The organism is Streptomyces guryensis (assembly GCF_021261325.1).
Taxonomy (GTDB): domain Bacteria; phylum Actinomycetota; class Actinomycetes; order Streptomycetales; family Streptomycetaceae; genus Streptomyces; species Streptomyces guryensis.
In genome coordinates this window covers 111,899-168,367 of record NZ_JAJSBI010000017.1, presented here as the reverse complement: position 1 = coordinate 168,367, position 56,469 = coordinate 111,899, and the positions used below count along the sequence as shown (strand labels likewise).

The window sequence follows — 56,469 nt, the reverse complement described above, 5'->3', positions numbered from 1 at the left end:
GTGATCCCCTTGGCATCGAGCGGCCCCTGCTCCGGCGACCAGTCGCTGTCGGCGATCAGGACCTCGCGTGAGGTGCCCGGGAGGGTGGTGGTGAGCAGTCGTGCCTCCCAGAACTCGCAGGCGCCTTTGAGGAGAGGGTAGATCTTCTCCAGATGGGACCGCGAACGTGTGAACTCGTAGTGGTCCCAGAGTGTGTTGCACAGCCAGGCGTTGCCCGCGGGGTGCCACCACCAGCCGCCTCCACCGTAGGGGTTCGTGGAGATGGCGACCGTCCAGCCGGCATTCCTGCCACTGGAGTTGCGGTAGCGGTTGCGCGAGTCGTTGAACAGGCGGCGGGTCAGGTCGGTCCACGACGGGAGCTGGGCGACGCAGTAGTCGGTGAACGCGTCGAAGCAGGCGGAAAGCCCGGCCCGGTCGGCCATCCAGTAGTTCATCTGGATGTTGATGTCGGTGTGGTAGTCGCCCATCCAGGCCGGGTCGTTGCCGTCGAGCCACAGCCCCTGGAGGCCCATCGGCAGGCTGCCGCGCGACCCGGAGATCATCAGGTAACGGCCGAACTGCACGTACGCGGCTTCGAGTTCGGGGTCGGGGTCGCCGCTCCCGGTCCGGGCCTTGATCCGCTCCCAGGTGTCCAGGGAGCGCTGCTCGGCGGAGGACGTGCCGAGCGAGAGGTCGAACGTCTCGAACAGCGCGCGATGGTCGGCGACATGCGTGCCGCAGCAGGGTGTCGGCCGAGTGGGCGGCCGCGTTGCGGACCTTGGTGCGCGCCAGCCGCTCGGGGTCGAGGGAGGGGTCGCGATAGCCCTTGGCCGCGTCCGGCGCGTAGTTGGTGCCGCCGCTCACCATCACGGTGAGGTCCTTGCAGCCGGCGAAGGCGATCTGCGAGCCGCTGACCGTGACGCGGCCACCGCCGCCGTGGGCGGTGACGGCGGCTCCGTACTTCAGCCCGTTGGGGAACGCGGCACCGAAGGCCACCGAGGCGCCCTCGCCGTGCGTGCCCTCCAGCGTGACGGTCCCGGTGTAGCGGCCGCCTCCGCTCTGGGTGAAGTGGAGGACGATCACGTCGTCGGGGCGGCTGGCGAAGATCCGCCGCTCGTAGGTCACGCGTGAGCGGACGTACGACGTGGTCACCACGCCTGTGGCGAGATCGAGGGTGCGGCGGTAGCCGGAGACGGCGCCGAGATCGTGGTCGGGGATGTCGACCGCGAGCCGCCCGAGCAGCGTGAAGGAGCCGAAGTCATCACGTCCGTAGGGGAATTGGCCGTCCGCGTCCAGTTCGTCGTTGAGACATCCGGTCCACAGGGTGGCGTCGGTGAGAAGGAGGAGTTCACGGCCGGGGTCGTTGCCCACGAGGGCGCCGAGGCGGCCGTTGCCGACGGGGAGCCCCTGTTCGATCATGGAGTTGCCGTCGGCCGGGGCCTGCCACCACAGCGTGTCGGATGAACCGCCGTCGTACGAGGCCGGGTCGACGGGTCTTTGCGGCGCCGCCGAGGCGGTGAAGGCAGGGAGGGCGGCCAGGGCCGCTCCCGTGGTCGCGGCGAGGGCGATGAGATTGCGTCTGTGCAGCAGGTGGGACGGGTCGGTGGTCATGGCGGCTCCTGGTGGGTCGTTCAGGACGACTTCGGTACGTCGATCCGGTCGATGTCCGGCGCGTAGCTGTTGCCGCTGTCGAAGGTGATCGTGTTGGAGCCCGACTTGAGGGTCAACGGCACGCTGACCGTTTCGGCCGTTCCCCAGTCGCCGGTGGACGGGAACCTGTGACTGGTGGCGCCGCCCCCGTCGGCGGAGATGGCGACCGAACGGGCGTCGCCGCTGACGTAGGCGATCTTCACCTGGTAGGTGCCGGCCTTGTCGACGACGACGTCCTGGAAGCTGAGTTTTCCGCCGAGGTAGAGGTTGCCGACCTTGTGGCCGCCCGAGCAGGCGGAGCAGTCGGCGACGGAGGCGTTTCCGGCAAGGGTGTTCGACGGCGACTCGGCCTCGTAGCCGGTGGTGGTGAGCGGGCTGCCGTGCGGGGTGACGGTGAACAGTCGGGAGCCGTGGGCGGGCAGCGCCTGGGCGACCTTGTCCATGTAGGTGCCGAGGTTCTCGTGGTTCCACAGGTCGCGCACGGCGGCCTTGCCGGTGAAGCCGAGCAAGGCCCAGGAGGCGGAGACGGTGGCGGGGCTGTCGGCGAGGTTGAACAGGGCGACGGTGTAGGTGCCGTCGGGGTTCTTCGCAGCCCATACCTGCTGCGGGTCGGAGGGGGTGATCGGGCGCGCGGGCGGGGTGTCGCCCTGGTTGAGCGCGATGACCTCCTTGTTGGTCAGCAGGGAGACGCCGTATGAGTCGAGGCGGGTGAGGTCGTCGCCGGTGAAGAGGGGCGACTTGGCGATGGCCCACAGGGTGGCGTAGCTCTGCCGCTCGGCCTTGGTCAGGCCGTCCATGGCGCCGTTGCCGACATCGAGGGAGTCGAGGTCGTTCCAGCCGCCGGGGCCGGCGTGGCGGGTCCAGCCGGGGGCGTCGTCCCAGCGGTCGTCGACGGAGTTCTCCCAGCTGACGAGGGTGTTGCAGTAGCACTCGACGTCGGTGTCGATGCGCCAGCCCTGGGAGTACTTCTGCCAGTCGGCGGCGTGTCCGATGTCGAGCGACCAGGAGAGTTCCAGGTGGACGGGACGCCCGGTGGCGGCGATCGCCTGGTGCCAGGCGGCGACATCGGCAACGTTGTCGTATTGGTCACCGCTCTTTCCGGAGCCGGGTCCGACGCCGTCGAGCTTGAGGAAGTCGTAGCCCCAGCCCGCGATCAACCGGGCCTGGGAGTCTATGTACTTCTGGGTGCAGGGGCGGGAGAAGTCGAGTTTGTAGGAGCTGTCCCAGCCGTTGGTGGTGCGAAGGTCGCCGTAGACGATGTCGGCCGTGGTGCAGCCGCCGGCGTTCCAGATCGGCGTCTTCCCCTCGCCGTAGGCCTCCTTCTCCAGCCCTGCGGGGAGGTAGATGCCGGCCTTGAGGCCCTTGGCGTGGATGCGGTCGGCCACGGCCTTCATACCGCTGGGGAAGCGCTTCGGGTCGGCCTGCTGTCGGCCGTACCGGTCGTACTCGGGCTTCCAGGTGTTGTCGCGCCACCAGCCGGCGTCGATGTTGACGTAGTCGTAGCCGTACTTCTTCAGCTTGGCGGCCAGGGCGTCGGTCTGCTTGTCGACGTTGGCCTCGGTGAGATAGCTGTAGTCGCCGTCCGGGTTGAGGCCGGGGTACTTGGACGACTGCATGCTCCAACTCGACCAGCCCATATAGGGCTTGGCCGCGGCGACAGACGCGTCGGCGGTGTCCGCGTGGGCCGCGGGCTCGAGGGTGACGGCACCTGCGGCGAGGGCCAGGACCATCACGGTTCTCAGGGTGCGTGCGGGCATGACGGCGTACGAGGGTGACCGCATGGGTCGTACCTCCAGGGGGTGTCGGTTCAGCGGCTCAGGTGCGGGTGATCCGAGGAGATGAAGGACTGGATGGCGGTGGCGGCTGCCCCGCGGGCCCACTCCTCGAAGGGCAGCGGGCGGGTCTGTACGTCGCACCGGGCGGCGGAGCCGAAGGCGGCCGCGGTGAAGGCGTCGCGGATCTGTTCGGCGAACAGGTCGTAGGCGGCTAGCCCCTCGCCGGAGATGATCACGCGTTCGGGGCCGAGGAGGTTGGCGACGGTGGCGATGCCCCGGCCGATGGCCTCGCCCGCCCTGGCGTACACCTCCCGTACTCCGGCGACGCCCTGGTGCGCGAGCCGTACGGCCTCGGTGGCGTCGGCGACCGGGATGCCCGTGGCCTCGCGGATCCGGCTGACGATCGCCGCCTCCCCGGCGATCGCCTCCACGCAGCCGCGGTTGCCGCAGTGGCAGGGCGGGCCGGCCGGGTCGACGGTGACATGGCCGATCTCGCCGGCCACGCCGTGCGCTCCGGCGACGACCCGGCCGTTCACCACGAGCCCGCAGCCGATGCCGGCGCCGACGGTCACCACGGCGAAGTCGGAGAGGCCCGCGCCGGCGCCGAACCACTGCTCGGCGACGGTCAGCGCGCGGACGTCGTTCTCGACGGTGACGGGCAACCCCGTGGTCGTGGCGGCGAGTTCGGCGAGCGGAACGTCCCGCCAGTCGAGGAAGGGCGAGTAGCGGACGGCCCCTTCGGCGCGGTCGACCTCGCCGGAGACGGCGACGCCGAGGCCAAGGACCGGGGCGCCGAAGTCCTCGGCCTCGACGAGCAGTTCGTGCGCCAGTTCCGCCGTGGAGGCCAGCACGGCCCTGGTCGCCCTGTCCGTCAGCGGGACACGCCGGGCGAGGCGGATACGGCAGCACAGGTCGGTCAGCACACCGATGAGTTCCCCGCCGGTCACCTTGACACCGATGAACAGAGCGCGTCCGCCGTCCACACGCACCAGGCTCGCGGGGCGCCCCAGGGCCGGGCGGGCCCCCTCGTCGGCGGCCTCCACCAGGTATCCGTCCGCCAGCAGCGGACGGACGGCCTTGGTGACGGCGGCCGCGGACAGCCCGGCCCGCCGGGCCGCCTCCAGGCGGGTCAGGGGGCCGTGGGACAGGACGGTGGTGAAAATCTGCGAGGCGGCCGGCGTGTGGGCCGGGAACGTCTCGGTGCGGGAGGTCGAGCGCATGGCCGGGAACCTATGGCTCTTATTTTCCGCTGTCAATGAAAGAAACAGGAATCGTCTGAAGGTTGACTGTGAGGTTCCGGTGACCTTCAAATGACCGGCGTGGATCCACTGTTGGCAGCTCATCCGGCGATGTCGGTGCCGGGTCGGTGCCGGAGGGAGGTCGAGCGGAGTGGACCTGATCCGGGCGCCCCACCTGACAGGGGCGCCCGGACCGGTGTCATCGCTCCGCGGTCAGCGGTGCGCGGCCGGAGTGTTGGCCGGGGTGACGTTGACGGCGGCCCAGGCCTGGTCCACCGTCTTGTACTCCGTGCTGTTCGCCCCGTAGAGGTCCTTGGCCGCCTTCAGCGTCGCGTCGCGCGCGTCGTGGAAGTCGGTCGTGGAGACCATGTAGCGGGTCAGGGCCCGGTAGAAGATGGCCGTGGCCTTGGCCCGGCCGATGCCCTTGACCGTCGAGCCGTCATAGGTCGGCGAGTCGTACTTCACGCCGCCGATCGTCTTCTGGCCGCTGCCCTCGGCGAGCAGGTAGTACGCGTGCGAGGAGACGCCGGAGCCGGCGTGCACCTCGGCGTCGTACGCCTCGGGCGACCAGTAGTCGATGGTGCCCTCGAGCCGGTCCAGGGACGGGTGGTCCAGGCGGCGCAGGAACTTCTGGGCCAGGCCCATCTTCTCGCCGATGAGGTAGTCCGGCTTGTCCGACGCGTTGTTCGCGAAGAACTCGACGTTGGAGCCGAAGACGTCGGCGAGTGACTCGTTCAGCGCGCCCGGCTCGCCGTACTGGTTGCCCTCCGCGTCGACGCGGGTGGGCTCCAGCTTGGCGGTGGCGTCCACGACGCCGTGGGTCAGCTCGTGGCCGGAGACGTCCAGGGCGACCAGCGGCTTCTTGAACGTGTCGCCGTCACCGTCACCGTAGAGCATGCAGTCACAGGTCGAGTCCCAGAACGCGTTGGCCACCTTGTTGCCGAAGTGGACCATGGCGCGGGCGCCCTTGCCGTTGTTCTCGATGCCCTTGCGGCCGAAGGTCTTCTTGTAGAAGTCCAGGGTCTCGGTGACGCCGTACTGGGCGTCGGCGGCGGCGGTGTTGCGGCTGGTGACCTTGCCGTTGCCGAAGACGTCGTTGGTGGTGGTGATCTTCTTGCCGCGCGCGAAGTTCTCCAGCTCCTGGCCCTTGGCGTCCCGGGTCTCGGTGCCCCAGCGGGTCGGGTCCTTGAGGAGGTAGGTGGTGCGGGCCGTGCGGGTGGTGGTCAGCGGGACCGTGCCGACGAAGAGGGACTTGCCGGTGCCGTGGGCCGTCGACGGATAGCGGGTGGCACCGGCCGCGGACGAGGCCGACGCGGCCGCGAGTCCGGCCGTCTGCGCACCGGCGCCCGTGGCGGGGTCGAGCTTCTCGCCGCGCTCGCGCAGGGTGTCGAGCAGCGCGGGCGAGAGGAACTCGTCGCTGTCGGGCGTGTTGCTGCGCACCTTGCCGGTGACGGCGTCGATGACGACCGTCCGGGAGCCGCCGCCCTCGGTGGTGCCGCTGTCGCTGACCGGCACCTGGTAGGCGAGGGCCGAGGCGCCGTCACGGGCGTCCACGACGAGTTCGGCGGTACCGGCGTCGCCCTTGGCGGCCGAGGCCGCCTTCTGCTGGGCCTCGGCGGCCGACACCTTGGCGGAGGTGGCGGCGGGCTTGACCGTGTGTCCGGCGGCCCGTGTGACACCCGCGTAGGTCAGCTGCCTGGTCAGGTGGACGACGAGGTCGCCGCCGAGCACCTGCATGCCCTGATGCGCCCGGGTGAACCGGACGTGCCGGGCACCCTCCGGGTCGATCATGACGTCCTCGGCCTGCAGTTCGTCACCCTGGGAGACGCCGGTCGCGGAGGAGTGGGCGAAGGCGGCGGCGCGGGCGGCGGACACCACGGACGCGGCCGAGGTGCCGGCGGTGGCAGCGGTGTGACCCGTCCCCGTGGTGGTGCCGAAGGCGGTGCCGGCCAGGCCCGTGGCGGCCGTCGTCACAGCGACGGCGACCGCCACGCTGCGTATGTGCGGTCTACGCACTGATGAGGGTTCCTTCCTTGCAAGGCGGCCGGGATCACCAACCGCCTTGACGCATGGCTTCGTTGAGCGCCATGGGGGCTGGTCGGGCCCCGGTAAGAAACCCTTTCGGACGAGTCATGTCCATGTAAAGACTAAAATATCGCTTTCCGTGCGATATATGGCAATACTTTGCAAATCCACATCGCTCAGTGATCAGTGGGTGACCAACTGTGCGTCGACTGTGGAGATGTGACGACACGGAAGAAAGTTGCCTCACGTGAATGTGACCCATCTCGCATCCAAGGGCACGGTCCTGGGAACGGTCGTGCTCTCCCTGCTCGCGGTCCCCTCGCACGCCACTCCCGCCGTGCCGCTGCCGAAGCCCGACCTGACCACCCTTCAGGGCCGCCTCGTCACGGCGCTGAAACAGGGCGCACCCGGCGCGATCGCCCGGATCGACGACCGCGGCACCGTCGAAAGGGCCGCCATGGGCGTGGCCGACCACAAGAGCAGACGGTCGATCAGCAACGCCGACCGGTTCCGTATCGGCAGCGTCACCAAGACCTTCACGACCGTGGTGCTGCTGCAACTGGCGGACGAGGGCACGCTGAGGCTCGACGCCCCGGTCGACCGGTATCTGCCGGGACTGCTGCCGGACCGCACGATCACGGTGCGCGAGATTCTGGGCCAGCGGAGCGGCCTGTACGACTACACGAACACCATGTTCGCGAAGACGGTCCCCGGCTTCCAGGAGGTCCGCAACAAGGTCTTCACCTACCGCGAGCTCGTGAAGCGCTCGCTGTGGCACCCCCGCACCAGCGCGCCGGGCGCCGCGTACTCGTACTCCAACACCAACTTCATCGTCGCCGGCATGCTCATCGAGAAGCTGACCGGCCACTCCGTACGGACGGAGTACGAGAACCGCATCTTCAAGCCGCTGAAACTGCGCGACACCTTCTACGTCCACCCCGGCGCCCGGATCCCCGGCCGCCACGCCAGCGGCTATCTCACGCCGGACGAGAAGGGCGCGCCCCTGGTCGACGCCACCGAGCAGACGATGTCGTGGGCCCAGAGCGCGGGCGCGGTCATCTCCACCACACGGGATCTGAACACCTTCCTCTCCGCCCTGCTCGGCGGCCGGCTGACGTCGCCCGCGCAGCTGCGGCAGATGGAGCGCATGGTGCCGGCCGGCACCAACCAGGCGTACGGGCTGGGGCTGCGGCGCCGCGACCTGTCCTGCGGGATCTCGGTGTACGGGCACACGGGCTCCGTCCAGGGCTACTACACGTACGCGTTCGCCACGAAGGACGGCCGGCGCAGCTTCACGGCCGTGGCCACCACGTCCAACAACGTCTCCGTGCTCAACACGATGGTGGGCACGCTGGAGTCCGCCTTCTGCGGGAAGCAGTCGAAGGCACTGCGCGCCGCACCGCCCGTCGAGCGCTACGAGGACATCGCTCCCGGGATCGCCCGGGACTGAGCCGGCGGGAACCCGGCCGCTCCGGTGGACGTTCTCCGGTGGAGTCTTCGAGGCGTGAGCGACGACACCAGGGCGGCGGGGATGAGCGAGTTGGTGCCCGGGGGCAACATGCCCCTGCCGGACGGCGCCGTGACCGTCCGGGTGCCCGGCCCCTTCGATGTGTCCGCGCTGATCACGGACGACGGGGGCAGGGTCCGCGGCGACGGCGACTTCGTGTTCTACAACCAGGCATCCGCCCCGGGCGCCCGACTCGACGGCGGCACTCTCACCGTCGACCCGCCGAGGCTGCGCCCGGGAGCCACCAGGGTCACGGTGGTCGTCAGCCCGGCCGAGCCCGGCACTCCCCTGGGCCGCCTGCCCGCACCCACGCTCCATGTCTCGGCTCCGGGCGGCCGCCCCCTCGCCCGCTTCGCCCCGCCACGCCCGGGGCAGGAGACCGTCCTGCTGCTCGCGGAGATCTACCGGCGGGGCGGCGGCTGGAAGCTGCGGGCGCTGGGGCAGGGCTACGCCGACGGGCTCGCCGGGCTTGCGCGGGACTTCGGCGTGGACGTCCTCGACGACGGGGCCGGGGCGGCGACGGCACACCGGCACCGGCCCAGGTCTGCGACGCGACAGGCACCCGGGAGCCGGGCCACGGCCCCGACACCGGCGTCGCCGCCGACCTCGCCATCCCGAGCCGTTGCCCCGCCGTCACCGCGCACCGGAACCCTGCCGACGTTCTCGTCACCGGCGGCCCCCCGCTCCCACTCCCCCGCCCCGGGCGCGCCCGCCGCCCCGAACTCCACCGATCCGGACGGCTGCCTCGGTCTGGTCAACTCCGCCCGTGCCGCGTCCGGTTCCCCGCCTGTCGCCTTCGACGCCCGCCTGGCATCGGCGGCCCGCGCCCACGCCGGCGCCATGGCCAGGGCAGGCCGCCTCGGTGTGGAGAGCCAGGACGGCGTCTCCGTCCACCAGCGCGTCACGGCCGCCGGATACACGTATCTCACCATCGGCGAGCACCTGGTCTCCGGTCCGCGCACGCCCGCCGAGTTCGTCCAGTACTGCCTGAGCGAGGAGCAGCCCGGCCGCACCCTGTGCGACCCGGACTTCGTGCATGCCGGCCTGGCGTACGTCGGCGACGGCCGGTCGGGGGACGTGTACTGGGCCGCGCTCTGGGCCAGGCCGCTCACTGCGGGCGGCCTGGCGAGCACGGCGGCGCAGGTCGTCGACCTCACCAACCGGGAGCGCGCACGGGCCGGTCTGCCGCCCCTGGCCACCGACCCCCTCCTCACCACCGCGGCACAGGCGCACAGCGTGGACATGGTGGCCCGCGCCTTCTACTCGCACACGTCACCGGAAGGAAGCCGCCCCTGGGACCGGGCCGCCGCCGCGGGTGCGCGACAGCGCTCGATCGGCGAGAACATAGCCTGTGGCCAGCGCTCCCCCGCCGAGGTCGTGGACGGCTGGATGAACAGTCCCGGCCATCGCGCCAACATCCTCAAGCCCGACTTCACGCACATCGGGATCGGTTTCGCGGGCGGCGGCCCTGCAGGCATGTACTGGACCCAGCTGTTCGGCGCCTGACCACCGGGAACCGAACCTCCCCGCGATCTTGGCGGAACGGAATCTTCCGGGACAGGATGCCCGCATGAAGGGTTCCCTTTTCTCCAGCGAGCACATGGTCCAGCCGGCCGCCGCGCCCGGCATGACGATCGAGAACGCCAAGTGCGTCAAATACGCGGTCAACGGCGAGATGCTCGCCCGCCAGGGTGCGATGGTCGCCTACCGCGGCAACCTCCAGTTCGAGCGCAAGGGCCAGGGCGTGGGCGGCATGCTCAAGCGCGCGGTCACCGGGGAGGGGCTGCCGCTGATGGCGGTGCGCGGGCAGGGCGAGGCCTGGTTCGCGCACGAGGCGCAGAACTGTTTCATCGTCGAGGTCGACCCCGGCGACGAGTTCACCGTCAACGGCCGCAACGTCCTGTGTTTCGACGCCTCGTTGTCGTACCGGATCTCGACGGTGAAGGGCGCGGGCATCGCCGGCGGCGGCCTGTTCAACAGTGTCTTCACGGGGCAGGGCAGGCTGGGTCTGGTGTGCGAGGGCAATCCGCTGGTCATCCCGGTCTCGGCGCAGTTCCCGGTGTACGTGGACACGGATGCGGTGGTCGGCTGGACGGCCGGTCTGCAGACCTCGCTGCACCGTTCGCAGTCCATCGGATCGATGCTGCGCGGCGGCAGCGGGGAGGCCGTGCAGCTGATGCTGCAGGGCGACGGGTACGTGGTCGTTCGGCCGAGCGAGGCGACGCCGCAGAAGGCCCAGCAGCACTGAGCCGCATGGAGTTGTCCGCGCCCCACGGAGTGATCCGCGCCCCAGGAGCAACCTCTCCGACGCCGACGACGTCTTGATCTCCAGCAGGTGATGCCCTGGCCCTCTGGGCCGGGGCCCATTTTTCGACGCTCTATACACACCATGTATACATAGAACGTATAGACGGGGTGTATACACACAACCGAAAGGGATCCATGTACGGAAAGGCTTTCGCCCCGGAATACCAGGGCGCCCTGACCACCCTCTCCGTGAATTCCTCACTGCCGGACGTACTGGCCGTCGGCACAAGGGAGTTGAGAGCGGCCGAGCGGGCCGGGCAGCACGGGGAAGTGGCACGGTCCGGGCTCGCGGTGGCCGAGGCACACCGCCGGCTGGGGCAGGTCGCGGACGCCGACCGGGCGTGGAAGGCGAGCTACCGCGCGGCCCGCGCGGCCGGGGACACAGCCGCGATGGCGTGGGCGCTGTGGAGCGGCGGGACCCTGGCCCGGCAGCGCGGCGCCTTCCCACTGGCCCGGCGGCTGCTCGGGCTCGCGGCCGAACTCGGCGAACTGGGCAAAGACGTCGTCGTACGCGGCTACTCGCTGGCGGGACTCGCCGAGACCGGCCGCATCCAGGGCGACTACGAGGCCGTCCGCAGGTTGCACGAGCAGCTGCTGGCGGAGGCCCGGCGGCGCGGCGAGGCGCGGCACACGGTGTGGGCGCTGGAGGGCATCGCGCAGATCCACCGCAACACGGGTGAGTACGACACCGCGTACGACTTGTTCGAGGAGGCGGCCGGGATAGCCGCGCGCGCCGACGACCGGCGCGGGCACGCCTGGGCGCTGCGCGGGCTCGCCGACATCGTGTCCGTGCGGGACGGGGACGTCGAGCGGGCGCTGGGGCTGCTGTCCGAGGCGGAGGCGACGTGCCGGGCGATGAAGCTGTCCAGCGCGCTGGCCTACAACCACAAGATGCGCGGCAACGTCCTGTACCGGGCGGGGCGTTGCGCCGAGGCGCGTGACCTGTACGAGCAGGCGCGCACGGAGTTCCGCGCGATGAGCGAGCCACGCGGGGAGGCACTGGCGCGACTGGGGCTGGCCAAGTCCCTGGCCCGGCTGGGCCGCGACCGCGCCGAGACGGCGACCGAACTCGCCGATCTGGCATGTGAGCTGGAGCGTATCGGGCTGCGGCACGCTCGGGAGATGGTGGCGCGTGCGCAGGAGGAGTTCGGCGTCGAGGCGGAGGCCGTACGGTGACGGCGCTCCCCGAGGCCCTGCGGGCACCGGCCGAGGCTCACCAAGTCCTGGACCGCTGCCGCGAGCTGGTGCGGCCCGCGCTGGTGGAGGCCGTAGGGCGGATGCATCCCTGGGTGGGTGAGATGGCCGCCTACTCCTTCGGCTGGTGCGAGGTGGGCGGCGCGCCGGCCGTCGGGTCCGGCGGGAAGGGCGTGCGCCAGGCGCTGGCCGTGCTCGGCGCCGAGGCGGCGGGCGCGGACGGACGAGCCGGGGTCCCGGCGGCCGTCGCGGTGGAGTTGGTGCACACCTTCTCCCTCCTGCACGACGACATCATGGACGGCGACGCGGCGCGGCGGAGCCGCCCCACCGTCTGGAAGGCGTACGGCACCGGGCCCGCCGTCCTCGCGGGTGACGCGCTGTTCGCGCTGGCCGTCGAGGTTCTCGCCGCGGCACCGGGCGGGCCGCAGGGTGTGCGGCTGCTGTCGGTGGCGCTGGGCGACCTGGTGCGCGGGCAGGCGGACGACCTGCTGTTCGCCACGCGCCCCTGGACGGGACCCGGGCGGGTGCGTCCGGAGGAGTACCGGGCGATGGCCGAGCACAAGACGGGCGCCCTGCTCGGGGGCGCCGCCGCGCTCGGCGCCCTGCTCGGCGGCGCTGCTCCTTCGGTGGTCGACGCCCTCGACCGTGCGGGACGGCACCTCGGGATCGCCTTCCAGGTCGTCGACGACGTCCTGGGCCTGTGGGGCGACCCCACGGTCACCGGGAAGCCCGTCCACGGCGATCTGCGCGAACGGAAGAAGACGTTCCCGGTCCTGGCCGCACTCGACTCCGGCGCCCCCGCATCCCGCCGGCTCGCCGCCCTTCTGGATGCCGGCGGGGAGGTCGGGGATGCGGCGGCACTGATCGAGGCGCTGGGCGGCCGGACGGAGGCGCTGGCCGAGGCACGGGCTCACCTCGCCGCGGTGGAGTCGGCTCTCGCCGACGTGCCCCTGGAGGCACGGCCCGTGGACGAGCTGCGGTCGCTTCTGGAGTATCTGGTACGGCGGGATCTCTGAGAGAGGACGGCGAGGGCAACGGGCGCCGCCGCTCCTCCCCCAACGCGAAACCCCGAACCGTTTGACCAAACACCGTCTCCCGCGTCAGGGTGCGAAGCGGTGCGGGCCCTCCCCTCCCCGTGCCGGAAAGGGTGACTGTCTTGATCGGGATCTCCGAGGTCGAAGCCGCGGCCGAGCGTATCGCCGGGCAGGTGCTGCGTACGCCGACGCTGCCGAGCCCGGGCCTGGCCGCGCTGCTCGGTGCCCCGGTCACCGTCAAGCTGGAGCTGCTGCAGCGCACCGGTTCGTTCAAGGTGCGCGGGGCGACGGCGAAGTTGCTCTCGCTGAGCGCCCGTGAGCGGGCCGCGGGAGTCGTGGCGGTCAGCGGCGGCAACCACGGCATCGCCCTGGCGGTCATGGCCGCCGCCCTCGATGTGAAGGCCACGGTGGTCATGCCGCGCTCGGCCCCCGCCCGTTCGATCGGGATCGCGGAGGCCGCGGGAGCGTCGGTGCGGCTGGCCGACGACATGGCCGAGGCGTTCGCACTGATGAAGCCGCTGCAGGAGGAGGGGCTGACGCTGGTCCATCCCTTCGACGACCCGGTGGTCGTCGCCGGACAGGGCACCGTCGGGCTGGAGTTCGCAGACGACGCGGGGGACGTCACCGACGTGCTCGTCAGCATCGGGGGCGGTGGACTGATCTCCGGTGTCGCGGCGGCGCTGCGGGACCGGCGGCCGGACGTGCGGATCTGGGGTGTGGAGACGGAGGGTGCGCAGGCCATGTCGGAGGCGCTGGCGGCGGGCGGCCCGGTGCCGGTCGCCCTGTCGTCCGTCGTGAGCACGCTCAGCGCACCGTCCGTTTCGCAACTGACCTATGACCATGTGTCCGCGCTGGTCCACGAGGTGCTCGTGGTGCCGGACCGGGAGGCGGTGCGGGGCACGCTCGACCTCGCCGACCATGCCAAGGTGTGGGCCGAACCCGCGGCCGGCTGTCTGCTGCCCGCGGCCCGGCAGGTCCTGGAGCGGGCCGGTGAGGGCGCACGTCTCGGGCTGGTCGTGTGCGGGGGCAACGCGACGCCCGGCGACGTCATGGCGTGGGCGGAACGCTTCGGACTGCGCTGAGTCTCCGGACCCGCGGGCGCCGATGATTTGCGGATCCTTTGAACACACACCGTCGCGCTCCTCGTACCTCTGTGAAAGGTGAGAGCCAGGGGTTCGACGAGGGATGACCATGGTCAAGGCGCATGTCTTCACGCACGAGTTGGTCGCCGGAAGGTACCGGCTCGTCGATGTCGTCCACCAGGAGACCAACCGCATCTGCTGGTACGGCAAGGACGTCAACGTCGGGCGGGCCTACCTCCTCACCCAGATCGCGCTCCCGGACGACCCGGACGGCGAGGCCGCGCCCCGGGCGACGGCCCGCATCATCCGCATGTCCGAGACCATGGGGCTGATGTGTCCCGGCGCGGTCGCGACGGTCGTCGACGCCGTGGAGCAGGACGGCGTCCTGTGGATCGTGACCGAATGGATCGACGGGACACCCCTGGGCGAACTCGTCGCCCAGCAGGGCACGTTCAACTACGTGCGGGCGGCCCGTATCGGGCTGGAGCTGCTCGACGTGCTGGAGGCGGCGCACGGCGAGGGCATCACCCACGGCGAACTCAGCCCGGGCCAGGTGTATGTGCGGGACCGGGGTGGGATCGTGGTCACCGGCTTCGGTCTGGCCGGCGCGACCCTGGCACCGAGGCTCTCCGCGCCCTCGTACGCCTCCCCTGAGCAGGCCCGCGACGAGCGCATCGGGCCCGCGGCCGACCTGTGGGCGCTGGGTGCGATCCTCTACACGATGGTCGAGGGACGCCCGCCGTTCCGGGACCGGGACCGGCCCGAGGCCACCTTGAAGGGCGTGGACCGGCTGCCGCTGCGCACGCCGGTGCACGCCGGGCCCCTCACCGGCACGGTGCAGGGTCTGCTCCGCAAGAACTCCAGGGAGCGGCTGACCCGCGCGGTGGTCCGCGAGGCACTCACCCGCGTCCTGTCCGAGGACCCCGAGACGCTCGCGGACACCGTGGCGCGGCCCCGGCTGCGCGGTGTCTACACCGCCGCCTGCCATGCCGCCCCCGGGTGGAGCAGACGCACCATGGCCATCGGGACCGCGCTGGCCGTCGTCACCGTGACGGCCGCCGTGCTGGCCGCCACCGATCAACTGCCGGGCACCGGCACCTCCGCGACCGACACCGCGCCCCAGCCGTCGGTGTCCGCCACGGCGTCCGCGACGCCGCCGGACAGCCGCACGGACGGCCAGAACCCCAGCCCGTCCGCGTCGTCCCCCACGCCCACGCGGTCGCCGACGACGTCAGCGCCGTCGCCCTCGGCCTCCCCTTCGGCCGGCGCACTGCCGCAGGGCTTCAGCCGCTACACAGCGCCCGAGGGCTTCTCCGTCGCCCTCCCCAAGGGCTGGAAACGGGTGGCCACCTCCCGCGTCGGCGGCCTTTCGACCCGCGTGACCTTCGGCGCGGACGGCGACCCGCGCACCCTCGCGGTCACCTACAGCACCGTGGTGGGCCCCGACCCCGTGGCCGTCTGGCGCGACGACGTCCAACCCCAACTGGAGAAGGACGACGGCTTCCGGCGGATCGGCGAGATCAAGGCGACGACGTACCAGGGGTACAAGGCGGCCGACATGGAGTGGCTCTCCGAGGCCGACGGCACGCGGGTGCGCACCTTCGGGCGCGGCTTCCTGCTCGGCGGCGGACGCGGCTTCTCGCTGCGGTGGACGACTCCGGCCGCCGACTGGGACGACTCCGCGAACCGGCAGGCACTGGACACCTTCCTGCGGACCTTCCGGGTGACGTCAGGCTGAGGCCCGGGGCGCGCGCATCGCGCGCAGCGGGGGGCTGTGCAGCGGGGTGGTGTGCCACCGCGCCGTGAAGGTGCGGTCCGGCAGCGAGCACGTCACGGTCAGCCGGTGCGGTGTCTCCAGGAACAGGACGTCCACGGCCAGGGTGCCCGCGTCGGTCCATCCGCCGCTCACCGCGGTGGGCAGCGGCCCGTCGGTGACGGTCCAGCCGCCCTCCCCGACCCGGAGGTCGAGTTCGTGCCCGTCCTCGGTGAGCCGCAGCGCCCAGCCGTCCGCGCCCACCGTCACCCGGATCCCGGTCAGCTTCGGCCGGTCCGGGCAGACGCCGTCGTACGGCGTGAACTCGGCGCCCGACCAGCTCTGCGCCCGCTCCGGCGGTGCGGGCTTCCCCGCGGCCGGGGGCAGCGCGAGCCGCGTCAGCCGGTCCCGCAGGGCGGTGTCCTCGCGCTCCCGGCCCGGCAGCGGTTCGGGGCCGAGGGCCGGCAGAAGGTGCCGCCAGGCCAGATCGAGCACCCGCTGCATCTGCTGGGTCGCCGCGGTCATGGCGATCACCGCGTCGTGCTCGGGCAGCACCAGGCAGAACTGCCCGTACGCGCCGTCGCCGCGGTAGCCGTGCCGGGAGGTCCAGAACTGGTAGCCGTAGCCCTGCTGCCAGTCCGACTGCGCCCCCGCGGCCGTACCGTCCCCGGTGCCGATGTGCGGGCGCGTGGCCTCGGCGACCCAGCCCTCGGGCAGCAGGCGCCGGCCCTCCCACACCCCGTCCTGCAGATACAGCTGGCCGAGCCGGGCGACTGCGTCCGTGGCGGCGTGCAGCCCGCTGAAGCCGAGTTCGCGGCCGGCCCGGTCGCGCAGCCAGGCCGCCTCGCCCATCCCGAGCGGGTCCAGCAGGCGCGGGCGCAGGTACTCGGTCAGCGGAAGGCCCGTCACACGCTGCACGATCGCGGCAAGGGTGTAGGTCGTGGGCTGGTTGTAGGCGAAGACGGTCCCCGGCTCGCGCTCGGGCGGGAGCAGCAGGAAGCCCCGCACCAGGTCCGCGCGGTCGGTGGCGAGCGCCCGGTCGAGGGTCTCCGCCTCGTGCCCGCTGGCCATGGAGGCCACGTGCCGCACCCGCATCGCGCGACTGCGCGGATCGGTGATGTCGGCCTCGAACTCGGGGAAGTACGAGATCACCGGGTCGTCGAAGCGGAGCAGGCCCTCCCCGGCGGCGATCCCCGCGGCCGTCGCCGTGAAGCTCTTGCTGAGGGAGTACAGCAGGTACGGCCGTTCCGAGGTGTACGGCGCCCACCAGCCGGAGGCCACCAGGTGGCCGTGGCGCATGAGCATCAGGCTGTGCGGCTCGATGTCCGGCGCGGATTCGAGGGCGTCGAGGAAGGCGTGGACGCCGTTGGCGTCGACACCTTGGGCGGCGGGGGTGCTGGAGGGCAGGGGGCGAGCGCTCATGACGGCATCCTTCCCCATGGTCCGCATGGATCGAGGGGCTGTTTTCCGCCGCCGGTACAGGGGACTCGCGGTTCATGGTGCAAATCGGATACACGATGATGACCGAGCAGGCCGGCCCCCGTGACCTCGTCGACCATCTGGTGCGGGCCGAGGGCGCCGGCTACGACTTCTCGGTGACCTCGGACCACTACTTCCCGTGGCTGCGTTCGCAGGGTCACTCGCCGTATGCGTGGAGCGTGCTGGGCGCGGCGGCCCAGGCGACCTCGCGCCTTCCGTTGATGACCTACGTGACCTGTCCGACCGTCCGCTACCACCCGGCGGTGGTGGCACAGAAGGCGGCGACGATGCAGCTGCTGTCCGAGGGCCGCTTCCGGCTGGGGCTGGGCTCCGGCGAGAACCTCAACGAGCATGTCGTCGGCGGGGGTTGGCCGTCTGCCGACGTGCGGCACGAGATGCTGGAGGAGGCGGTGGAGATCATCCGGGAGCTGTTCAAGGGCGGCCATGTGAACCATCGCGGCCCGCACTTCGACGTGGAGTCGGCCCGGTTGTGGGACCTGCCGGACGAGCCGCCGGCCATCGGCATCGCCGTCTCCGGCGAGCAGTCCTGCGCCCTCGCGGGCCGGCTCGCCGACCTGGTCATCGCCACGGAGCCCGAGGCGGGGCTGCTGACGGCGTTCGACCGGCACGGCGGGGAGGGCAAGCCGCGGGTGGGCCAGCTGCCCGTGTGCTACGACCCCGACCGGGACGCGGCGGTCAAGCGCGCGCACGCCCAGTTCCGCTGGTTCGGCGGCGGCTGGAAGGTCAACTCCGAGCTGCCCCACCCCGACTCCTTCGATTCGGCGACCCAGTACGTCACCCCCGACGACGTCGCCGCCTCGATCCCCTGCGGAGACAACCCCGACGACTTCGTGGAGGCCGTACGCCCGTACGCCGAGGCCGGATTCGGGGAGGTCGCCCTCGTGCAGATCGGTGGCGAGTCGCAGCCGGCGTATCTGGACTGGGCGGAGAAGACGCTGCTGCCGGCCCTGCACGACAGCTTCGGCTGACCGGGAGGCCGCCCGCGCGGCGCCCTGTTCAAAGCATCGCCGATGGGTCCATATAGGCTGCCGCTCTGCACTTCTGCAGCCCCACGATCTTTGCACAGGAGAGTCGTCCGTGACCCTAGCGACCGTCCCGTCCGAGTCGTCCCCCGCTCCGCTGTCCGACCTCGTCGCGCGGGACGCGCGTGAGTTCGGGGTCTATGCGCGGACCGGAGGGTGGGCCTTCGCCCTGATGGTGGCACGCAGCGTACGGCCCGGCGGTCAGGGGGCGGAGGAGACGCCGAAGGTGTCCGCGAAGGAGTTCGCGGAGCTGGCCGGGTGCTCCCCCGAGCGTGTCATGCGCTACTACAAGGCCTGGGACCGGGCCGCCGACGACGGCATGGTCCCGCACTTCGAGGCGCTGGCGCCGGGCCAGGAGGCGGAGCTGCCGGACGCCGATGTGTGGCTGAGCTACTACGTGTCCCGCAACAGCGCGACCTCCGAGCGCGGCACCGCCATCGCGGAGGCCGCCGAGGCCGAGGGCATCCGCCCGACGAAGGCACTGGAGGTCGCCGAGAACCCCACCGCCCTGCGCGCCGCGATCCTCGCCGATCCCTCCACGGCCCGGGCGGCCCGCCAGGCGCTCCTCGACCGCGTCCGTGAAGACCCTGGGCTGCAGGCCGAGTTGGCGCGCGACGTCGTCCGCACCGACGACCTGAAGAAGGCCGTCGCCACCGAGAGCCGGGCCGCCGACCGGATCGGCTATGTGCGCCAGATCGCCGAGTCGGGGCAGGTCAAGACCCCGGCGGGGCAGACCATCGACGCGCCCGTCGACCTGCGCCAGGAGGCCGAGCGGCACCTGTCGCTCATCGACGAGCTGGAGGACGACGAGGACACCGGCGAGTGGGCCAGCGAGGCCTACGACACCCTCAAGTCCCTCGTCGCCGAGACCGTGGAGGCCGATCCCGAACTGCGCGTCCAGGAGCGGCGGACGAAGTTCTACAACAGTCTGCAGAAGGCTACGAAGGCGTTCGAGGAGCTGACCTTCGACGATGTGCAGGACTTCGTCGAGGACGACATGGTCCAGCGCCTGGAGGAGCTCCAGCAGGCCATCGTCATGTGTCTGACCGCGCTGCGCGGCGGCAGGGGCTGAGGCATGGGGGGGGCTCCCACCAGGAGGAGCCCCCTGGCTGCTGTCCTGCAGGCCGGACGGCGTCACTCCGTGTGGCGGCGCCGCGTCCACAGGGGCACCGCGTACCAGCACAGCGCGTACCACACGACGACTGCCATGACGAGCCAGGTCACGGCGCCGTTGTGGGTGGCGACCCGGAGGATCAGCAGCAGCGAGCAGGTCATGGTGGCGAGCAGGAGCGCCAGGCCGACGAAGGTCATCCGGGAGGCCCATTCCACGGCCTGCGGCTTGACCCGCTGCCCGGAGACCACGCGGTGCAGGGAGACGGGCCCGATCAGCGCTCCGGTCGCGGCGGCACCCAGCACCACGGTCACGATGTAGATGATCTTGTCGGTGTGTTCCAGCGAGTCGTACTTCTGCTGGAACACCACGGTGAGCAGGAAGCCGAACAGGATCTGCACCCCCGTCTGGGCGACCCTGACCTCCTGGATCAGCTCACCCCACTTCCGGTCGGCCCGTTCCTCCTCGGTCTCGTGCCGCCCCCACTCGTTCAGGTCTGCTCCGCTGTTTGTGGCCGGCAAGGTTCCTCCCGGCTCGATCGCCCCGGATGTCTTCCCTGACCCGTGTTCCCTCTTCGCGGAGGATTGACCGGGCCGCGCGCAATCGACCGCTGTTTGGGCGACCATCGGGCGGTTACACGGAGGCCATGGCGTACGACGACCACCCGAGGAGTCCGACGACCATGTCCGGAACCGAGCTCACGGTCACCGTCAGCGGCGGCACCGCCGCGGACGCACGCGCGGTCGTGCGGGTCCTGGAGCCCGCATTCGGAATGCCGGAGGAGGAACTTCCGGCCGACGACGAGGTCACCGTCCACACGGCCAGGTTCGCACACGATCCGGCGGGCCCGCCCTCCGAGGCCGTTCCCGCCGGTCATCTGTCCGGCGCGGTGACGCTGACCGTGCAGGGTTCGCCGGTGGCGGTGGCTCAGGCGCGCGAGACGCTCACCCACGCCTTCACCGCCCAGGACCAGGGCTCGGTCTCCGGTGACCAGGAGCAGGAGTGGCAGCTGCTCCTGGAGCCGTGAGCCGGTTGCCGCGGTCTACCAGCGGGCTTCCACCTGGTCCTTGATCCGGCGGTCGTAGAGGTCGCGGATCGCGGTGAGTGTCTCGTCCGTGAGCTGCGGGAGCTTGGCGGCGGCCGCGTTGGCGCGGGCCTGCTCGGGCGAGCGGGCGCCGGGGATCACGGTGGTCACGCCGGGCTGCTGCACGATCCAGCGCAGCGCGAGCTGCGCCGGGGTGCAGCCGGCGGGGGCGAGAGCGGCGAAGTCGGCGGCGGCCTCGACGCCCGTCGTGTAGTCGACGCCGGAGAAGGTCTCGCCCACGTCGAAGGACTCGCCGTGCCGGTTGTAGGTGCGGTGGTCGTTCTCGGGGAAGACGGTGTCCTTGGTGTACTTGCCCGACAGCAGGCCGGAGGCGAGCGGGACGCGGGCGATGATGCCGACGCCGGCCTCCTGTGCGGCCGGGAGGACCTCGCGCAGTGGCTTCATACGGAAGGCGTTGAGGATGATCTGCACGCTCGCCACGTTCGGCCGGGCGATCGCGGTCAGCGCCTCGGCGCAGGTCTCCACGCTGACGCCGTACGCCGCGACGCGCTCCTCCTCGACCAGGGTGTCCAGGGCGTCGAACACCTCGTTCGTGGAGTACACGGGCGTCGGCGGGCAGTGCAGTTGTACGAGGTCGATGCGGTCGACGCCGAGGTTGCGCCGCGAACGGTCGTTCCAGGCACGGAAGTTGTCGAGGACGTAGTTCTCGGGGATCTGCTCGACGCGGCGGCCCATCTTCGTGGCGACCATCACATGCAGGTCCGGCCTGCCGCTCAGGAACGCGGCGATGGTCTGCTCGCTGCGCCCGTCGCCGTACACGTCGGCGGTGTCGAAGAAGGTCACCCCCGACTCTGCCGCCGCCTCCAGCACCGCCAGGGCGTCCTTGTCGTCGACGTCTCCCCAGTCGGCGCCCAGCTGCCACGTGCCGAGACCGACGACGGATGCGTGCTGACCCGACCTACCGAATGTGCGCTCGTCCATGGCGTCAGTCTGTCATCAGTCACGCCTGTGCACGGAACCGACCGCTCCGGAGCGCCGTCTGTGAATCATTCACTCACATGAGTGACGCACTTGGACAGGAATCCCGTATGTGTCAACGGCACCCCTAGCGTGAACCCGTGACTGATTGTTCAGCGAACAACTTCCCGTCCGGGCCGTCGGAGAACACGTCGTTGAGCCGCCGCGGCTTCCTGGTGGGCGCTGCCGCGCTGGCCGCCGTGCCCGTTCTGATCGCGGCCGATCCGGCGGTCGCGGCGCAGGAGCTGCCGGACTTCCCGCCGGATGTCTCCCTGTACCGCTCGGCGTACCGCAACTGGGTCGGCGAGATCACCGCGGACGGGCTGTGGGCCTGCGCTCCGGCCGCCGCGGATCAGGTGGTCGAGGTCGTCAACTGGGCCTGGCGGCACGGCTGGAGGGTACGGGCCCGGGGGGCCGCGCACGGCTGGTCGCCGCTGACGATCACCGAGGGCACCGCCTCGGACACCCCCGTCCTGCTCGTGGACACCGCTCCTCATCTCACCGGCCTGTCCCTGGACTCTGCGAGGGCGGTGCGGGCCGGCACCGGCGTCACGATGGAGGCCCTGCTCTCCTACCTGGAGGGACACGGGCTGGGAGTCACCGCCGCGCCCGCTCCCGGTGACCTCACCCTGGGTGGCGCGCTGGCCATCGACGCGCACGGCACCGCCGTACCCGCGCGGGGCGAGCAGCGGCTGCCCGGGCACACGTACGGCTCGCTCAGCAATCTGGTGCTGTCGCTGACGGCGGTCGCGTGGGACGAGAACTCGGGCGCGTACGTACTGCGCACGTTCGACCGCGACGAGGCGGACTGTGCCGCTCTGCTCACCCACCTGGGCCGTGCGCTGGTGACCGAGGTCGTGCTGCGGGTGGGCGCGAACGTCGATCTGCGGTGTGTGAGCCGTACGGACATCCCGGCCGCCGAGCTCTTTGCGGCACCCGGCTCCGACGGGCGCACCCTCGCGAGCCACCTCGACGCGTCGGGCCGCGTGGAGGCGATCTGGTTCGCCTTCACCGAGTTGCCGTGGCTCAAGGTGTGGAGCGTGACGCCGACGCGGCCGCTCACCTCGCGGCATGTGACATCGCCGTACAACTACCCGTTCTCCGACAACGTGCCGACCGTGGTGGCGGACCTCGTCGGGCGGATGACCTCGGACGCGGCCTGGTACCTGGCTCCGGTTCTGGGCAACGCCCAGTACGACGTGGCGGCGCTCGGGCTGGTGGCGACGCTGTCCGCCGACATCTGGGGGCCGTCGAAGAACACCCTGCTCTATATCAGGCCGACGACGCTGCGGGTGGCCGCCAACGGCTACGCCGTGCTCACCACGCGGGCCCAAGTGCAGCGCGTGGTCGCCGAGTTCACGTCCTTCTACCGTGAGCGGCTCGCCGCGTACGCCGCGCTGGGTCGCTACCCCGTGAACGGCTCGGTGGAGATCCGGGTGACCGGCCTCGACGACCCGGCCGATGCCGAACTGGACGGTGCCCGTGCCCCGTTGCTGTCGGCGCTGCGGCAGAGCGACACGCATCCGGCGTGGGACACGGCGGTGTGGCTGGATGTTCTGACGCTGCCGGGCACGCCGTACGCGGAGGCCTTCCTGCGCGAGCTGGAGCAGTTCCTGCTGCGCACGTTCGACGGGGAGCACGCGCTCACCCGGGTCGAGTGGTCCAAGGGCTGGGCCTACACCGATGAGGCCGCCTGGAGCGACGAGGAGGTGCTGGGCACGGCGGTGCCCGCGTCGCTGGGCGAGGCGGAGTGGGGGCAGGCGGCCGGAATCCTGGACCGGCTCGACCCCCACCGTGTCCTGGGGAACGGATTCCTGGACCGGTTGCTGCGGTGAGCGGTTGCGGTTGCCGCACATCGCTCGCACCGGCGGCTGATCATGACCTCCGGGCCCGCGTGCCGGCACGAATCCGGCAGGCCGCACCCGCTACGGCCGCTGGATTCCTCCGCCCGGCGTGAGGTGCGCCTGCACCGCCGGCGCGCAGCGGTCCACGATCTCCTCCAGCGCGGCGCCCCGCACATGGACGCCGCGCGCGATGCCGTACATCACCCCGAGGCCCAGCAGGTTCGCGACGGCCAGCTCGGCACGCAGGCCTGCTTCGGGGCCGGTGAGGCGTTCGGTGAGGCGCTCGGTGACCTGGGTGCGGAAGTTGGCGCGCAGGATGTCGCCCTGGGCGCCGTGCAGGGGCGCGAACACGATCCGCAGGAGCGGGTCGGCGCCCTGCTGCGACTGGCTGACCAGCACATGCCGGACCATGTGCCGGCCCAGCTCGTCCAGCGGCGCGCCGAGCAGGGCGTCGGCGTCGGTCTCGAAGGACATGACACGGGCGAACAGGGTGTCCTTGTTGCCGAAGTACTTCAGGATCAGCGGCGCGCTGACACCGGCTCGTTCGGCGACCGCCTTGAGCGTGATGTCGGCGTGGGCGTGCCGGGCCAGCAGGTGGCGGGCCGCCTTGAGGATGGCCGCCCTGGTCGCCTCGGCGTCCCGGCGGGCGGGCGCGGACGTGGTGGGGGGAGTGCTCACAGCACTCATGCTCCCTCCAGCGCCTCGCCGCGCGGATCCCGGGTCCGCCCGCGGGTCCGGGGGGTCCCGCCCGTCGCGGGGTCGCCGGGGATGGTCAGGGCCGCGGCACTGGCCGTCAGGGCGACCGCGCCGGCGATGCCGAAGGCGAGCAGATAGCCGTGCAGCGTGGGCACGGGGGCTGAGCCGACCAGGCTCGTGTGATGGACCAGGACGGCGGCCACGGCCGCACTGGAGACGGCCTGGCCGATCGTGCGCATCAGGACGTTGACGCCGTTGGCGGAGGCGGTCTGCTCGGCGGGGACGGCGCGCAGGATCAGGGTGGGCAGGGCCGAGTACGCCAGGGTGGTGCCGGTGGACACCACCGTCGCCCCCAGGATGATCATCCAGAGGTCGCGGCTGTCGGCGATGCGCACCGCGTAGCCGCATGCGATGACCGCGGCCCCGAGAGCGAGGGTGACGCGGGGACCGCGGGCCGCGGAGATCCGGGCCGAGACGGGTGAGAACAGCAGCATGGTGATGCCGCCGGGCAGCAGGCACAGGCCGGTCTGCACGATCGACAGCCCGAGACCGTAGCCGGTGGCCTTCGGCGCCTGCACCAGCTGGGCGGTCACCAGGGAGTTGGCGTAGAAGGCGAACCCGGTGAGCAGTGCCGCCACGTGGGACAGGCCCACCCGCGGCCTGGAGACCAGCCGCAGGTCGACCAGCGGGTGCTCGGTGCGCAGCTGCTGCCACCACCACAGGGCCAGCACGACGACGGCACCGAGGAAAAGGCCGACGACGGGCGCGCTGCCCCATCCCCATTGCCCGCCCTGCGAGACGCCCAGCAGGAGGCAGACCAGTCCGGCCGCCAGACCCAGTGTGCCCGGCACGTCGAAGCGGCCGGGCTGCCGCACGGGCGACTCCTTGACCGCCCACCACACGGCCGTGACACCGAGCGCGCCGAGGGCACTGGTCAGCCAGAACATGGTGTGCCAGTCGGCGTACTGCACGACCAGCGCGGCCAGCGGCAGGCCCAGGGCGGCGCCGATGCCGACGGTGGAGCTCATCAGGGCCACCGCGGAGCCCCGGCGCTCCGGCGGCAGCTCGTCTCTCAGGATGCTGATCGACAACGGGACCACGGAGGCGGCGGCGCCCTGCAGGGCGCGGGCCGCGATGAGGACGACGATGTCGGAAGACAGGGCGCACATCACCGAGCCGACGGTCATCAGGACGAGGGCCGACGTCAGCACCCTGCGCTTGCCGTACATGTCGCCGGCCCGGCCGAGCACGGGGGTGAGCACGGCGCCGGACAGCAGGGTCGCCGTGACCATCCAGGAGACCGTGCCCGCGGAGGCGCCGGTCAGCCGCGGCAGGTCGGGCAGGAGCGGTACGACGACGGTCTGCATGACGGCCATGAGGATGCCGCCGAACGCCAGCACCGGAATCGTGAGCCGGTCACGCAGGGCTCCCGTTCCCGGGGTGCGGGGTATCGGGCCTGGCTGGTCCATCGGCACTCCAGCGACGGTGCGGCGAAAACTTGGGTGAATGGCAATTCACCTTAGCCGGTGAATTGCCATTCACCCAAATGGGCCGTTCCGCAGTGGCGCCGGGCGCCCTTGGTGCGGTCGCGCGGGTCGAGCCACCGGATCACGCCAGTTTCCCGAGGTGAGGCAGGCCACTGGCGGCGCTCTCGCCCGCCAGGGATCACCCGGAACGGAGGGGCGGCGAGAAGGAATTCCCCGTTCCGGGCCTCGCGGGACCCCCCGAACAGCAAGATCACCTTCGTTCACCCTTGTACAACATGTCGGTAATTGTCCTGATCGCAGCCAACCGCCCTCGACGGATTTCTCCCGCTCTCGACCGGACCGATAGGCATTCCGGGTCGTCGACCGAACGAACCCTGGAGATCCCGTATGCCGACCCTCACCCGACGCCGCGCGCTCACCGCGGCTGCCGCCCTCACCGCGGCCGCCGCCGCTCACACGGGCACCGCCGCCGCGGCACCCGCCGGCCACCGGCACCACGGCTCCCCCGAGCCCTTCGACGAGGTCTACAAGGGCCGCCGCATACAGGGCCGGCCGGCATCCGGTGGCGGTCACCACCACGGCACCGGTTACGCCGTGCTCGTCGACGGGGTCGAGCTGCACGTCATGCAGAACGCAGACGGCAGCTGGATCAGCATCGTCAGCCACTACGCCCCGGTGCCCACGCCGCACGCGGCCGCGCGTGCCGCGGTGGAGGAGCTGCAGGGCGCCGCGCTCCTCCCCTTCCCCGCCAACTGACCGTTTCCGCAAGCACCTTGGGAGCACCCGCACCATGACCGTCCGCAAGAACCAGGCGACCCTGACCGCCGACGAGAAGCGGCGCTTCGTCGCCGCCGTCGTCGAACTCAAGCGCAACGGCCGCTACGACGCCTTCGTCACCACCCACAACGCCTTCATCCTCGGCGACACCGACAACGGCGAACGCACGGGCCACCGTTCGCCGTCGTTCCTGCCCTGGCACCGCAGATACCTGCTGGACTTCGAGAGCGCGCTGCAGTCGGTGGACGCGTCGGTCGCGCTGCCCTACTGGGACTGGAGCACCGACCGCTCGGCGCGTTCCTCGCTGTGGGCACCGGACTTCCTCGGCGGCACCGGGCGCAGCCGGGACGGCCAGGTGATGGACGGCCCGTTCGCCGCGTCCTCCGGCAACTGGCCGATCAACGTACGGGTCGACGGGCGTACGTTCCTGCGTCGCCAACTTGGCGCGAACGTAAGGGAGTTGCCTACGCCTGCCGAGGTCGAGTCGGTGCTGTCCACAGTGATATATGACATGCCACCGTGGAACAGCGCCTCGGACGGCTTCCGCAACCACCTGGAGGGCTGGCGCGGCGTGAACCTGCACAACCGCGTCCATGTGTGGGTAGGCGGACAGATGGCCACCGGGGTCTCCCCCAACGACCCGGTGTTCTGGCTCCATCACGCCTACATCGACAAGCTCTGGGCCCAGTGGCAGCGGCGTCACCCCGGATCCGGCTATCTGCCGACCGCCGGAACGCCGGACGTGGTCGACCTCGACGAGACGATGAAGCCGTGGAACGACGTGCGGCCCGCCGATCTGCTGGACCACACCGCCCACTACACCTTCGACACCGACTGAGCATTTCGACACCGCTTGACGGCCGGGACACGGTGGTTTGCTCCGCAGGTCAGGGGTACCCGCGCCGGACGCAACCGATGTGAGAGCGAAGGAGGGGTTCACCCGTGTCGCAGGTCGAGGAATCCATCGAGGTCGGCGTCCCGGTGCACACCGCCTACAACCAGTGGACTCAGTTCGAGACGTTCCCCGAGTTCATGAACGGCGTCGACCGCATCGAACAGCGCACCGACACGCTCACGCACTGGGTGACCAGCGTCAACGGCGTGCACCGGGAGTTCGACGCGGAGATCACCGAGCAGATCCCGGACGAGCGGGTCGCCTGGACGACCGTCGCGGGGCAGGCCCGGCAGGCCGGGGCGGTGACCTTCCACCGCCTGGACGACAACCACACCAAGGTCATGCTGCAGATGGACTTCCATCCCGACAGCGTCACCGAGCAGGTCGGCGACAAGCTCGGCTTCGTGAAGCGGCAGACCAAGGGCGACCTGGAGCGCTTCAAGAAGTTCATCGAACGGCGCGGCCAGGAGACCGGGGAGTGGCGCGGCGTGGTCACCTGAGCCGCGCTCGGACCTGAACTGCTCGTGTGCCGTACGGCGGTGGCCCTAACCGGCCTCCGCCGTACGGCATTCCGGGTGCCCCCAGCCCTGCCCGTTCTTGGCGATGGGCTCGCCGGCCCCGTAGGAACGGCCACACAGGCAGCGGCCCGGGAACTTCGCCTTGATGGTGCGCGACGACGAGCCCGCGCGCTGCCCCGCCGCCGCGGGCTTGCGGCGCGGAGCGCCCGACTTCGGGGTGTCCGGGGACGGCGGTGGCTCCGCGGATCCGAGCGCGCTGCTCGCCGGTTCCTGGACCTTGGCCGCCTGGCTGGCCGCGCGGTCGGCGAAGTCGTTGAGCGGGTCCCCGTCGACCTGGTGGGCGGGCACGTAGCGGAACTCGACGGAGCGGCCGTCGAGCAGTTCGTCGATGCGTACGACCAGTTCCTGGTTGGCGACCGGCTTGCCGGCGGAGGTCTTCCAGCCGTTGCGCTTCCAGCCGGGCAGCCAGGTGGTGACGGCCTTCATGGCGTACTGGGAGTCCATGCGGACCTCGAGCGGGACGCCCGGGTCGGTCGCCGCCAGCAGGCGTTCCAGGGCGGTGAGTTCGGCGACGTTGTTGGTCGCCGTGCCGAGCGGTCCCGCCTCCCAGCGGGCCGGGGTGGCGGAGTCGTCGGAGACCACCCATGCCCAGCCCGCCGGTCCCGGATTTCCCTTCGAAGCCCCGTCGCACGCGGCCACCACACGTTCACGCATGGCCTCGATCATGCCACGGGCGGACCTGGACATCGACCATCGTCCGGGAGGCGCACTCGTACCTCCTAGACGTCCTTCGTCTTCGGCAGCTCACCCTCGGTCGTCGTGATGTCGATCACCGAGAAGTTCGCGCCCTGCGGGTCGCTGATCGCCGCGAACCGGCCGTAGGGACTGGACATCGGCCCGAAGCGCAGGACACCGCCGAGCTTGGTGGCCTTGGCGACCGCGTCGTCGCAGTCGGGGACGACGAAGTAGAGATTGACGTAGGACGGCACCTCGGGCGGGAACTCGTCACCCATCTTCATCCGGCCGAGGACCGTGCTGTCGCCGAGGTTGAACATGCGGAAGTCGACATTGTCGTCGACGATCTGCTGCGCGGTGTACGCGAAGACGGCGCTGAAGAACGCGTCGGCCTTCTCGGGTTCACGGGTGAAGACCTCGGCCCAGCCGTAGGCACCCGGTACGGCGGTCGCCTCGAAGCCCTCATGGGTGCCGCCCTGCCACACGCCGAAGACGGCGCCGCTGGGCTCGCGGGCGATGCACATGGTGCCGAACTCGCCGACCTGCATGGGCTCCATCAGCACCTCGCCGCCGTGCTCCCTGACCTTGGCGGCGGTGGCTGCGGCGTCGGGTGAGGCGAAGTAGAGGCACCACTGCGACTGGGCCTCCTGGCCCGGCATCGGCGGTACGACGGCGGCGACCGCCTTGCCGTCCGCGTAGGCCTGGGTGTAGTTCCCGTACTCCGACGAGGCCTCGCCGAAGGTCCAGCCGAGGACGTCACCGTAGAAGCTCTTCGCGCCCTCGACGTCACCGAACATCGCGTCGGCCCAACAGGGGGTTCCCTCAGGTTGTACGGCCATGGCTGCGGCCCTCTCCCGAATCGGCGGATGGTCCGTTTCCTCACGCTAGTCATCCGCCGGACGAAGCGCGCGCCGAACGCTTTGGTCCGTTTCAGACTGGACGGAGGGGGCCTCGGCACACTTTCGACACTGCGGACGGGGTGCGGAATGGCGGACGGGACGATGCGTGCATGGTCGGTGGTCAGGCCCGGACCGGTCGAGGAGGGGGGCCTGCGACTGGTCGAGAAACCGGTACCGGTGCCGGGCGACGACGAGCTCCTCGTGCAGGTGCGCGCGTGCGGGGTGTGCCGCACCGACCTGCATGTCACCGAGGGGGATCTGCCGCCGCACCGGGCCGGGGTGACGCCCGGGCACGAGGTCGTGGGCGTGGTGGCCGGGTCCGGGACGGAGGCCGCGGCCGCCGGTTTCGCCACCGGTGACCGGGTGGGGGTGGCGTGGCTGCGGCGCACGGACGGCACCTGCGCGTACTGCTCGCGCGGGGCGGAGAACCTGTGCCCGTCCTCGCGGTACACCGGCTGGGACGCGGACGGGGGTTACGCCGAGTACACGACCGTGCCTGCCGCGTTCGCCTACCACCTGCCGGAGGCCGTCGACGACGTGGCTCTCGCGCCGTTGCTGTGCGCCGGGATCATCGGCTACCGCGCGCTGCGGCGTGCGGCGCTGCCGCCGGGCGGACGGCTCGCCCTGTACGGGTTCGGGGGCAGCGCCCACCTGTGTGCGCAGGTGGCGCTGGCCGAGGGCGCCACCGTGCACGTCCTGACGCGCGGGGCGGCGGCGCGGCGACTCGCGCTCGGTCTGGGCGCCGTCTCCGCGCAGGACCCGTACGCCGTGCCTCCCGAGCCCCTGGACAGCGCGATCCTGTTCGCACCGGTCGGCGACCTGGTCCCGGTCGCACTCCGGGCGCTCGACCGCGGCGGCACCCTCTCGATTGCCGGCATCCACCTCAGCGACATACCGCCCCTGCGCTACGAGAGCGACCTGTTCTACGAGAAACAGATCCGCAGCGTCACCTCCAACACCCGTGAGGACGGCCGCGAGTTCCTGGCTCTCGCGGCCCGGCACGGCGTCCACGCCACCACCCACACCTACCCCCTGACACGGGCGGACGAGGCGCTGCAGGACCTCGGGGCCGGGCGCTTCGACGGGGCGGCTGTGCTGGTGAACGACCTGTAGGGCGGGTGCGGCGGCGGGGGCGCGCGGGGTCGGACGACCGGCGTGGGGGTGCGGAGGCGTCGGCGCACTGCCTCGTTCGCGAGGTTTGCGTTACCAGGCGGTGAAACCGCCCCCTTCGCGCCGTACCGGGGCATCCGCGGGGCTGTTTGCCTTGTACAGCGACGCCCGGCTGCCGTCCACCGCGGCGTCGCCTTCATCTCCGACCACTCCGCCCACTTCTGTACATCGCCGTGTACGTCCCCAGGGAGGGAATGTGTCCGCCCCCGAAAGCGCCTCCGGACCCGCCACCGACGAACCCGCCACCCGACCCGACGGCGAGGGGCAGCTGACCAGTCTCAGCACCCAGGCGGCGCGCCAGCTCGCCACGACGACCAAGTCCGAACCGCAGATGCAGGCCATCAGCTCGCGCTGGCTGCTGCGGGCCCTGCCGTGGGTGGACGTCAAGGGCGGCACCTACCGGGTCAACCGGCGCCTGCAGCTGCGGATCGGGCGCGGGCGGGTGCAGTTCGAGCAGAACGGCGCCGACGACATCAAGGTCATCCCCGAGACGCTCACCGAGCTGCCGGTGCTGCGGGGCTACTCCGACACCGACGTCCTGAAGGAGGTCGCCACCCGCTTCCGGGTCCGGGATGTGCGGGCGGGACAGGTGCTGTTCGAGGCCGGCCAACGCGTCACGGAGGCCTATCTCGTCGTGCACGGCAAGTTCACCCGCTACACCGCGGGCAAGTACGGCGAGGAGGAGATCACCGGGGTCGTCACCGACGGCGACCAGATGGGCGACGAGGCCATCGGGCAGTCCAACCCGCTGTGGCTGAGCTCGGTGCGGGCGGAGACGGCCGGCGTACTGCTGGTGCTGCCCTGGGACGTCGTCACGGAGATCACCGACCGGGTGCCGTCCCTCGCCGCCCATCTGGAGGCGTTCGCGGCGCGGCAGAAACTGCCCATGAACCGCAAGGGCGAGGCCGACGTCCCCGTGCAGGCCGGCCATGTCGGTGAGCCGACGCTGAACGGCGGCTTCGTGAACTACGACCTCGCCCCGCGCGAGTACGAGCTCTCGCTCACCCAGACCGTGCTACGGGTCCACACCAGGGTCGCCGACCTCTACAACAACCCGATGAACCAGACCGAGCAGCAGCTGCGCCTGACGGTCGAGGAGATCCGCGAGCGCCAGGAATGGGAGCTGGTCAACAACCGGGAGTTCGGACTGCTGCACAACGTGGACTACGGTCAGCGCGTCAGCACCTTCGCCGGGCCCCCGACCCCGGACGATATGGACGAACTGCTGTCCATGCGCCGCAAGACGAAGGTGTTCCTCGCCCATCCGAAGGCGATCGCGGCCTTCTTCCGGCAGTGCAACCGGCGCGGCCTGGTGCCGGGTACGGCGAGTGTCGAGGGGCACGAGATTCCCGCCTGGCGCGGGGTCCCGATCTTCCCCTGCAACAAGATCCCGATCAGCCGCGACCACACCAGCAGCATCATCGCGCTGCGCACCGGCGAGTCGGACCAGGGAGTGATCGGGCTCCACCAGACCGGCATCCCCGACGAGTTCCAGCCGGGCCTGAACGTGCGGTTCATGGGCATCGACACGGCCGCGATCATCCGCTACCTGGTGACCGCCTACTACTCGATGGCCATCCTGGTGCCGGACGCGGCCGGGATCCTGGAGAACGTCCAGATCGGCCGGACGGCCGACTGAGGGTGGAGTACGCAATGAGCACGCCCGCTTCCTCGTCCTCGCTGCCGGGGCCGCCCAATCTGGCCCGCACCGTGCGCACCCGGCGCGCCGGGGCGATCCCGGGGCTCAAATACCGGCAGGCCGCCCCAGCCGATCCGGCGAAGGTCGACGAGGTCGACCGCAGGCTGGAGGCCTGGGCCCACGGCCTCGACCTGTTCCCGAAGGCGTGGTCCGGGGACTTCTCGGGCTTCCAGTTCGGCCGGGCCGTGGTGCTCCAGCATCCGGCGGCGGCCGACCTGGAACGCCTCACCGCCGCCGGCAAGTTCCTGCTCGCGGAGAACCTCGTCGACAGCTGCTACTGCGAGGAGGACGAGGGCAGGGGCGGGGCCCGCCGCGGCCTCGGCGGCCGGCTGATCCTGGCCCAGTCGGCGCTCGACCCCTTCCACGGCACACCCGCGCTGCAGGAGCAGTGGGCGCACGGGGTGCAGGCGGACGGTCCGCTGCGCTCGTACCACTGGGCGATGAACGACTTCGCCGCCGTCGCCACCCCCAGCCAGAGCGACCGGTTCGTGCACGACATGGCACGGCTGCACCTCGGTTATCTCGCCGAGGCCGCGTGGGCGGAGATCCGGTACGTGCCGCAGGTATGGGAGTACCTGGTGATGCGGCAGTTCAACAACTTCCGCCCCTGTCTGTCGATCGTCGACGCCGTGGACGGCTACGAGCTGCCGGAGGCGGTCTACGCCCGCCCGGAGATCCAGCGCATCACCGCACTCGCCTGCAACGCCACCACCATCGTCAACGACCTCTACTCCTTCACCAAGGAGCTGGCGAGCGACCCCACCCACCTCAACCTGCCGCAGGTCGTCGCCGCGAACGAGCGGTGCGGGCTGAAGGCGGCCTATCTGAAGGCCGTCGAGATCCACAACCAGGTCATGACCGCGTTCGAGGACGAGTCCGCCGTCCTGTCCGCAACCTCGCCCCTCGTGGAGCGCTACGCGCGGGGCCTGTCCGACTGGGTGGCCGGCAACCACGAGTGGCACGCCACCAACACCCACCGCTACCACCTGCCCAACTACTGGTAACGCCCGCTGTGCTGACGCTCCGTCAGACGCATCACGAGGAGTCCTAGTTGACCATCGCCCCCCACGCCGACACCAAGGCGGCACCGGTGCCGACCCAGTCCACGTACCAGAACCGCGTCGCGGACTACTGGAACGCCGAGGAGAACCCGGTCAACCTCGAACTGGGCAAGATCGACGACCTCTATCACCACCACTACGGCGTCGGCGACGTCGACTGGAGCGTGCTCGACGAGCCTGACCGCGAGCTGCGGCGGGGACGGATCACCAACGAACTGCACCGCCTGGAACACGCCCAGGCGGAGCTCCTCGCCGGTCACCTCGGCCCGCTCTCCCCCGCCGACCGCGTCTTCGACGCCGGCTGCGGGCGCGGCGGCGGCAGTGTCGTGGCGCATCTGCGGTACGGCTGCCACGCGGACGGCGTGACGATCTCCGCCAAGCAGGCCGCGTTCGCGGGCGAGCAGGCCCGCAAGCGGGACATCGACAGCCACGTGCGCTACCACCACCGCAACATGCTCGACACCGGCTTCGCGACCGGCGCGTACGCGGCGTCGTGGAACAACGAGTCGACCATGTACGTCGAGCTGGAGCTGCTGTTCGCCGAGCACTCGCGGCTGCTGCGCCGCGGTGGGCGCTATGTGGTGGTCACCGGCTGCTACAACGACACCTACGGGCAGGCGTCCCGCGAGGTGTCCCAGATCAACGCCCACTACATCTGCGACATCCATCCGCGCTCGGAGTACTTCCGGGCGATGGCCCGCCACCGTCTCGTCCCCGTCCATGTCCAGGACCTCACGGCCGACGCCATCCCCTACTGGGAGCTGCGCAGGCAGGCCGACCACCTGGTCACGGGCATCGAGGACACGTTCCTGACCGCCTACAAGAACGGCAGCTTCCAGTATCTGCTGATCGTCGCCGACCGGGTGTGATCCCCGCTCTCGCGCCGTAGGCACTCCCGCGCGCCGGGGCGCGCGTGCCGGCACGGGCCTGTGCGATGAATGCGGCATCCCCGCATCGCACGAGCCCGTGCCGGAACCCCGAAGGCGGTGTCGATCTCGCCGTGCTCGATCTGGGGCTGCCGGACGGCAGCGGACTGGAGCTGCTGCGGGCGCTGCGGTCCACGAGCCGGCTGCCGGTCATCGTCGTGACGGGGCGTGGCGCGGAGGCCGACCGGGTGGCGGGCCCGGAGATCGGCGCGGACGACTACCTGGTCAAACCGTTCTCGAAGCGAGAGCTGGTGGCCCGCATCCACGCCGTACTGCACCGCTCGCAGCCGCCCGAGGTGCCGAGCGTGCTCCAGGCCGGCGCGCTGCGCATCTGCTCGGCCTCCCCCCAGGCGTCCCTCGACGGGGTCCTGCTGATGCTGCGCCCCAAGGAGTACGCAGTGCTGGAGATGCCGGCCGCCGCACCGGGCCGGGTGTTCTCCGCGGAACGGCTGCCGGAGCGGATCTGGGGCACGTCCTGGCAGCAGGCCGCGACCGTGGCGGAGCACGTGTACCGGCTGCGTGGCAAGCTCGCCGGCCGACCCGCACCGGCCCCGCGGATCACCACCGTCCGGGGCTACGGCTACCGCCTGACCCGTGAGTCACCGCTTCGGCCGCGGAGTCCTGGGTCTGCCCGACATCGACGGCTATGCGGTCGCACGTGCCCTACGGGCGCGGCCGGACGGCGGCAAGCTGTCCGGGTTCAGCCAGGGCACCGACCGTGCCCTGTCCCTGGCCGCCGGGTTCGACGGCCACCTCGCCGAACCGCTGCCGCTGACCGGCCTGTTGGACCTTCTCGGGCGACTGGAGCGGCCGGAGGGCGTCTGAACTCACTCCGGTGTCTTCCGCCTTCGGCCCGCCTGTGCTTGCCTGGGAGCCGTTTTCGGTTGCCGGGGCTGGAGTCGCCGTATGCGGAAGCCGTGGATCGTGGGGATGCTGCTGACCGGAGTACTGGTGCTGGGCGCGTGCGGCGACCCGTCGTCCGGCCCGGAGAAGGCCCCGCCCTCCCCCGCCGTGCCGGGAGCCTCCGCCTCGACGACCCATCAGCAGGCCCCGGCCTCCCCGGGCGCCCCCGCCGTGGCACCCCGCGTGCTGTACCTCGGGGACTCGCTCGCGATGGAGGCCCAGAACGTGCTCGGGCAGGAGCTGCGCCGGGACCTGAGGGCGAAGTACACGAGCGCCCCGTACTCGGGCACCACCTTGTGCGACTACCTGGAGGGCACCGGGGCGAAGTCCCTGGTGCCGGACGGGGACAAGGCGGCCGCGCTGGTCCGTGCGCAGCATCCGGACTATGTGGTCATGCAGTTCTGGGGCAACGCGTGGGGCTACACGTGGTGCATGGACGGGATCACCTACAACGCCTCGCCGCGGCAGTACTTCACCCGCTACGAGGCCGACCTGCGCCGGCTCACCGAACAGATCGCGGCGGCGGGCGGCAGCAGGCGTCCGCGCATCGTGTGGGTGCTGCAGGGGCCGGACCCGATCACGCCCGACCGGGTCCGGCGCGTGAACCGGATGTACGAGCGGCAGGCCGCTGCCTCGGGCGACCTCGTCGCCGACGCCGGCGCGACGGTGAGCCCCGCGGGGGCCCGCTACACCTGGTCCCAGTACCTGCCCTGCACCGCCTACGAGCACGAACACGGCGACTACTGCACCCAGCCGGGCCGCGACCGCACCGCCCTCCACCTCGACAAGGACTACCTGCACTTCTGCCTGGCGCCGACGACGTCCACGCCGAAGCCGTGCCCGGTGCGCTCCCCCGGCATCCTGCGGATCACCCGCGAGATCACGCGGGTGATCGGGGAACGCGTTCGCACGCGGTGATCCGGTTGAGGTGACAGCGAGCACGGTGGGGTCCGAGCCCACCATGCAACTCATGTCCCATTAAGTGCTGTTGACATCACACAGCAGCCGCTTAGCGTGTTCACCGCACAGCATGTCGCACAACATTCGGTATTTCGAACCGCAATGGGGCGGGGGAGGGACACCGCCGCCCCGACGCCTCGACATGCAAAGGACAACGGTGATGACCCCACCCCTCGGCAGACGCCAGTTCCTCGCGGCCACCGGCACCGCCTCGGCGGCCCTCGCCCTCGTCGGCACCGGGACCGCACACGCCGGCACCGCAGCCGCCCGGGCCGCTGCCACCGTCGTGCGGCCCTTCCCGCTCACCGCGGTGACCCTGCTGGACAGTCCGTTCCGGGACAACCAGCGCCGCAACTCGGCCTATCTGCGCTTCGTCGACCTCGACCGGCTGCTGCACACCTTCCGTACCAACGTCGGCCTGTCCAGCGGCGCCCAGCCCTGCGGCGGCTGGGAGGGGCCGAGCGTGGAGCTGCGCGGCCACTCCACCGGACATCTGCTCTCCGGGCTCGCCCTCGCCTACGCGGGCACCGGTGAGACGGCCCTGCGCGACAAGGGCCGCACGCTCGTCGCGGAGCTCGCCAAGTGCCAGGCCGCCTCGCCCGCCGCCGGGTTCGGCGAGGGGTATCTGTCCGCCTTCCCGGAGAGCTTCTTCGACCGGCTGGAGGCCGGGACCGGCGTATGGGCGCCGTACTACACGATCCACAAGATCATGGCCGGGCTGGTCGAGCAGTACCGGCTGGCCGGGAACCACCAGGCACTCGACGTGGTGCTCCAGCAGGCGCGGTGGGTCGACGCGCGCACCGCGAAGCTGTCGTACGAGCAGATGCAGCAGGTGCTGGAGACCGAGTTCGGCGGAATGAACGACGTGCTCGCCGATCTGCACGCCCTCACCGGGGACAGCAGATGGCTCGACGTCGCCGAGCGCTTCACCCATGCCCGGGTCTTCGACCCGCTGGCGCGGAACGAGGACCGGCTCGCCGGTCTGCACGCCAACACGCAGATCCCGAAGATGGTCGGCGCGCTGCGGCTGTGGGAGGAGGGCCGGCCCGACCGCTACCGCACCATCGCCGCGAACTTCTGGCAGATCGTCACCGACCACCACTCCTACGTCATCGGCGGCAACAGCAACGGCGAGGCCTTCCACGAACCGGACGTCGTCGCCGGGCAGTTGTCCGACAGCACCTGCGAGAACTGCAACAGCTACAACATGCTGAAGCTGACCCGGCTGCTGCACTTCCACGCACCGGACCGCACCGACCTGCTCGACCACTACGAACGCACCCTGTTCAACCAGATGCTGGGCGAGCAGGACCCGGACTCCGCGCACGGCTTCAACATCTACTACACCGGCCTCGCCCCGGGCTCGTTCAAGCGCCAGCCGTCCTTCATGGGCACCGACCCGAACGCCTACTCCAGCGACTACGACAACTTCTCCTGCGACCACGGCACGGGCATGGAGACGCACGCCAAGTTCGCCGACACGATCTACACGCACGACGACCGGGGTCTGCTGGTCAACCTGTTCATCCCGTCGCAGGTCGTCTGGCGCGAGCAGGGCATCACCTGGCGGCAGACCACCGGCTTCCCGGACGGCTCCGCCACCACTCTGACCGTGACCGCCGGGCAGGCCACACACCGGTTGCAGATCCGCATCCCGTCCTGGGCCTCCGGCGCCCGCGCCACCCTCAACGGCCGTGCGCTGCCCGACCGCCCGAAGCCCGGCACCTGGCTCACCCTGGAGCGCGCCTGGCGCACCGGCGACAAGGTCGAGGTGTCCCTGCCGATGCGTACGACCGTCGAGGCGACCCCCGATGATCCCGATGTGCAGGCGGTGCTGCACGGCCCGGTGGTCCTGGCGGGAGCGTACGGCGACCGGGCGAACGCCTCGCTGCCCCGCCTGGACGTCGGCTCCGTGCAGCAGGCGTCCTCGAACCCGCTGCGCTTCACCGCCCGCGCCGACGGCGAGGCGGTGACCCTGCTGCCGATCGCCCGCGTGCACCACCAGCACTACTCGGTGTACTGGCTCACCGGCGAACCCCCGCCCCCTCCCCCGGCGTTCGCCGCCTGGCACCGCTTCGACGAGACCTCCGGCACCACCGCGGCCGACGCGACCGGCAACGGCAAGGTGGCCCAACTGGCGGGCGGGGCCTCATGGCTGGCATCCGGGCGGATCGGCGGTGCCGTGTCCCTGGACGGTACGGACGGCCATGTCGCCCTCGCCGACGACCTGTTGGCGGGCGCCTCCGCGTACTCCCTGGCCACCTGGGTGCGGCTGGACGGGACACCGGGCGCCTGGAGCAGGATCTTCGACATCGGCACCGGCGTGACCGCCAACCTGTTCCTCACCCCGCTCAGCGGCGACGGCACCCTGCGGTATGCCATCACCGCCGGCGGGGCGGGCGGGGAGCAGCGCATCGACGCCTACCCGCTGCCCGCCGGCCGGTGGGTGCACGTGGCGGTGACGTATGGCGCGGGGACGGCCGTCCTGTACGTCGACGGCGCGGTGGCGGGCCGGAACACGGGTGTCACCGTGGAGCCGCGCCAGTTCGGCAACCACGTCCGCGCCGGGTACGTCGGCAGGTCGCAGTACGCCGACCCGTACCTGAAGGGCGCGGTCGACGACTTCCGGGTGTACGGCAGGACGCTGAGCGCCGCCGAGGTGGCGGCGCTGGCGCAGGCCTCCGTCGGGTAGCGGACGAGGGGCTGGGGCCGGTCCGCCCTCTTCCCCGTGGAGGGCGGACCGGCCGTCACACCAGAACGACCGTCACTCGCCCGCGTAGGCCTTCTCCAGGGCGGCGATGTCGAACTTGCTCATCGCCATGAACGCCTTGGTCGTGCGGGCCGCCTTCTCCTGGTCCGCGTCGCTGATCATGTCGATGAGCCGATCGGGCACCACCTGCCAGGACAGGCCGTACCTGTCCTTGAGCCAGCCGCAGGGGCCGGGCTCGCCGCCGCCCTCGGTCAGCCTGGTCCAGTAGTAGTCGATCTCCTCCTGGTCCTTGCAGAAGATCTGGAAGGAGACCGACTCGTTGAACGTGAACTGCGGGCCGCCGTTCAGCGCGACGAACTTCTGGCCGTTGGCCGTGAACTCCACCGCCAGGACCGAGCCGGCGGGGCCCGCGCCTCCCTCGACATTGCGGCCGACCCGGCCGACGCTGGAGTTCTTGAAGATCGACACGTAGTAGTGCGCGGCCTCCTCCGCCTGGCCGTCGAACCAGAGACACGTGGTGAATCCGTCGGTGGTCATGGGTACCTCCCAGGGCTGGAACGCGGTCACCTGTGTCGACCGATCCTCGCCCCGGAACTCATCGGTCGGGCGGCCGGTTAATCCAGATGGCCGCTACACCGTTCGGAACTAGCATCGCGGTCATGACGACTCCGTCCGCCGACAGCGGCCTACGTCCCTTCCGCATCGACATCCCGCAGCGCGACCTCGACGACCTCCACGACCGTCTCGACCGCACCCGGTGGCCCGACGAGTTGCCCGGGGTGGGCTGGGCGTACGGCGTGCCCTCGGACTACCTGCGCGAGCTGGTCGGGTACTGGCGGCACGACTACGACTGGCGGGCGGCCGAGGCTCGGCTGAACGAGTGGCCGCAGTTCACGACCGAGATCGACGGAGCGCAGGTGCACTTCGCGCACATCCGCTCCCCCGAGCCCGACGCCACTGCGCTGATCGTCACGCACGGCTGGCCGGGGTCGATCGTCGAGTTCCTGGACGTCGTGGGTCCGCTGACGGACCCGGCCGCGCACGGCGGCGACCGAGCCGACGCCTTCCACGTGGTGCTACCGAGCATTCCGGGCTTCGGGTTCTCCGGACCCACCCGGGAGACCGGCTGGGAGGCGCGTCGGATCGCCGACGCGTGGGTGGAGCTCATGTCGCGCCTGGGCTACGAACGGTTCGGCGTCCAGGGCGGTGACTGGGGCGCGGCCGTCTCCCGCGAACTGGGCCGCGTCCACCCCGGCCGGGCCATCGGCATCCACCTCAACCTGCTGCCCGGCGCGCAGGCGGCCACCGAGCCGACTGCGGAGGAACTGGAGGCGCTGAGCCCCGAGGAGCGGGAGCGGACGCTCACCTCGTGGCGCCGGTGGGCCGAGTGGTTCCGCGACGGGACGGGCTACTTCCATGTGCAGTCCACCCGGCCGCAGACCCTGTCGTACGCGCTGACGGACTCGCCGGTCGGCCAACTCGCCTGGATCGTGGAGAAGTTCCGGGAGTGGACGGAATCCGAGGAGCTGCCCGAGGAGGCCGTCGACCGGGACCTGATGCTCACGAACGTGATGCTGTACTGGCTGACGGGCACGGCGGGTTCGTCCGCCCGGGTCTACTACGAGCGCGCCCACGCCGGGGGCGAGCGGATCGCCGCCCCGCACGAGCCCTCCACCGCGCCCACCGCGGTGGCGGTCTTCCCCGGCGATCCGCAGATCCCCCTGCGCCACAAGGCGGAGCGTACGGAGAACATCGTGCGCTGGACGGAACTCGACCGGGGCGGGCACTTCGCCGCGATGGAGGAGCCTGACCTGCTGGTCAAGGACGTGCGGGCGTTCTTCCGGCAGCTGCGCGAGAGGGGCTGAGCGCGGGCTCTGCCCGTGGCGAATCTGCCACGGGCAGAGAAACCGCATGCGGGGCCCGGGCGGAGCCAAGAGTGGAGTCGACGGCATCACCACTCGACAGGAGAGACCATGACTCCCCTCACCACGCTCGCACCCCGCGCCGAGGAGGGCGACACCCCGCCCAGCCGGCTCGACGACCATCTCGCGGCCCAACTGCTGGGCCAGCGCATCGTGTTCCTCGGCACCCAGGTCGACGAGGTCTCCGCGAACCGGGTCTGCGCGCAACTGCTCCTGCTGTCCGCGGAGGACCCGCGCACCGACATCAGCCTGTACATCAACAGTCCGGGCGGCTCCGTGCACGCGGGCCTCGCGATCTACGACACGATGCGGCTGATCCCGAACGACGTCTCGACGCTCGCCATGGGCTTCGCGGCGAGCATGGGACAGTTCCTGCTCTGCGGCGGCACACCCGGCAAGCGGTACGCCCTGCCGAACGCGCGGATCATGATGCACCAGGGGTCGGCGGGCATCGGCGGCACCACCGCCGACATCGAGATCCAGGCGGAGAACCTGGAGCACACCAAGCAGACCATGGAACGTCTCATCGCAGAGAACACCGGCCAGACCCCCGAGACGATCGCCCGGGACGGCGACCGGGACCGCTGGTTCACGGCCGAGGAGGCCAGGGAGTACGGCATGGTGGACCGCGTCCTGGAGTCCCTCGCGGACGTCCGCCCGGCCGCCTCGAAGCGACGGATGGGGCTGTGACATGGGGAACTACACGATTCCGTACGTCGTCGAGCGGACCGCGCACGGCGAGCGGTCCTCCGACGTGTTCAGCCGGCTGCTCTCGGAGCGGATCATCTTCCTCGGCACGGAGATCGACGACGGCGTCGCCAACGTCGTCATCGCGCAACTCCTCCATCTGGAGTCGTCGGCGCCGGAGAGCGAGATCGCGGTCTACATCAATTCGCCCGGCGGCTCGTTCACCTCGCTGATGGCGATCTACGACACGATGACCTTCGTGCAGGCGCCGATCTCGACGGTCTGCGTCGGCCAGGCGGCCTCCACGGCGGCCGTCCTGCTGGCCGCCGGGGACCCGGGGCGGCGGATCGTGCTGGAGCACGCGCGGGTGCTGCTCGGTCAGCCCGCCGCCGGGGGCAGCCGGGGCATGATCTCCGACCTCGCGCTCCAGGCCAAGGAGATGGTGCGGATCCGCTCCCAGGTCGAGGAGGTGCTGGCCCGGCACACCGGGCACGACATCGCGACGCTGCGCGCGGACATGGACCGCGACAAGGTGTTCACCGCCGAGGAGGCGGTGGCGTACGGGCTGGCCGACGAGGTCCTGAGCCGGCGCCCCGCCCTGGTCTGAGGCGCCGGCCCGCAAGCCGTCCGTCAGGCGGCCAGGCAGAGTCCGTCGTACGGCGAAGTGGACGTCCGGCGGCTCCTGGCGGGCTGTCGGCTGCCGGTCCGGGTGAGCTCTCCGTGAGCCCGCGACAGCAGGTCGCCGAGGCCGAGTCCCAGGGCGTGGGCGGCGGCCGCGAGGACTTCGGAGGAGGCCTCCTTGCGGCCGCGCTCCACCTCGGAGAGATACGGCATGGAGATCCGGGCCGTGTCGGCCACGTCCTTGAGGGTGCGCTCCTGGGCGAGGCGCTCGCGCCGCAGGACGTCACCGACGAGGTCACGCCACAGGGGTTCTCTGGAGGGCGGAGGCGAGGCGGCGGGCCGCTCGCCCCCCGGGCGGCGCAGCGGAATGACATCGGCTTCGTTCGGCGCTTGGCTGCTCACCGCTTCAGACTAGATTCCCTCACCTCGATGGGAAGACACCGGCGTTCCGCCCTGGGTGGAATCACCGAGGGCCAGTCCCGTCCAAGCCGCGGGCATGTCCCGGCGCGGAGTGGGTACCCGCAACCAGAAGAGCACGACGCAGACAGCAGACAGACGTCGAACCGTGACTTCGTGGGAGAGGGAAAATGGACACCGCCGTGGAACGGTCGGAGGCTGAGGTCGTCGAGAGGACCGCCGGGACCAGCACGGGTGATGGACCACTGCCGGGGATCGCGGAGCCGCGCAGCGTGGCTCCGCGAGACGCACGGGAGCTTTCCCGTCAGTTTTTCCAGCGCCTCTCGGAGCTCGAGGAGGGCACGCGCGAATTCCAGTACGCGCGCAACACACTGATCGAGATGAACATCTCGCTGGTCCGGTTCGCGGCCGGGCGCTTCCGCGGTCGTGGCGACGACATGGAGGACATCGTCCAGACCGGAATGATCGGCCTGATCAAGGCGATCGACCGGTTCGAACTGTCCCGTGAGGTCGAGTTCACCTCCTTCGCCCTGCCCTACATCGTCGGCGAGATCAAGCGTTTCTTCCGTGACACCACCTGGGCGGTACATGTGCCGCGCCGACTGCAGGAGCTGCGGGTGGAGCTGGCCAAGGCACGCGAGGAGCTCGCCAGCCGGCTGGACCGGGAGCCGACGGTTCCCGAGCTCGCCACCCTGATGAACATCCCCGAGAACGAGGTGATCGAGGCGCAGATAGCGTCCAACGGCTACAACTCCTCGTCGCTGGACGCCGCGCTCACCGGCGAGGGGCCGGAGGGCGGCGAGGCGGTGCTCGCCGACTTCATCGGGGTGGAGGAGGACGGGCTGCGGCTCGTCGAGGACTTCCAGTCGCTGGCCCCGCTGATGGCGGAACTCGGTGAGCGCGACCGGCAGATCATCCACATGCGGTTCGTGGAGGAGGCCACCCAGGCCGAGATCGGCGAACGGCTCGGCTGCTCGCAGATGCATGTGTCCCGCCTGATCAAGCGGATCATCGCGCGGCTGCGCGAGGGAATGCTGGGCGAACTCGGCTGCGCGTGAGGAGCAGCCGGTCGCATCCGTGACCGCCGCGGTCGCCTGCAACAGGCGACCGCGGCGGTCACGCGCTGGTCAGGCCCACCACGGCGGACACCCGCTTGCCGACCGGCACCCGCTCCACGGTGACCCGCGTCGCCAGGACGTGGACGATCTCCAGGCCGTGCCGGCCGACGCGCTCGGGGTCCCGTGGGAAGCGGCGCGGCAGGGCCGCGCTGCTGTCGTAGACGCACACCGTCACCGAGGCGTCCGTACCCTCCAGCTCAAGGATGTAGGGCCCGTTGCTGTGCCGGTCCGCGTTGGTGACCAGTTCGCTCACGACCAGCAGCACCTCTTCCTGGGCGCGCTCGTCGATCCTGGCGCACCACTCGGTGCGGAGCCGGCCCACGAAGTGCGCGGCGAAGGACCGTGCCTCGGCGATGCATCCCGGTTCGCCGGTGTAGTGCGCCGCCCGCCGTAGCGGTTCCACGGGCACGTCGAAACCAGTCGGTATCACTGCCCCGCCCACGTGCTCGATCATGCATTTCTCTCTCGGAAGCCGGCCTGGCCGGACGCTGCTGCATCAGTGCTGTTACCCCGAGCCGCGCCCGGCAGTCCCCGTCCGGGCCGATGTGTCCGCTTCCACGCGGAACGCCGGTCATGTGGTGGTCGACTCGGCAGCACTGTACGGGGCGGCGCCCCCGCCCGGCGCCCCGGTCGTCGTGTCCGACGCGGATGAGGGCTCGGAGGCCGAGGACCCGGATGGCTGCGGCTCGGTGGTCCCGGGCTCGGTGGAGGGCGATTCGGAGCTCGGTGACGGGGAGGAGGGGGTGATCGACGCCGGCGGGCAGGTGGTCGATGTGCCGGCGCCGGGCGAGGAGGCGCACGGGGACGACGGCGACGAGGGTGCCGTGGGCGTGGACACGCTCGCCGACGGAGAGGGCTTGACCGGCGGTCGGGTCCGGTGGTCGTGGTGGCCGGTGTCGCCCCGGTGCCGGGAGATCCATTCGTCGTGGGCGGGATCGTAGATGACGAAGATGTTGATGATCTGCGGCGCGGGGGTGACCACGACGACGTTCGAGGAGCTGTACGACGCCCAGGTGTCACCGGTGGGCTTCGGGGTGGTCTGCAGGGCGACGGGCGGCGTCAGCGGGTTGCCGCAGGCGCAGCGCACGCGGGGCACGCCATGGCCGTCGACGAGGACGGAGGTGCCGGCTTGGAGGACGGCCTGGTAGCTGGTGGCGGCGCCGTCGCGGTAGCCGTGGTTGGTGACGCGGGTGTCCATGCGCAGCTGTACGGGGGTGAGAGCGCGGAGGTAGGTGGGAACCCCGGAGGGGCCGACGCCGGCGACGGAGGCGAACGCCGTGTTCTTCGACGGAGCCGCTCGGAGCGCCTTGATCTGCTGCTCCACGTCGCAGCTGGAGACGTTGCGGGTGCCGCCGTACAGTCCGGGCGCCCCTCCGTCGACGGCCCGTACCGCGTTCGCCGGCGCCGATTCGGTGGCCGGTGCGGCGGAGACGGGCGGCGCGGAGCTGTCCTTCGCCGTCGACTGTGTGAACGGCTCGGGGCCGGTCTTGCCCGCCGCTTGCAGGAAGACCTCGCCGCCCTTGCCCGAGCCGCCGTCGGACCGGCTGAAGACGACGGCCAGGACCACCGCGGCGACCACCACGGTGGTGAGCACGGCGACCCGGGGTGCGGACTTCCACCAGGGGCGGCGGGGCGGCTGAGAGGGTGTGCCACCGCCGCTGCCGCCCGGTGGCTGCGAGGGCGGGCCCGAGGGCGGCTGGGAGGGCCCCGAGAGCGGGCCGGAAGGGGGGCCTGTGGGACGTCCGGAGGACGGCGGTTCGAGGCTCACGAGCTCTTCTTCCCGATGCGGTTTCCTGCGGTCTGCCCCGAGTTGTGCCGCTTTCTTACCTGCCGCAACCATTGTGTGCTCCGGTGCGGTGCCGCCCGCAAGCCGACGCGGACGGCCCTCCCGGCGGGCGGGGTGCGCGGGCGCTGCTTAGCGTGGCGAGAGTGAGCCCGCGAACCCCCTCCGACCTGACCGTCGCCCGTCACGGCTGGGTGCCGGCCCTGGTCGCGGTGCTGGCCGCGCTGCTCGTCATGGGGGTGGTCGCCGGTCTGGGGTTGTGGGCGGCCGGGGCGGCGGACCTCCCGGACGGGGCGTTCCCCCGGGTGGTCGCGGCGACGGTGGTGACGGCCGTCGGCGGCACGATCGAGCTGTCGGGGGACGCGGGGGCACTGGCCGAGTCCACCGCCGGGATGACCGTGATCCCGCTGTCGGTGACGCTGGCCGGGGCGCTCGTCCTCGCGGCGGGTTTCCTGCGCCCGTTGCGGCTCAGGGCGGTGGCCGGCGCCCCGGAGCTGGCCGGGTGGGCCGCCCGGGTTGCCGTGCTGTGGCTGCTCGCGCTGTTCGGCCTGGCCCTGGGTGCCCGCCAGACCTTCGCGGTCGACCTGGGCAACGGGACGCTCGGCGACATCGGCGACCTGTTCGGCGTCGCGCCGAAGGTCGGCTTCGAGGCGGACGTGCCGCTGACGCTGTTCTTCGGGGTGCTGTGGCTGGCGGGGGTACTGGTGATGGCCCTGCTGGTCTCGCGCGGGGCGCCGCTGCCGGGACGGTTGCTGCGCTTCCAGGAGTCGGTGCGGCCGGCCGCGTACGCGATGGTCGTGCTGCTGCTCGCGTTCGTCGTCCTGGGCGTCGTGGTCGCCCTGGTCGTCGCGGTGAACCGCGGCCACTCGGCGGAGACCCTGGCGGTGATCCTGCTGGGCCTGCCGAACCTGGTGTGGCTGGCGCTCACGCTCGGTCTCGGTGCCACCTGGACGGGGCGGGTGCAGGGGCCGTTCGGGCTGCCCATGCCGCATGTGCTCGACGAGGTGCTGCGCACGAAGCAGGTTTCCACGCTCAACCTCCGCACGCTCGCCGAGTACGACGGACGGGTGTGGTGGCTGGTGGCCGTCGACGCGGTGCTGCTGTCGGCCGCCGCGTTCGTCATGGCCGCCCGCTCGCCGGCCCGGATGCGGGCCTGGCAGCACGCCGTGCACATGGCCGTCGCCCTCGCGCTGACGGTGCTCGTGATCTGCCTGGTGGGCCGGATCGACGCGCACTACGGGCTGTCGTTGCTCGGCGTCGGAGACGTGGGCGGTGCCCTGTCCGGGGACCTGTTCCTGAAGCCGAAGGTGTGGACCGCGCTGGGTTTCGCCGTGCTGTGGGGGCTGGTGACCGGCTTCCTGGGCGCGCTGCTGGCGAGGCCGGTGCGGCGCCGGGGAGAGACCGAAAAGGAGTGGGCGGCATGATGCCCTCCGTGGCAGTGTGCGACCCGTCGAGGTGCCGAGGGGGAGGGAACGCCATGGCGTTGGCGCTCGAAGACCGTCTGGCCGTCACCGAGTTGATCGCCCTGCACGGTCATCTGGTCGACGGCGGGGAACTGGACCGCTGTGACGAGGTGTTCACCTCCGACGTCCTCTACGACCTGTCGGACTTCGGCCAGGGCGAGGTCACCGGTCTCGCTGCCGTCAAGGAGGCCGCCCTCGCGCTGGGCGCGAAGAACGCGGTGGCGCACCACGTGACCAACGTCGTGATCGAGGGGGTGGCCGACGGCAGGGTCCGCGCCCGGTCCAAGGGGCTGGGGATCATGGCGGACGGTTCGTGCGGGTCGGTGACGTACGAGGACGTCGTGGTGCGGGTCGACGCGGGCTGGCGCATCTGCAGGCGCAGGGTCGTGGCGCGCCGTGTACCACTGGGCGGGCTCGGCCAAGAGCCCTGAGCCGGTCCAGCGAAGTCGCATGCGGTTCGGCAGCACCCCCGAAGGGGCGCGGGGAACTGTGCGACCGGCCACGACGATGTCGCAGACAGAAGACGGCACATCACCGCACATCCCGCAGAGCACTCAGCTCAGGCCCCGGAAGACGGGCTCGGCCCACCGCGGTGGGGGCTCCGCCCGGTCCCGCTTCGCGCGTGGGGCCCGCAGGTCCACCTCCGTCGGCGGATGGTCGATCCCCGGCGCGCCGGTCATGGCGCTGCGCAGTGCGGCGACGAACGCCAGGCAGGAGTCGTGGCGGTCGTCCGGGCTCTTGGCCAGGGCCTCGGCGAACACGGCGCCGACGGCCGGCGGGAGGTCGGGGCGGAACTCCGTCAGCGGGGGCGGCTGGTCGTACTGGTGGGCCCACAGCAGGGCCATGTCGTCGTCGCGCCGGAAGGGCGGGCGGCTCGCCAGGCACTCGAACACGACGCAGGCGAACCCGTAGACGTCGCAGCGCCCGTCGACGGGCCGGCCGGAGATCTGCTCCGGGGCCACGTAGTCGAGGGTGCCGACGAACTGGCCGACGGTCGTGAAACCGGTCAGGGACAGCGACTTCTTCGTCAGGCCGAAGTCGGTGAGGTAGGCGTGCTCGGGGTGGTCGCTGTCGGTGCCGCGGGCGACCAGGATGTTGCCGGGCTTCACGTCGCGGTGGACCAGGCCGTGCTCGTGGGCGGCGTCCAGTGCGGAGGCGACCTGCGCGGCGATGCGCAGTGCGGCCGAGGGCGCGAGCGGGCCCCGCCGGTCGAGGAGGTGACGCAGGTCGCTGCCTTCGACGTAGCGCATGGCGATGTACAGGACGCCGTCCGTCTCGCCCGCCTCGTAGACCGGCACGATGTGCGGGTGGTCGATCGCGGCGGCGGCCCGGGACTCGTGGGTGAAGCGGAGCCGGAAGGTGTCGTTGCGGGCGAGTTCGGGGGCGAGCAGCTTGAGCGCGACCGTGCGGTCCAGGCGCAGGTCGCGGGCGCGGTAGACGACGGCCATTCCGCCGCGGCCGATCTCGCGTTCGATGCGGTAGCCGGCGACCTGCCTGCCGATCAGTTCGGAGGGCCGGCCCGAGAAGAGGCCCGTGTCACGGACCATCGGGGGTCACGACCTGGGTGGGCGCGTGGCCGGGGCCTGCCGGTGCGACGCGGGGGCCGTCGTCGGTGGCGTACGTGCTCAGGCCCTTCCCGTCGCCGTACACCCACCGTCCCTGCTCGGTGTCGTACAGCCACACGGACTCGCCGTCGACGACGACCCCGATGCGCAGCCCCTGCGTACGGCCGCGGAAGGACTCGCCGTCGAGGCCGCCGCGGGCCAGTTCCTCGACCGCGGTGCGGTAGCGGGCCAGGGTCTGTTCGGTGCGGGCGAGCAGGGGGCGCGGGTCGGCGGTGCGGGCCTGGGGGCCGCCGGTGGCGGGCGGGTCCTGGGGTACGGCGACCAGGAAGCGGCCGTCGACCCAGGCGGACCAGCCGTTGGCGCACAGCACCTGCCCCCAGTCGCCGCGCCGCTCGACGAGCTGGACCGGCAGCAGCGGATCGAGGGGCACGGTGGGACGGGCCGGATCGGGCTGCTCCCAGGCGGGCATGCCCTGCTGCGGGACGACGTGGGTGGGCCGGAAGCCGGGGGTCGCCATCACGACTTCCGCATCACGGCGGGTTCGTGCCGGCGCAGCAGCCGGGAGACGGCGAAGCAGAAGACCGCCGAGAGCACCACCAGCATGGCGATGTTCAGCAGCCACACCCCGGCCGAGTGCCTGAACAGCGGATCGCCGGTCAGGTCGCCGGGCACGATCCGCGCCAGGCCGACGGTGCCGGCCATCGCGCCGAGCGCCCAGCGGGAGGGCACAAGCCAGGACAGCTGCTCCAGGCCCGGCACTCCGTGGAGCTTCAGCAGGGCGCCGCAGAAGACGACCTGGACGATGGCGAGCAGCACCAGCAGCGGCATCGTCACCTCCTCCTTGCGCACCAGCGCCGACACCAGCAGGCCGAGCGTCATCGCCGTGAACGCCAGCAGGGCGACGGCGACGGTGATTTCGACAAGGGGCGGCATCAACACGCCTTCGCCGCCGGGCGCGTTGAGGTCGACTCCCAGGAGGGCCACGAGGGTGAGCACCACGGCCTGCAGCACGGTGATCGTGCCCAGGACGACGACCTTCGACATCAGGTACGCCGATCTGGACAGGCCCACGGCCCGCTCGCGCTGGTAGATGGTGCGTTCCTTGACGAGTTCGCGCACGGCGTTCGCCGCGCCGGTGAGGACTCCGCCGACACACAGGATGAGGAGCGCGTTCATCGCGGTCTCCTGAGTGAGCTTGCTGCCGGCCAGGGCGCGGGCCATGGCGCCCATCACGAACGGCAGGGCGATCATGATGGCGAGGAAGGTGCGGTCGGCGCCGAGCGCGGAGGTGTAGCGGCGCACCAGCGTGCCGAGCTGGGCGCCCCGGCTGCGGGGCCGGGCGGGCGGGGTGATCACGACCGGGCCCGAGCGGGGTACGCGGGGCTGGGCGCTCGCTTCGGTGACGTAGTGCCGGTGGAACGGCGAGAAGCGGTAGTCGCCGGCCCAGTCGCGGTCGTCGTGTTCGAAGGCCTCGAAGGCCTCCGGCCACTGCTCGAAGCCGAAGAAGGCCAGGGCGTCCTCGGGCTGGCCGTAGTAGGCGATGCGGCCGCCGGGCGCGAGCACCAGGAGCCGGTCGCACACGTCGAGGCTCAGCACGCTGTGGGTGACGACGATGACGGTGCGGCCGTCGTCGGCGAGTCCGCGCAGCATGTGCATCACCGAGCGGTCCATGCCGGGGTCCAGGCCGGAGGTCGGCTCGTCGAGGAAGAGCAGCGACGGCTTGGTCAGCAGCTCCAGGGCCACGCTGACCCTTTTGCGCTGTCCGCCGGACAGGCTGTGCACGGGCTGGCCCGCGCGCTGCTCGAGGCCGAGTTCGCGGATGACCTCGTCGACCCGGGCCCGGCGCTCGGCCTTGGCGGTGTCCTGCGGGAAGCGCAGCTCGGCGGCGTAGGACAGGGCGCTGCGGACGGTCAGCTGGGCGTGCAGGATGTCGTCCTGCGGGACGAGGCCGATGCGCTGGCGCAGCTCGGCGTAGTCGCGGTAGAGGTCGCGCCCGTCGTAGAGCACGGTGCCGTGGTCGGCGGGCCGCTGCCCGGTGAGGGCGTTCAGGAGCGTGGACTTGCCGGCGCCGCTCGGGCCGACGACCGCGAGCAGGCACTTCTCCCCCACCGGGAACGACACGTGGTCGAGCAGGGTCTTGCGGCCGCGGTCGACGGCGACGGTGAGGTCCTGCACGTCGAGGGAGACCTCGCCGGTGTCGACGTACTCCTGCAGCTGGTCGCCGACGAGGCAGAACGCGGAGTGGCCGATACCGACGATGTCGCCCGCTCCGATCGGGGCCACGGTGACGGGCGAGCCGTTGAGGAACGTGTGGTTGTGGCTGCCCAGGTCGGCGATCTCGTAGCTGCCGTCGGGCAGGGCGCGCAGTTCGGCGTGGAACCGGGAGACCACGAGGTCGTCGATGACCAGGTCGTTGTCGGCGGCGCGGCCGATGCGGACGCTGCGGGCGGGCAGCGGCCGTACGGTGGTGGGCCGCCGGAAGGTGCCGGTCAGGGCGGGCATCGACACCACGGAGGGGCGCTCGGGGACCGGTGCCGGAGGGCTGACGAGGACGGCGCACGGCCCGTCGGACGGGTTGCCGAAGCGGATGACGCTGCCGGGGCCCACACCCCGCTCGTGGATGCGGCGGCCGTCGGCGAAGGTTCCGTTGGTGCTGTTCTCGTCCTCGATGGTCCAGCGGCCGGCCTCGGGGCGCAGCACCGCGTGGTGCCACGAGACCCGTGCGTCGTCGATGACGATGTCGCTCAACGGGTCGCGTCCGACGTGGTAGTCGCGGCCCGGACTCATCACCGTGGAACCCGCCTCGGTCTCCAGGACGAGTTCGGGCGCAGCCGGCGCGACAGGCCGCTCTGCCATGACGAGAATTCTACCGATTCGTCCACATGTGCGCCCGGCGTGGCGCTCACCGCCACAGCTCAGCCGACGGGCAGGACGAGCGCCGGGACGGTCCGCTGCATGCGCAGTGCGTCGACGGACTCGGCCAGCAGCTCGTACTCGGTGGTCTCGTCTCTCGTCGCGATCCGCACCAGGTGCCCCGCCGCCAACTCGTCGGCGACCAGCTCCTGTTGGGCGACGTTGCGGCACCATGAGCGCAGTACGGCCGGTACGTCGGGCACGGTGTCGGCGACGGGGACGAGCGAGCTCGGCGGGAAGTGCTCCGCCTCGGGTTGAGGGTCGAGACGGTCGGCGATCCAGTTCGCGCGGTCGCGCAGCCACCACAGGGCGAGGGCGAGAGTGGGAGCCCTGTAAGTACCTAAAGGCACACCGATACGCTCGCCTCCGCAGGTCCCGTAAGCCGTGACGTGGCATAAGAACTCGTCGTGCACGTTCGCTCCCCCGCTGCTCGCTCGCCTTTCGGCCGGCCTCGCTTTCGGTGCGGCTCATGTGCTGTCCGTGATGGCGTCTTCGCTCGCCGTGAAGTCCCTTGACTGTTGAGTATGTTCACTACTGAAACACTGTCACCACGACTTTCCGGCCAGTCTCCTGGCATATTCACAGGGGTAGTTGGCCGAAATCCTTCGAGTGCCGCCATTACCCGAGGGGTAATCGACGGTCGCTCATGCACCGGGCATGGTTGCCGTACCGGGTCGCCACAACCGCGAATCCGGGCCTGACCAGCAGCTACTACCTCGATGGAGGCTGATTTCCCATGTCCGTGAACACCGACCGTCACGAGAACGCCGTCGCGCGATACTTCGAGGCCTGGAACGCCGGCGAGCCGGAGGCGCTGGCGAAGGCGGTCGCCGCCGCCTGGGCCACGGACGGCACGTACACCGACCCGCTCGCCGATGTCAGCGGCCACGACGGGATCGCGGCCCTGATCACCGCGGCGCACGGGCAGTTCCCGGGGTTCGCCTTCCGGCTGACCGGCGCGGTGGACGGCCATCACGACACGGCGCGTTTCTCCTGGGAGCTGGTGAGCGAGACCGACGGCTCGGCGCCCGTGGCCGGCTTCGACGTGATCACGCTGGCCCCCGACGGCCGCATCCGCTCGGTACTCGGCTTCCTGGACCGGGTGCCCGCCGGGGCCTGAGCTGTGCGATGAGTTTCCGCGCTCGCGGCGGTCCGTTGAGTAGGTGACCACCGCGAGCGGAGGAACGATCATGACCACGACCACCGAACTGGACGAGGAGTTCACCGCCGTCCTGCGCAAGAGCCCGAGTGACGGCGGCTGGACCTTTCTCGTCTGGCCGAAGAGCGTCGAGTTCTTCGGTACCCGCGGGCTCGTCAAGGTCCGCGGAACGATCGACGGGCACCCCTTCCGCAGCTCGTTCATGGCCTTGGGCGACGGCACGCACAAACTGCCGGTGAAGGCCGACATCCGCAGGGCCATCGGCAAGGGCGAGGGCGACAGGGTGACCGTGCACCTGGAGGAGCGGCTGAACTCCTGACGGCCTCCCGGGCGCGACGCCGACCGTGCGGCTGAAGGCGTTGCTGGAGGCGCGGGCCGCCGGCTCATGCGCCGGCTCAGCAAGGTATGTCACGGGCGCCCCGGGGCGCCGTGCATCAGGTGCCGCAGCCGACGCCTTGTGCCGGGCCACGGCGCGGAGAGCACGTCGGCCCGGTCGTACGGCAGCGGGCCGACGCCCCGGAGGCGGCGGCCCGCCTCCGGGGGGCCAGGAGCCTACGCCTGGAGGATCGCGTCGATGCGGGCCAGTTCCTCGGCATCGAAGTCCAGGTTGCGGGTGGCCGCGACGCTGTCCTCGATCTGCTGCGCGCTGCTCGCACCGACCAGGGCGGAGGTCACCCGGCCCCCGCGCAGCACCCAGGCCAGGGCCAGCTGGGCCAGGGTCTGACCGCGGCCCTTGGCGATCTCGTCGAGTGCGCGCAGCTTCCCGACCAGTTCCTCGGTGATCGCGTCCGACTTCAGGAAGGGGCTGTCGCTCGCCGCCCGAGAGTCCTCCGGGATGCCGTCGAGGTAGCGGGAGGAGAGCAGGCCCTGCTCCAGCGGGGAGAAGACGATGGAGCCGACCTGGAGCTCGTCGAGGGCGTCCAGGAGGCCCTCCTCCTCGGGCCGGCGGTCCAGCATCGAGTAGCGCGGCTGGTGGATCAGCAGCGGAGTGCCCAGCTCACCGAGGATGCGGGCGGCCTCGCGGGTCTGGTCCGCGCCGTAGTTGGAAATGCCGACGTACAGCGCCTTGCCCTGCTGGACCGCCGAGTGCAGGGCGCCCATCGTCTCCTCCAGGGGAGTCTCCGGGTCGGGGCGGTGCGAGTAGAAGATGTCGACGTGGTCCAGGCCCATCCGATCAAGGCTCTGGTCGAGCGAGGACAGCAGGTACTTGCGGGAGCCCCACTCGCCGTACGGGCCCGGCCACATCAGGTAGCCGGCCTTGGTGGAGATGACCAGTTCGTCGCGGTACCGGGCGAAATCCGCCTTCAGGAACTCACCGAGCGCGGACTCGGCCGCGCCGGGGGGCGGGCCGTAGTTGTTGGCCAGGTCGAAGTGGGTGACGCCGAGGTCGAAGGCGCGGCGCAGGATGGCCCGCTGGGTCTCGACGGAACGGTCGGGACCGAAGTTGTGCCACAGACCGAGCGAGATCGCGGGAAGCTTCAGGCCGCTGCGTCCGGTGCGCCGGTAGGGCAGGTCCGCGTAACGGTCGGGGTGTGCGGTGTACAACGCGACTCCAGAGGGGTTGGCACACGATGTTCGGATTCCCGGAACTTCAGGGAAGCCGGCACCCCATATCTTTCGCGACCTGCGGGCAGTGGTCCAACAGGAGAATGCGATGGGATTGAGCGGATAGGCTTCTCAATTATGGAACTGCGCCATCTCCAGCACTTTGTCGCGGTCGCCGAGGACCAACACTTCACCCGGGCGGCGGAACGGCTGATGGTGTCCCAGTCGGGGCTGTCGGCCTCGGTCCGGGCGCTGGAGCGGGAGTTGCAGACCCCGCTGTTCGTGCGGACGACCCGCCGGGTCACGCTCACGGAGGCGGGGCGGGCGCTGCTCGGCGAGGCGGAGCGGATCCTGGCGCAGGTGCGGTCCGCCCACGAGGCGGTCGCCGCCGTGCAGGGCGTGCTGCGCGGGACGCTCGCGCTGGGCACCGAGCAGTGCATCGCGGGGGTGCATGTGGCGGGGCTGCTCGCCGCGTTCCGGCGGCGCCACCCCGATGTGGAGATACGGCTGCGGCAGGCGGGCTCGGGCGCGCTGGCGGAGGAGGTGGCGGCCGGGCGCCTGGACCTGGCGTTCGCCTACCGGACGCAGGCGGACACCGATCAGCTGCGTTCGGTGTCGTTGACCGGTGAGCCGATGACGGTGCTGTGCCACCCGACCCACCGCCTGGCGACGGGCGGCGCGGCGGTCACGCCGGAGGAGCTCGGCGGGGAGGTGTTCGTCGACTTCCACCCCGACTGGGGGCCGCGCCGCACCACCGACACGGCCTTCGCCGCGGCAGGCGTACGGCGCACCGTGGCGCTGGAGGTGAACGACGTGCACAGCCTGCTGGACCTGGTGGACGAGAACCTCGGCATCGCGGTCGTGCCCCGGCACTTCCGGCACAAACGGGAGGCGCTCACCGCCCTGCCGGTGAAGGGCACCGGCGACGCGGTCTACGAGACGGTGGCGCTGCTGCCGCCGCCGCAGGCGACCAGTCCGGCGGCCCGGGCCCTGATGGCGCTTCTGGAACATGGCACGCAGCACGGGACGTGATGGGCGATGGTGGATGCATGCATGCCAAGGACATCCTCAGTGACGGGTTCAGCCGCATCCAGGAAGAGGTCCGCGCCGTCGTCGACGGCCTCGGCTCGGACGCGCTCAACGCCCGTCCCACCGCGGACACCAACTCCATCGCGTGGCTGGTCTGGCATCTCGCCCGGGTCCAGGACGACCACGTGGCCGACGCCTTCGGGCTCGACCAGGTGTGGCTCACACAGGACTGGGAGAAGCGCTTCGGGCTGGACCTGCCACGCGGCGACATCGGGTACGGGCACAGTTCCGCGAAGGTCGCCGAGGTGCGGGTCGACTCCGGTGATCTGCTGACCGGCTATTACGACGCCGTGCACACGCAGAGCCTGGGCGTCCTGCGGGAGCTGGCGGCCAAGGATCTGGAACGAGTCGTCGACGAACGCTGGGATCCCCCGGTCACCCTGGGCGTGCGGCTGGTGAGCGTCCTGTCCGACGATCTTCAGCACGTCGGACAGGCCGCCTATGTACGAGGGCTGCTTCAGAGCGCGGCTTCGTAGCCCGGCAGGACGACGTCCTCGATGAGGGCCTTGCGCTCGTCGAACGGGATGAACGCGCTCTTCAGGGCGTTGACCGTGACCGTGCGCAGGTCCTCGACCGTCCAGCCCGCCTCCTCCACCAGCACGGACATCTCGCGGCTCATCGTGGTGCCCGACACCAGACGGTTGTCGGTGTTGAGGGTGACGCGGAAGCCGAGGTCCTTCAGGGCGGTGATCGGGTGCTCGGCGATCGAAGGGGCGCACCCGGTCTGGAGGTTGGAGGTCGGGCACATCTCCAGGGCGATACGGCGGTCCCGGACCCAGCCCGCGAGCCGGCCGAGCTTGCCGTCGACGATGTCCTCGGTGATGCGCACACCGTGGCCGAGGCGCTGGGCGCCGCACACCTGCAGGGCCTGGTGGATGCTGGGCAGGCCGAACGCCTCGCCGGCGTGGATGGTGAACGGGACAGTCTCCCGGCGCAGGTGCTCGAAGGCGTCCAGGTGGTCGGCGGCCGGGAAGCCGTCCTCGGCGCCGGCGATGTCGAAGCCGACGACACCGGCGTCACGGTAGGCCACGGCGAGGTCGGCGGCCTCTCGGACGCGGTCGAACATCCGCATGCCGCACAGCAGGGTGCCGACACGGACCGGGGTACCGGCCGCGGCCGCCTTGGCCATACCGGCGGCGAGACCCTCCTGGACGGCCTCGACGACCTCGGGCAGGGTCAGACCACCGTTGGTGTTCAGCTCGGGGGCGTAGCGCACCTCGGCGTAGACGACACCGTCGGCGGCCAGGTCGAGGACGTACTCCTCGGCCACGCGCAGCAGGCCCTCACGGGTCTGCAGCACGGCGAGGGTGTGCTCGAAGGTGGCTATGTAGCGCACCAGGTCACCGGAGTTGGCGGCCTCGAAGAACCAGGCGGCCAGCTCGTCCGGGTCGGTGGCGGGCAGGGTGTGGCCGACCGCATCCGCGAGTTCCACCACGGTGGCGGGGCGCAGGCCGCCGTCGAGGTGGTCGTGCAGGACGGCCTTGGGCAGACGGCGGATCACTTCGGAGTCTATGCGCGTAGCAGTCATGGCGAGGTCTTTCCTTGAGCGATGGTTCAGAACGGCGGGAGGAGGGTCGTCAGCCGGCGGGCTGGAGCAGGTCCCAGCGGTTGCCGTACAGGTCCTGGAAGACGGCGACCGAACCGTACGGCTCGTGGCGCGGCTCCTCC

Annotated in this window: 52 protein-coding genes and 3 pseudogenes (2 of these 55 only partly in view); 33 read left to right on the top strand and 22 right to left on the bottom strand. The window is 71.2% G+C overall.

Features of this window, described 5'->3' with window-relative positions; all coding sequences use genetic code 11:
• The 4 genes and pseudogenes from LJ657_RS30020 to LJ657_RS30005 all read right to left on the bottom strand — a co-directional run.
• Positions 1-1,590: pseudogene (locus LJ657_RS30020) on the bottom strand (glycosyl hydrolase family 95 catalytic domain-containing protein); it reaches 778 nt to the left of the window's first position.
• 20 nt (positions 1,591-1,610) lie between these two features.
• Entirely contained in the window at positions 1,611-3,410 is a 1,800-nt protein-coding gene (locus LJ657_RS30015; protein ID WP_232651972.1) for an alpha-galactosidase D, read from the bottom strand.
• Positions 3,411-3,436: 26 nt separating this feature from the next.
• Complete coding sequence (locus LJ657_RS30010) at positions 3,437-4,624, bottom strand: ROK family transcriptional regulator (protein ID WP_232651971.1); 1,188 nt, start codon at positions 4,622-4,624, stop codon at positions 3,437-3,439.
• Between the two features lie 231 nt (positions 4,625-4,855).
• Entirely contained in the window at positions 4,856-6,658 is a 1,803-nt protein-coding gene (locus LJ657_RS30005) for a M4 family metallopeptidase (RefSeq protein ID WP_232651970.1), read from the bottom strand.
• A 247-nt stretch (positions 6,659-6,905) separates the two neighbouring features.
• Between LJ657_RS30005 and LJ657_RS30000 the strand changes: the two genes are divergently transcribed.
• The 7 genes from LJ657_RS30000 (at position 6,906) to LJ657_RS29970 (ending at position 15,529) form a co-directional block, all read left to right on the top strand.
• A complete protein-coding gene (locus tag LJ657_RS30000) occupies positions 6,906-8,117 on the top strand; it encodes a serine hydrolase domain-containing protein (protein WP_232651969.1) in 1,212 nt (403 codons plus the stop codon).
• An 81-nt stretch (positions 8,118-8,198) separates the two neighbouring features.
• On the top strand, positions 8,199-9,680 hold the full coding sequence (locus LJ657_RS29995) for a CAP domain-containing protein (protein ID WP_232652009.1): 1,482 nt from the start codon (positions 8,199-8,201) through the stop codon (positions 9,678-9,680).
• A gap of 64 nt (positions 9,681-9,744) precedes the next feature.
• A complete protein-coding gene (locus LJ657_RS29990; protein ID WP_232651968.1) occupies positions 9,745-10,422 on the top strand; it encodes an AIM24 family protein in 678 nt (225 codons plus the stop codon).
• 194 nt (positions 10,423-10,616) lie between these two features.
• Positions 10,617-11,657, top strand: a complete 1,041-nt coding sequence (locus tag LJ657_RS29985; RefSeq protein ID WP_232651967.1) for a tetratricopeptide repeat protein — start codon at positions 10,617-10,619, stop codon at positions 11,655-11,657.
• Positions 11,654-12,691 (top strand): polyprenyl synthetase family protein, encoded by a 1,038-nt coding sequence (locus LJ657_RS29980; RefSeq protein WP_232651966.1) that lies wholly within the window; start codon positions 11,654-11,656, stop codon positions 12,689-12,691. Before LJ657_RS29985 ends, LJ657_RS29980 begins: the two co-directional genes overlap by 4 nt.
• Positions 12,692-12,831: 140 nt before the next feature.
• Positions 12,832-13,791 (top strand): threonine/serine dehydratase family protein, encoded by a 960-nt coding sequence (locus LJ657_RS29975; protein ID WP_232651965.1) that lies wholly within the window; start codon positions 12,832-12,834, stop codon positions 13,789-13,791.
• 103 nt (positions 13,792-13,894) lie between these two features.
• A complete protein-coding gene (locus tag LJ657_RS29970) occupies positions 13,895-15,529 on the top strand; it encodes a serine/threonine protein kinase (RefSeq protein ID WP_232651964.1) in 1,635 nt (544 codons plus the stop codon).
• Here the strand turns inward: LJ657_RS29970 and LJ657_RS29965 are convergent.
• Positions 15,521-16,966, bottom strand: a complete 1,446-nt coding sequence (locus LJ657_RS29965; RefSeq protein ID WP_232651963.1) for a serine hydrolase domain-containing protein — start codon at positions 16,964-16,966, stop codon at positions 15,521-15,523. The two genes, LJ657_RS29970 and LJ657_RS29965, sit on opposite strands and share 9 nt — an antisense overlap.
• A 74-nt stretch (positions 16,967-17,040) precedes the next feature.
• Here LJ657_RS29965 and LJ657_RS29960 point away from each other — a divergent pair, with 74 nt between their 5' ends.
• Both LJ657_RS29960 and LJ657_RS29955 read left to right on the top strand, forming a co-directional pair.
• On the top strand, positions 17,041-18,012 hold the full coding sequence (locus LJ657_RS29960) for an LLM class F420-dependent oxidoreductase (protein ID WP_232651962.1): 972 nt from the start codon (positions 17,041-17,043) through the stop codon (positions 18,010-18,012).
• Positions 18,013-18,121: 109 nt separating this feature from the next.
• On the top strand, positions 18,122-19,138 hold the full coding sequence (locus LJ657_RS29955) for a hypothetical protein (protein ID WP_232651961.1): 1,017 nt from the start codon (positions 18,122-18,124) through the stop codon (positions 19,136-19,138).
• A 62-nt stretch (positions 19,139-19,200) separates the two neighbouring features.
• On the opposite strand, the gene LJ657_RS29950 is transcribed toward LJ657_RS29955, so the two are convergent.
• Positions 19,201-19,698, bottom strand: coding sequence for a DUF6328 family protein (locus LJ657_RS29950; protein WP_232651960.1), 498 nt, complete (start codon positions 19,696-19,698; stop codon positions 19,201-19,203).
• Between the two features lie 161 nt (positions 19,699-19,859).
• Here LJ657_RS29950 and LJ657_RS29945 point away from each other — a divergent pair, with 161 nt between their 5' ends.
• Positions 19,860-20,204 carry a hypothetical protein gene (locus LJ657_RS29945; protein WP_232651959.1) on the top strand — a complete coding sequence of 115 codons (345 nt, stop codon included), beginning with the start codon at positions 19,860-19,862 and terminating at the stop codon, positions 20,202-20,204.
• 15 nt (positions 20,205-20,219) lie between these two features.
• Here LJ657_RS29945 and LJ657_RS29940 read toward each other — a convergent pair whose 3' ends face one another.
• A complete protein-coding gene (locus tag LJ657_RS29940; protein WP_232651958.1) occupies positions 20,220-21,203 on the bottom strand; it encodes an aldo/keto reductase in 984 nt (327 codons plus the stop codon).
• A gap of 137 nt (positions 21,204-21,340) precedes the next feature.
• Here LJ657_RS29940 and LJ657_RS29935 point away from each other — a divergent pair, with 137 nt between their 5' ends.
• The gene (locus LJ657_RS29935) at positions 21,341-23,074 is read left to right on the top strand and encodes a cholesterol oxidase substrate-binding domain-containing protein (protein WP_232651957.1); all 1,734 of its coding nucleotides are present in this window, start codon (positions 21,341-21,343) and stop codon (positions 23,072-23,074) included.
• A 90-nt stretch (positions 23,075-23,164) separates the two neighbouring features.
• Here the strand turns inward: LJ657_RS29935 and LJ657_RS29930 are convergent, their stop codons facing one another.
• Together LJ657_RS29930 and LJ657_RS29925 are read right to left on the bottom strand one after the other, a co-directional pair.
• A complete protein-coding gene (locus LJ657_RS29930; protein WP_232651956.1) occupies positions 23,165-23,770 on the bottom strand; it encodes a TetR/AcrR family transcriptional regulator in 606 nt (201 codons plus the stop codon).
• Positions 23,767-25,248, bottom strand: a complete 1,482-nt coding sequence (locus LJ657_RS29925) for an MFS transporter (RefSeq protein WP_232651955.1) — start codon at positions 25,246-25,248, stop codon at positions 23,767-23,769. Before LJ657_RS29925 ends, LJ657_RS29930 begins: the two co-directional genes overlap by 4 nt.
• Positions 25,249-25,653: 405 nt before the next feature.
• Between LJ657_RS29925 and melC1 the strand changes: the two genes are divergently transcribed.
• The 3 genes from melC1 to LJ657_RS29910 all read left to right on the top strand — a co-directional run bounded on the left by melC1 (position 25,654) and on the right by LJ657_RS29910 (position 27,438).
• Positions 25,654-26,022, top strand: a complete 369-nt coding sequence (gene melC1, locus LJ657_RS29920; RefSeq protein ID WP_232651954.1) for an apotyrosinase chaperone MelC1 — start codon at positions 25,654-25,656, stop codon at positions 26,020-26,022.
• A gap of 34 nt (positions 26,023-26,056) precedes the next feature.
• A complete protein-coding gene (gene melC2, locus LJ657_RS29915) occupies positions 26,057-26,881 on the top strand; it encodes a tyrosinase MelC2 (RefSeq protein ID WP_232651953.1) in 825 nt (274 codons plus the stop codon).
• Positions 26,882-26,985: 104 nt separating this feature from the next.
• On the top strand, positions 26,986-27,438 hold the full coding sequence (locus LJ657_RS29910; RefSeq protein WP_232651952.1) for an SRPBCC family protein: 453 nt from the start codon (positions 26,986-26,988) through the stop codon (positions 27,436-27,438).
• A 45-nt stretch (positions 27,439-27,483) separates the two neighbouring features.
• On the opposite strand, the gene LJ657_RS29905 is transcribed toward LJ657_RS29910, so the two are convergent.
• Together LJ657_RS29905 and LJ657_RS29900 are read right to left on the bottom strand one after the other, a co-directional pair.
• Entirely contained in the window at positions 27,484-28,182 is a 699-nt protein-coding gene (locus LJ657_RS29905; protein ID WP_232652008.1) for a ribonuclease H family protein, read from the bottom strand.
• A 53-nt stretch (positions 28,183-28,235) separates the two neighbouring features.
• Complete coding sequence (locus tag LJ657_RS29900) at positions 28,236-29,030, bottom strand: VOC family protein (RefSeq protein ID WP_232651951.1); 795 nt, start codon at positions 29,028-29,030, stop codon at positions 28,236-28,238.
• Positions 29,031-29,192: 162 nt separating this feature from the next.
• Between LJ657_RS29900 and LJ657_RS29895 the strand changes: the two genes are divergently transcribed.
• From LJ657_RS29895 to LJ657_RS29855, 9 genes and pseudogenes are all read left to right on the top strand, one after another.
• The gene (locus LJ657_RS29895) at positions 29,193-30,203 is read left to right on the top strand and encodes a zinc-binding alcohol dehydrogenase family protein (protein ID WP_232651950.1); all 1,011 of its coding nucleotides are present in this window, start codon (positions 29,193-29,195) and stop codon (positions 30,201-30,203) included.
• A 253-nt stretch (positions 30,204-30,456) separates the two neighbouring features.
• Positions 30,457-31,899: a family 2B encapsulin nanocompartment shell protein gene (locus tag LJ657_RS29890; protein WP_232651949.1), complete on the top strand. Its 1,443-nt coding sequence runs from the start codon at positions 30,457-30,459 to the stop codon at positions 31,897-31,899.
• A gap of 14 nt (positions 31,900-31,913) precedes the next feature.
• Positions 31,914-32,963: a family 2 encapsulin nanocompartment cargo protein terpene cyclase gene (locus LJ657_RS29885; protein ID WP_232651948.1), complete on the top strand. Its 1,050-nt coding sequence runs from the start codon at positions 31,914-31,916 to the stop codon at positions 32,961-32,963.
• Between the two features lie 47 nt (positions 32,964-33,010).
• Positions 33,011-33,889 (top strand): geranyl diphosphate 2-C-methyltransferase, encoded by an 879-nt coding sequence (locus LJ657_RS29880; RefSeq protein WP_232651947.1) that lies wholly within the window; start codon positions 33,011-33,013, stop codon positions 33,887-33,889.
• 65 nt (positions 33,890-33,954) lie between these two features.
• Positions 33,955-34,149 (top strand): annotated as a pseudogene (locus tag LJ657_RS48700) (response regulator); the annotation flags it as partial.
• Between the two features lie 204 nt (positions 34,150-34,353).
• Positions 34,354-34,476 (top strand): annotated as a pseudogene (locus LJ657_RS48695) (winged helix-turn-helix domain-containing protein); the annotation flags it as partial.
• A 64-nt stretch (positions 34,477-34,540) separates the two neighbouring features.
• Positions 34,541-34,771 carry a response regulator gene (locus LJ657_RS29865; protein WP_232651946.1) on the top strand — a complete coding sequence of 77 codons (231 nt, stop codon included), beginning with the start codon at positions 34,541-34,543 and terminating at the stop codon, positions 34,769-34,771.
• 81 nt (positions 34,772-34,852) lie between these two features.
• A complete protein-coding gene (locus tag LJ657_RS29860) occupies positions 34,853-35,767 on the top strand; it encodes an SGNH/GDSL hydrolase family protein (RefSeq protein WP_232651945.1) in 915 nt (304 codons plus the stop codon).
• Positions 35,768-35,969: 202 nt separating this feature from the next.
• Positions 35,970-38,501 carry a beta-L-arabinofuranosidase domain-containing protein gene (locus LJ657_RS29855; RefSeq protein WP_232651944.1) on the top strand — a complete coding sequence of 844 codons (2,532 nt, stop codon included), beginning with the start codon at positions 35,970-35,972 and terminating at the stop codon, positions 38,499-38,501.
• A 72-nt stretch (positions 38,502-38,573) separates the two neighbouring features.
• On the opposite strand, the gene LJ657_RS29850 is transcribed toward LJ657_RS29855, so the two are convergent.
• Entirely contained in the window at positions 38,574-39,056 is a 483-nt protein-coding gene (locus LJ657_RS29850; protein ID WP_232651943.1) for a VOC family protein, read from the bottom strand.
• Between the two features lie 122 nt (positions 39,057-39,178).
• Here LJ657_RS29850 and LJ657_RS29845 point away from each other — a divergent pair, with 122 nt between their 5' ends.
• The 3 genes from LJ657_RS29845 to LJ657_RS29835 all read left to right on the top strand — a co-directional run bounded on the left by LJ657_RS29845 (position 39,179) and on the right by LJ657_RS29835 (position 41,735).
• Positions 39,179-40,384 (top strand): epoxide hydrolase family protein, encoded by a 1,206-nt coding sequence (locus LJ657_RS29845; RefSeq protein WP_232651942.1) that lies wholly within the window; start codon positions 39,179-39,181, stop codon positions 40,382-40,384.
• A 108-nt stretch (positions 40,385-40,492) separates the two neighbouring features.
• Positions 40,493-41,131 (top strand): ClpP family protease, encoded by a 639-nt coding sequence (locus LJ657_RS29840; protein WP_232651941.1) that lies wholly within the window; start codon positions 40,493-40,495, stop codon positions 41,129-41,131.
• Between the two features lies 1 nt (position 41,132).
• A complete protein-coding gene (locus LJ657_RS29835) occupies positions 41,133-41,735 on the top strand; it encodes a ClpP family protease (RefSeq protein ID WP_232651940.1) in 603 nt (200 codons plus the stop codon).
• Positions 41,736-41,758: 23 nt separating this feature from the next.
• On the opposite strand, the gene LJ657_RS29830 is transcribed toward LJ657_RS29835, so the two are convergent.
• A complete protein-coding gene (locus tag LJ657_RS29830) occupies positions 41,759-42,151 on the bottom strand; it encodes a helix-turn-helix domain-containing protein (protein WP_232651939.1) in 393 nt (130 codons plus the stop codon).
• A 185-nt stretch (positions 42,152-42,336) separates the two neighbouring features.
• Here LJ657_RS29830 and LJ657_RS29825 point away from each other — a divergent pair, with 185 nt between their 5' ends.
• The gene (locus tag LJ657_RS29825) at positions 42,337-43,224 is read left to right on the top strand and encodes an RNA polymerase sigma factor SigF (RefSeq protein ID WP_232651938.1); all 888 of its coding nucleotides are present in this window, start codon (positions 42,337-42,339) and stop codon (positions 43,222-43,224) included.
• Positions 43,225-43,282: 58 nt separating this feature from the next.
• Here LJ657_RS29825 and LJ657_RS29820 read toward each other — a convergent pair whose 3' ends face one another.
• Together LJ657_RS29820 and LJ657_RS29815 are read right to left on the bottom strand one after the other, a co-directional pair.
• A complete protein-coding gene (locus LJ657_RS29820; RefSeq protein WP_232651937.1) occupies positions 43,283-43,738 on the bottom strand; it encodes an ATP-binding protein in 456 nt (151 codons plus the stop codon).
• A 117-nt stretch (positions 43,739-43,855) separates the two neighbouring features.
• A complete protein-coding gene (locus LJ657_RS29815) occupies positions 43,856-45,052 on the bottom strand; it encodes a DUF6777 domain-containing protein (protein ID WP_232651936.1) in 1,197 nt (398 codons plus the stop codon).
• A 161-nt stretch (positions 45,053-45,213) separates the two neighbouring features.
• On the opposite strand from LJ657_RS29815, the gene LJ657_RS29810 reads away from it, so the two are divergent.
• Positions 45,214-46,491: a streptophobe family protein gene (locus LJ657_RS29810; protein WP_232651935.1), complete on the top strand. Its 1,278-nt coding sequence runs from the start codon at positions 45,214-45,216 to the stop codon at positions 46,489-46,491.
• Between the two features lie 53 nt (positions 46,492-46,544).
• The gene (locus LJ657_RS29805) at positions 46,545-46,961 is read left to right on the top strand and encodes a nuclear transport factor 2 family protein (protein WP_232651934.1); all 417 of its coding nucleotides are present in this window, start codon (positions 46,545-46,547) and stop codon (positions 46,959-46,961) included.
• Between the two features lie 123 nt (positions 46,962-47,084).
• On the opposite strand, the gene LJ657_RS29800 is transcribed toward LJ657_RS29805, so the two are convergent.
• Genes LJ657_RS29800 through LJ657_RS29785 form a run of 4 tightly spaced genes read right to left on the bottom strand, consistent with a single transcriptional unit; the run spans position 47,085 to position 51,421 of the window.
• The gene (locus tag LJ657_RS29800; protein WP_232651933.1) at positions 47,085-48,077 is read right to left on the bottom strand and encodes a serine/threonine-protein kinase; all 993 of its coding nucleotides are present in this window, start codon (positions 48,075-48,077) and stop codon (positions 47,085-47,087) included.
• The gene (locus LJ657_RS29795; protein WP_232651932.1) at positions 48,067-48,612 is read right to left on the bottom strand and encodes an SH3 domain-containing protein; all 546 of its coding nucleotides are present in this window, start codon (positions 48,610-48,612) and stop codon (positions 48,067-48,069) included. The genes LJ657_RS29800 and LJ657_RS29795 overlap by 11 nt, the downstream gene beginning before the upstream one ends.
• Positions 48,612-50,951, bottom strand: a complete 2,340-nt coding sequence (locus LJ657_RS29790) for an ABC transporter ATP-binding protein/permease (RefSeq protein WP_232651931.1) — start codon at positions 50,949-50,951, stop codon at positions 48,612-48,614. The genes LJ657_RS29795 and LJ657_RS29790 overlap by 1 nt, the downstream gene beginning before the upstream one ends.
• Before the next feature lie 59 nt (positions 50,952-51,010).
• Positions 51,011-51,421, bottom strand: a complete 411-nt coding sequence (locus tag LJ657_RS29785) for a hypothetical protein (protein ID WP_232651930.1) — start codon at positions 51,419-51,421, stop codon at positions 51,011-51,013.
• A gap of 323 nt (positions 51,422-51,744) precedes the next feature.
• Between LJ657_RS29785 and LJ657_RS29780 the strand changes: the two genes are divergently transcribed.
• Both LJ657_RS29780 and LJ657_RS29775 read left to right on the top strand, forming a co-directional pair.
• A complete protein-coding gene (locus LJ657_RS29780) occupies positions 51,745-52,128 on the top strand; it encodes a nuclear transport factor 2 family protein (protein ID WP_232651929.1) in 384 nt (127 codons plus the stop codon).
• Between the two features lie 70 nt (positions 52,129-52,198).
• The gene (locus LJ657_RS29775; protein WP_232651928.1) at positions 52,199-52,486 is read left to right on the top strand and encodes a DUF1905 domain-containing protein; all 288 of its coding nucleotides are present in this window, start codon (positions 52,199-52,201) and stop codon (positions 52,484-52,486) included.
• A 233-nt stretch (positions 52,487-52,719) separates the two neighbouring features.
• Here LJ657_RS29775 and mgrA read toward each other — a convergent pair whose 3' ends face one another.
• Entirely contained in the window at positions 52,720-53,712 is a 993-nt protein-coding gene (mgrA, locus tag LJ657_RS29770) for an L-glyceraldehyde 3-phosphate reductase (protein ID WP_232651927.1), read from the bottom strand.
• 138 nt (positions 53,713-53,850) lie between these two features.
• Between mgrA and LJ657_RS29765 the strand changes: the two genes are divergently transcribed.
• Positions 53,851-54,744, top strand: coding sequence for a LysR family transcriptional regulator (locus LJ657_RS29765; protein ID WP_232651926.1), 894 nt, complete (start codon positions 53,851-53,853; stop codon positions 54,742-54,744).
• Between the two features lie 17 nt (positions 54,745-54,761).
• Positions 54,762-55,277, top strand: a complete 516-nt coding sequence (locus LJ657_RS29760) for a mycothiol transferase (protein WP_232651925.1) — start codon at positions 54,762-54,764, stop codon at positions 55,275-55,277.
• Here the strand turns inward: LJ657_RS29760 and LJ657_RS29755 are convergent.
• Entirely contained in the window at positions 55,259-56,329 is a 1,071-nt protein-coding gene (locus LJ657_RS29755; protein WP_232651924.1) for an adenosine deaminase, read from the bottom strand. The genes LJ657_RS29760 and LJ657_RS29755 overlap by 19 nt on opposite strands.
• Before the next feature lie 49 nt (positions 56,330-56,378).
• Positions 56,379-56,469, bottom strand: partial view of a VOC family protein gene (locus LJ657_RS29750; RefSeq protein ID WP_232651923.1) — the 3' portion only. 302 nt of this gene lie beyond the right edge of the window; 91 of the gene's 393 nt are visible here — the last part of the coding sequence; the start codon falls outside the window, past its right edge; its stop codon occupies positions 56,379-56,381.

What these genes read in the sequence shown, in the direction of transcription:
- LJ657_RS30015 (WP_232651972.1), bottom strand. Translation starts at nt 3,410, where the DNA reads ATGCGGTCACCCTCGTACGCCGTCATGCCCGCACGCACCCTGAGAACC.
- LJ657_RS30010 (WP_232651971.1), bottom strand. Translation starts at nt 4,624, where the DNA reads ATGCGCTCGACCTCCCGCACCGAGACGTTCCCGGCCCACACGCCGGCC.
- LJ657_RS29995 (WP_232652009.1), top strand. Translation starts at nt 8,199, where the DNA reads ATGAGCGAGTTGGTGCCCGGGGGCAACATGCCCCTGCCGGACGGCGCC.
- LJ657_RS29990 (WP_232651968.1), top strand. Translation starts at nt 9,745, where the DNA reads ATGAAGGGTTCCCTTTTCTCCAGCGAGCACATGGTCCAGCCGGCCGCC.
- LJ657_RS29985 (WP_232651967.1), top strand. Translation starts at nt 10,617, where the DNA reads ATGTACGGAAAGGCTTTCGCCCCGGAATACCAGGGCGCCCTGACCACC.
- LJ657_RS29970 (WP_232651964.1), top strand. Translation starts at nt 13,895, where the DNA reads ATGACCATGGTCAAGGCGCATGTCTTCACGCACGAGTTGGTCGCCGGA.
- LJ657_RS29965 (WP_232651963.1), bottom strand. Translation starts at nt 16,966, where the DNA reads ATGAGCGCTCGCCCCCTGCCCTCCAGCACCCCCGCCGCCCAAGGTGTC.
- LJ657_RS29960 (WP_232651962.1), top strand. Translation starts at nt 17,041, where the DNA reads ATGGTGCAAATCGGATACACGATGATGACCGAGCAGGCCGGCCCCCGT.
- LJ657_RS29945 (WP_232651959.1), top strand. Translation starts at nt 19,860, where the DNA reads ATGTCCGGAACCGAGCTCACGGTCACCGTCAGCGGCGGCACCGCCGCG.
- LJ657_RS29940 (WP_232651958.1), bottom strand. Translation starts at nt 21,203, where the DNA reads ATGGACGAGCGCACATTCGGTAGGTCGGGTCAGCACGCATCCGTCGTC.
- LJ657_RS29930 (WP_232651956.1), bottom strand. Translation starts at nt 23,770, where the DNA reads ATGAGTGCTGTGAGCACTCCCCCCACCACGTCCGCGCCCGCCCGCCGG.
- LJ657_RS29925 (WP_232651955.1), bottom strand. Translation starts at nt 25,248, where the DNA reads ATGGACCAGCCAGGCCCGATACCCCGCACCCCGGGAACGGGAGCCCTG.
- melC1 (WP_232651954.1), top strand. Translation starts at nt 25,654, where the DNA reads ATGCCGACCCTCACCCGACGCCGCGCGCTCACCGCGGCTGCCGCCCTC.
- melC2 (WP_232651953.1), top strand. Translation starts at nt 26,057, where the DNA reads ATGACCGTCCGCAAGAACCAGGCGACCCTGACCGCCGACGAGAAGCGG.
- LJ657_RS29905 (WP_232652008.1), bottom strand. Translation starts at nt 28,182, where the DNA reads ATGATCGAGGCCATGCGTGAACGTGTGGTGGCCGCGTGCGACGGGGCT.
- LJ657_RS29900 (WP_232651951.1), bottom strand. Translation starts at nt 29,030, where the DNA reads ATGGCCGTACAACCTGAGGGAACCCCCTGTTGGGCCGACGCGATGTTC.
- LJ657_RS29895 (WP_232651950.1), top strand. Translation starts at nt 29,193, where the DNA reads ATGCGTGCATGGTCGGTGGTCAGGCCCGGACCGGTCGAGGAGGGGGGC.
- LJ657_RS29885 (WP_232651948.1), top strand. Translation starts at nt 31,914, where the DNA reads ATGAGCACGCCCGCTTCCTCGTCCTCGCTGCCGGGGCCGCCCAATCTG.
- LJ657_RS29860 (WP_232651945.1), top strand. Translation starts at nt 34,853, where the DNA reads ATGCGGAAGCCGTGGATCGTGGGGATGCTGCTGACCGGAGTACTGGTG.
- LJ657_RS29855 (WP_232651944.1), top strand. Translation starts at nt 35,970, where the DNA reads ATGACCCCACCCCTCGGCAGACGCCAGTTCCTCGCGGCCACCGGCACC.
- LJ657_RS29850 (WP_232651943.1), bottom strand. Translation starts at nt 39,056, where the DNA reads ATGACCACCGACGGATTCACCACGTGTCTCTGGTTCGACGGCCAGGCG.
- LJ657_RS29845 (WP_232651942.1), top strand. Translation starts at nt 39,179, where the DNA reads ATGACGACTCCGTCCGCCGACAGCGGCCTACGTCCCTTCCGCATCGAC.
- LJ657_RS29840 (WP_232651941.1), top strand. Translation starts at nt 40,493, where the DNA reads ATGACTCCCCTCACCACGCTCGCACCCCGCGCCGAGGAGGGCGACACC.
- LJ657_RS29835 (WP_232651940.1), top strand. Translation starts at nt 41,133, where the DNA reads ATGGGGAACTACACGATTCCGTACGTCGTCGAGCGGACCGCGCACGGC.
- LJ657_RS29825 (WP_232651938.1), top strand. Translation starts at nt 42,337, where the DNA reads ATGGACACCGCCGTGGAACGGTCGGAGGCTGAGGTCGTCGAGAGGACC.
- LJ657_RS29820 (WP_232651937.1), bottom strand. Translation starts at nt 43,738, where the DNA reads ATGATCGAGCACGTGGGCGGGGCAGTGATACCGACTGGTTTCGACGTG.
- LJ657_RS29805 (WP_232651934.1), top strand. Translation starts at nt 46,545, where the DNA reads ATGGCGTTGGCGCTCGAAGACCGTCTGGCCGTCACCGAGTTGATCGCC.
- LJ657_RS29800 (WP_232651933.1), bottom strand. Translation starts at nt 48,077, where the DNA reads ATGGTCCGTGACACGGGCCTCTTCTCGGGCCGGCCCTCCGAACTGATC.
- LJ657_RS29795 (WP_232651932.1), bottom strand. Translation starts at nt 48,612, where the DNA reads ATGGCGACCCCCGGCTTCCGGCCCACCCACGTCGTCCCGCAGCAGGGC.
- LJ657_RS29790 (WP_232651931.1), bottom strand. Translation starts at nt 50,951, where the DNA reads ATGGCAGAGCGGCCTGTCGCGCCGGCTGCGCCCGAACTCGTCCTGGAG.
- LJ657_RS29780 (WP_232651929.1), top strand. Translation starts at nt 51,745, where the DNA reads ATGTCCGTGAACACCGACCGTCACGAGAACGCCGTCGCGCGATACTTC.
- LJ657_RS29775 (WP_232651928.1), top strand. Translation starts at nt 52,199, where the DNA reads ATGACCACGACCACCGAACTGGACGAGGAGTTCACCGCCGTCCTGCGC.
- LJ657_RS29765 (WP_232651926.1), top strand. Translation starts at nt 53,851, where the DNA reads ATGGAACTGCGCCATCTCCAGCACTTTGTCGCGGTCGCCGAGGACCAA.
- LJ657_RS29760 (WP_232651925.1), top strand. Translation starts at nt 54,762, where the DNA reads ATGCATGCCAAGGACATCCTCAGTGACGGGTTCAGCCGCATCCAGGAA.
- LJ657_RS29755 (WP_232651924.1), bottom strand. Translation starts at nt 56,329, where the DNA reads ATGACTGCTACGCGCATAGACTCCGAAGTGATCCGCCGTCTGCCCAAG.